Origin of the sequence: Phyllobacterium phragmitis, assembly GCF_002980495.1 — a bacterium.
Taxonomy (GTDB): Bacteria; Pseudomonadota; Alphaproteobacteria; order Rhizobiales; family Rhizobiaceae; genus Paramesorhizobium; species Paramesorhizobium phragmitis.
Genome location: NZ_PVBR01000019.1, coordinates 1 through 55,753, shown reverse-complemented (window position 1 = coordinate 55,753; position 55,753 = coordinate 1). Strand labels below are relative to the sequence as shown.

At 59.9% G+C, this 55,753-nt stretch carries 57 protein-coding genes, 1 tRNA gene and 1 pseudogene (1 of these 59 cut by a window edge); 31 read left to right on the top strand and 28 right to left on the bottom strand.

Translation table 11 applies throughout. The features are described 5' to 3' along the window. Positions 1-244, top strand: the 3' end of a protein-coding gene (locus tag C5748_RS20970; protein ID WP_105743971.1) for an apolipoprotein A-IV repeat region-like domain-containing protein. Its footprint begins 4,301 nt before the window's first position; only the last 244 of its 4,545 coding nucleotides appear in the window; its start codon lies beyond the left edge, outside the window; its stop codon occupies positions 242-244. A gap of 336 nt (positions 245-580) precedes the next feature. Here the strand turns inward: C5748_RS20970 and C5748_RS20965 are convergent, their stop codons facing one another. The 4 genes from C5748_RS20965 to C5748_RS20950 form a co-directional block, all read right to left on the bottom strand. Beyond that, entirely contained in the window at positions 581-1,123 is a 543-nt protein-coding gene (locus C5748_RS20965; protein ID WP_245581903.1) for an ABC-type transport auxiliary lipoprotein family protein, read from the bottom strand. Positions 1,124-1,233: 110 nt separating this feature from the next. Then, entirely contained in the window at positions 1,234-2,229 is a 996-nt protein-coding gene (locus C5748_RS20960; RefSeq protein WP_105743969.1) for an MlaD family protein, read from the bottom strand. A gap of 3 nt (positions 2,230-2,232) precedes the next feature. Next, positions 2,233-3,081 carry an ABC transporter ATP-binding protein gene (locus C5748_RS20955; protein ID WP_105743967.1) on the bottom strand — a complete coding sequence of 283 codons (849 nt, stop codon included), beginning with the start codon at positions 3,079-3,081 and terminating at the stop codon, positions 2,233-2,235. An 8-nt stretch (positions 3,082-3,089) separates the two neighbouring features. Continuing rightward, positions 3,090-4,265 (bottom strand): ABC transporter permease, encoded by a 1,176-nt coding sequence (locus tag C5748_RS20950; protein ID WP_105743965.1) that lies wholly within the window; start codon positions 4,263-4,265, stop codon positions 3,090-3,092. Between the two features lie 67 nt (positions 4,266-4,332). On the opposite strand from C5748_RS20950, the gene dgcA reads away from it, so the two are divergent. Both dgcA and C5748_RS20940 read left to right on the top strand, forming a co-directional pair. After that, on the top strand, positions 4,333-5,316 hold the full coding sequence (gene dgcA, locus C5748_RS20945; RefSeq protein ID WP_105743963.1) for an N-acetyl-D-Glu racemase DgcA: 984 nt from the start codon (positions 4,333-4,335) through the stop codon (positions 5,314-5,316). Between the two features lie 120 nt (positions 5,317-5,436). After that, the gene (locus tag C5748_RS20940; RefSeq protein ID WP_105743961.1) at positions 5,437-5,889 is read left to right on the top strand and encodes a DoxX family protein; all 453 of its coding nucleotides are present in this window, start codon (positions 5,437-5,439) and stop codon (positions 5,887-5,889) included. 255 nt (positions 5,890-6,144) lie between these two features. Here the strand turns inward: C5748_RS20940 and C5748_RS20935 are convergent, their stop codons facing one another. Beyond that, positions 6,145-7,161: a glycosyltransferase family 4 protein gene (locus C5748_RS20935; protein ID WP_105743959.1), complete on the bottom strand. Its 1,017-nt coding sequence runs from the start codon at positions 7,159-7,161 to the stop codon at positions 6,145-6,147. Further along, positions 7,161-8,015: a UDP-2,3-diacylglucosamine diphosphatase gene (locus C5748_RS20930; RefSeq protein WP_105743957.1), complete on the bottom strand. Its 855-nt coding sequence runs from the start codon at positions 8,013-8,015 to the stop codon at positions 7,161-7,163. Before C5748_RS20930 ends, C5748_RS20935 begins: the two co-directional genes overlap by 1 nt. A 193-nt stretch (positions 8,016-8,208) precedes the next feature. Here C5748_RS20930 and C5748_RS20925 point away from each other — a divergent pair, with 193 nt between their 5' ends. From C5748_RS20925 to C5748_RS20915, 3 genes are all read left to right on the top strand, one after another. Next, positions 8,209-8,985, top strand: coding sequence for an SDR family oxidoreductase (locus C5748_RS20925; protein WP_105743955.1), 777 nt, complete (start codon positions 8,209-8,211; stop codon positions 8,983-8,985). 43 nt (positions 8,986-9,028) lie between these two features. Beyond that, on the top strand, positions 9,029-11,341 hold the full coding sequence (locus C5748_RS20920) for an NADP-dependent malic enzyme (protein WP_105743953.1): 2,313 nt from the start codon (positions 9,029-9,031) through the stop codon (positions 11,339-11,341). A 194-nt stretch (positions 11,342-11,535) separates the two neighbouring features. Then, positions 11,536-12,786 carry a DUF2865 domain-containing protein gene (locus C5748_RS20915; protein ID WP_105743951.1) on the top strand — a complete coding sequence of 417 codons (1,251 nt, stop codon included), beginning with the start codon at positions 11,536-11,538 and terminating at the stop codon, positions 12,784-12,786. Here C5748_RS20915 and gltX read toward each other — a convergent pair. From gltX to rpiA, 8 genes are all read right to left on the bottom strand, one after another. Further along, positions 12,704-14,077, bottom strand: coding sequence for a glutamate--tRNA ligase (gltX, locus tag C5748_RS20910; RefSeq protein ID WP_105743949.1), 1,374 nt, complete (start codon positions 14,075-14,077; stop codon positions 12,704-12,706). The genes C5748_RS20915 and gltX overlap by 83 nt on opposite strands. Positions 14,078-14,090: 13 nt before the next feature. Then, positions 14,091-15,773 (bottom strand): NAD+ synthase, encoded by a 1,683-nt coding sequence (locus C5748_RS20905; RefSeq protein WP_105743947.1) that lies wholly within the window; start codon positions 15,771-15,773, stop codon positions 14,091-14,093. Positions 15,774-15,849: 76 nt separating this feature from the next. After that, complete coding sequence (locus tag C5748_RS20900; RefSeq protein ID WP_105743945.1) at positions 15,850-16,200, bottom strand: diacylglycerol kinase; 351 nt, start codon at positions 16,198-16,200, stop codon at positions 15,850-15,852. A gap of 157 nt (positions 16,201-16,357) precedes the next feature. Further along, positions 16,358-16,765, bottom strand: a complete 408-nt coding sequence (locus tag C5748_RS20895; RefSeq protein WP_105743943.1) for a GFA family protein — start codon at positions 16,763-16,765, stop codon at positions 16,358-16,360. Between the two features lie 90 nt (positions 16,766-16,855). After that, complete coding sequence (locus tag C5748_RS20890) at positions 16,856-18,235, bottom strand: class II 3-deoxy-7-phosphoheptulonate synthase (RefSeq protein WP_105743941.1); 1,380 nt, start codon at positions 18,233-18,235, stop codon at positions 16,856-16,858. Positions 18,236-18,423: 188 nt separating this feature from the next. Continuing rightward, complete coding sequence (gor, locus tag C5748_RS20885; protein WP_105744066.1) at positions 18,424-19,815, bottom strand: glutathione-disulfide reductase; 1,392 nt, start codon at positions 19,813-19,815, stop codon at positions 18,424-18,426. A gap of 113 nt (positions 19,816-19,928) precedes the next feature. Continuing rightward, the gene (locus tag C5748_RS20880; protein WP_105743939.1) at positions 19,929-20,456 is read right to left on the bottom strand and encodes a DUF2059 domain-containing protein; all 528 of its coding nucleotides are present in this window, start codon (positions 20,454-20,456) and stop codon (positions 19,929-19,931) included. A 7-nt stretch (positions 20,457-20,463) separates the two neighbouring features. Continuing rightward, positions 20,464-21,171, bottom strand: a complete 708-nt coding sequence (rpiA, locus tag C5748_RS20875) for a ribose-5-phosphate isomerase RpiA (protein WP_105743937.1) — start codon at positions 21,169-21,171, stop codon at positions 20,464-20,466. Positions 21,172-21,384: 213 nt separating this feature from the next. Here rpiA and C5748_RS20870 point away from each other — a divergent pair, with 213 nt between their 5' ends. Together C5748_RS20870 and C5748_RS20865 are read left to right on the top strand one after the other, a co-directional pair. Further along, positions 21,385-22,068 (top strand): HAD family hydrolase, encoded by a 684-nt coding sequence (locus C5748_RS20870; RefSeq protein ID WP_105743935.1) that lies wholly within the window; start codon positions 21,385-21,387, stop codon positions 22,066-22,068. 77 nt (positions 22,069-22,145) lie between these two features. Then, a complete protein-coding gene (locus C5748_RS20865; protein ID WP_146119581.1) occupies positions 22,146-22,382 on the top strand; it encodes a hypothetical protein in 237 nt (78 codons plus the stop codon). A gap of 12 nt (positions 22,383-22,394) precedes the next feature. Here the strand turns inward: C5748_RS20865 and C5748_RS20860 are convergent, their stop codons facing one another. From C5748_RS20860 to C5748_RS20840, 5 genes are all read right to left on the bottom strand, one after another. Then, the gene (locus C5748_RS20860; protein WP_105743931.1) at positions 22,395-22,895 is read right to left on the bottom strand and encodes a DUF2165 family protein; all 501 of its coding nucleotides are present in this window, start codon (positions 22,893-22,895) and stop codon (positions 22,395-22,397) included. A gap of 153 nt (positions 22,896-23,048) precedes the next feature. Next, the gene (locus tag C5748_RS20855; protein ID WP_105743929.1) at positions 23,049-23,324 is read right to left on the bottom strand and encodes an HU family DNA-binding protein; all 276 of its coding nucleotides are present in this window, start codon (positions 23,322-23,324) and stop codon (positions 23,049-23,051) included. A 180-nt stretch (positions 23,325-23,504) separates the two neighbouring features. After that, on the bottom strand, positions 23,505-25,934 hold the full coding sequence (gene lon / locus C5748_RS20850) for an endopeptidase La (RefSeq protein ID WP_105744063.1): 2,430 nt from the start codon (positions 25,932-25,934) through the stop codon (positions 23,505-23,507). A 337-nt stretch (positions 25,935-26,271) separates the two neighbouring features. Beyond that, positions 26,272-27,546, bottom strand: a complete 1,275-nt coding sequence (clpX, locus tag C5748_RS20845) for an ATP-dependent Clp protease ATP-binding subunit ClpX (RefSeq protein WP_105743927.1) — start codon at positions 27,544-27,546, stop codon at positions 26,272-26,274. Positions 27,547-27,908: 362 nt separating this feature from the next. Then, positions 27,909-28,559, bottom strand: coding sequence for an ATP-dependent Clp protease proteolytic subunit (locus C5748_RS20840; RefSeq protein WP_105743925.1), 651 nt, complete (start codon positions 28,557-28,559; stop codon positions 27,909-27,911). A 373-nt stretch (positions 28,560-28,932) separates the two neighbouring features. Here C5748_RS20840 and C5748_RS20835 point away from each other — a divergent pair, with 373 nt between their 5' ends. From C5748_RS20835 to C5748_RS20815, 6 genes are all read left to right on the top strand, one after another. Continuing rightward, positions 28,933-29,154: an acyltransferase family protein gene (locus C5748_RS20835; RefSeq protein ID WP_105743923.1), complete on the top strand. Its 222-nt coding sequence runs from the start codon at positions 28,933-28,935 to the stop codon at positions 29,152-29,154. 2 nt (positions 29,155-29,156) lie between these two features. Beyond that, a complete protein-coding gene (locus C5748_RS20830) occupies positions 29,157-29,480 on the top strand; it encodes an acyltransferase family protein (protein WP_105743921.1) in 324 nt (107 codons plus the stop codon). A gap of 102 nt (positions 29,481-29,582) precedes the next feature. Continuing rightward, positions 29,583-29,657: transfer RNA gene (locus C5748_RS20825), tRNA-Val, on the top strand. A gap of 104 nt (positions 29,658-29,761) precedes the next feature. Beyond that, a complete protein-coding gene (locus tag C5748_RS28630; protein ID WP_199194862.1) occupies positions 29,762-29,905 on the top strand; it encodes a hypothetical protein in 144 nt (47 codons plus the stop codon). Positions 29,906-30,175: 270 nt separating this feature from the next. Then, the gene (locus tag C5748_RS28000) at positions 30,176-30,370 is read left to right on the top strand and encodes a hypothetical protein (protein ID WP_146119580.1); all 195 of its coding nucleotides are present in this window, start codon (positions 30,176-30,178) and stop codon (positions 30,368-30,370) included. Between the two features lie 10 nt (positions 30,371-30,380). Then, the gene (locus C5748_RS20815; RefSeq protein WP_199194861.1) at positions 30,381-30,548 is read left to right on the top strand and encodes an Ntn hydrolase family protein; all 168 of its coding nucleotides are present in this window, start codon (positions 30,381-30,383) and stop codon (positions 30,546-30,548) included. Positions 30,549-30,613: 65 nt separating this feature from the next. On the opposite strand, the gene C5748_RS20810 is transcribed toward C5748_RS20815, so the two are convergent. Continuing rightward, positions 30,614-32,608, bottom strand: a complete 1,995-nt coding sequence (locus tag C5748_RS20810) for a L,D-transpeptidase family protein (RefSeq protein WP_105743917.1) — start codon at positions 32,606-32,608, stop codon at positions 30,614-30,616. A gap of 290 nt (positions 32,609-32,898) precedes the next feature. On the opposite strand from C5748_RS20810, the gene C5748_RS20805 reads away from it, so the two are divergent. Beyond that, on the top strand, positions 32,899-34,518 hold the full coding sequence (locus C5748_RS20805) for a fumarate hydratase (RefSeq protein ID WP_105744061.1): 1,620 nt from the start codon (positions 32,899-32,901) through the stop codon (positions 34,516-34,518). A 101-nt stretch (positions 34,519-34,619) separates the two neighbouring features. On the opposite strand, the gene C5748_RS20800 is transcribed toward C5748_RS20805, so the two are convergent. Further along, complete coding sequence (locus tag C5748_RS20800) at positions 34,620-35,531, bottom strand: alpha/beta fold hydrolase (protein WP_105743915.1); 912 nt, start codon at positions 35,529-35,531, stop codon at positions 34,620-34,622. 47 nt (positions 35,532-35,578) lie between these two features. Here C5748_RS20800 and C5748_RS20795 point away from each other — a divergent pair, with 47 nt between their 5' ends. Further along, a complete protein-coding gene (locus tag C5748_RS20795) occupies positions 35,579-36,052 on the top strand; it encodes a MarR family winged helix-turn-helix transcriptional regulator (protein ID WP_105744059.1) in 474 nt (157 codons plus the stop codon). 60 nt (positions 36,053-36,112) lie between these two features. On the opposite strand, the gene C5748_RS20790 is transcribed toward C5748_RS20795, so the two are convergent. Both C5748_RS20790 and C5748_RS20785 read right to left on the bottom strand, forming a co-directional pair. Then, positions 36,113-36,724, bottom strand: coding sequence for a pyridoxamine 5'-phosphate oxidase family protein (locus tag C5748_RS20790; RefSeq protein WP_105744057.1), 612 nt, complete (start codon positions 36,722-36,724; stop codon positions 36,113-36,115). A 44-nt stretch (positions 36,725-36,768) separates the two neighbouring features. Further along, complete coding sequence (locus tag C5748_RS20785) at positions 36,769-37,128, bottom strand: gamma-butyrobetaine hydroxylase family protein (RefSeq protein ID WP_105743913.1); 360 nt, start codon at positions 37,126-37,128, stop codon at positions 36,769-36,771. Positions 37,129-37,292: 164 nt separating this feature from the next. Between C5748_RS20785 and moaA the strand changes: the two genes are divergently transcribed. From moaA to C5748_RS20750, 7 genes are all read left to right on the top strand, one after another. Next, the gene (moaA, locus tag C5748_RS20780; RefSeq protein ID WP_245581902.1) at positions 37,293-38,333 is read left to right on the top strand and encodes a GTP 3',8-cyclase MoaA; all 1,041 of its coding nucleotides are present in this window, start codon (positions 37,293-37,295) and stop codon (positions 38,331-38,333) included. Between the two features lie 53 nt (positions 38,334-38,386). Then, the gene (gene mobA / locus C5748_RS20775) at positions 38,387-39,046 is read left to right on the top strand and encodes a molybdenum cofactor guanylyltransferase MobA (RefSeq protein WP_245581897.1); all 660 of its coding nucleotides are present in this window, start codon (positions 38,387-38,389) and stop codon (positions 39,044-39,046) included. A 5-nt stretch (positions 39,047-39,051) separates the two neighbouring features. Further along, positions 39,052-39,558, top strand: a complete 507-nt coding sequence (gene mobB / locus C5748_RS20770; RefSeq protein ID WP_105743911.1) for a molybdopterin-guanine dinucleotide biosynthesis protein B — start codon at positions 39,052-39,054, stop codon at positions 39,556-39,558. A 234-nt stretch (positions 39,559-39,792) separates the two neighbouring features. Next, entirely contained in the window at positions 39,793-40,599 is an 807-nt protein-coding gene (locus C5748_RS20765; RefSeq protein WP_105743909.1) for an ABC transporter substrate-binding protein, read from the top strand. A gap of 178 nt (positions 40,600-40,777) precedes the next feature. Beyond that, the gene (locus C5748_RS20760; RefSeq protein WP_105743907.1) at positions 40,778-41,503 is read left to right on the top strand and encodes an ABC transporter permease; all 726 of its coding nucleotides are present in this window, start codon (positions 40,778-40,780) and stop codon (positions 41,501-41,503) included. 86 nt (positions 41,504-41,589) lie between these two features. Further along, positions 41,590-42,345, top strand: coding sequence for an ABC transporter permease (locus C5748_RS20755; RefSeq protein ID WP_425350284.1), 756 nt, complete (start codon positions 41,590-41,592; stop codon positions 42,343-42,345). Between the two features lie 9 nt (positions 42,346-42,354). After that, a complete protein-coding gene (locus C5748_RS20750) occupies positions 42,355-42,975 on the top strand; it encodes a glutathione S-transferase family protein (RefSeq protein ID WP_105743903.1) in 621 nt (206 codons plus the stop codon). A 9-nt stretch (positions 42,976-42,984) separates the two neighbouring features. On the opposite strand, the gene C5748_RS20745 is transcribed toward C5748_RS20750, so the two are convergent. After that, positions 42,985-45,444 carry a penicillin acylase family protein gene (locus tag C5748_RS20745; RefSeq protein WP_105743901.1) on the bottom strand — a complete coding sequence of 820 codons (2,460 nt, stop codon included), beginning with the start codon at positions 45,442-45,444 and terminating at the stop codon, positions 42,985-42,987. 90 nt (positions 45,445-45,534) lie between these two features. Here C5748_RS20745 and C5748_RS20740 point away from each other — a divergent pair, with 90 nt between their 5' ends. Beyond that, a complete protein-coding gene (locus C5748_RS20740; protein WP_105743899.1) occupies positions 45,535-46,404 on the top strand; it encodes an NAD(P)-dependent oxidoreductase in 870 nt (289 codons plus the stop codon). A gap of 10 nt (positions 46,405-46,414) precedes the next feature. Here the strand turns inward: C5748_RS20740 and C5748_RS20735 are convergent, their stop codons facing one another. Next, complete coding sequence (locus C5748_RS20735) at positions 46,415-47,962, bottom strand: sensor histidine kinase (RefSeq protein ID WP_105743897.1); 1,548 nt, start codon at positions 47,960-47,962, stop codon at positions 46,415-46,417. A gap of 292 nt (positions 47,963-48,254) precedes the next feature. On the opposite strand from C5748_RS20735, the gene C5748_RS20730 reads away from it, so the two are divergent. The 4 genes from C5748_RS20730 to C5748_RS20715 all read left to right on the top strand — a co-directional run bounded on the left by C5748_RS20730 (position 48,255) and on the right by C5748_RS20715 (position 50,679). Continuing rightward, a complete protein-coding gene (locus C5748_RS20730; RefSeq protein WP_105743895.1) occupies positions 48,255-48,857 on the top strand; it encodes a thermonuclease family protein in 603 nt (200 codons plus the stop codon). Next, the gene (locus C5748_RS20725) at positions 48,844-49,455 is read left to right on the top strand and encodes a glutathione S-transferase family protein (protein ID WP_105743893.1); all 612 of its coding nucleotides are present in this window, start codon (positions 48,844-48,846) and stop codon (positions 49,453-49,455) included. The genes C5748_RS20730 and C5748_RS20725 overlap by 14 nt, the downstream gene beginning before the upstream one ends. A 26-nt stretch (positions 49,456-49,481) precedes the next feature. After that, entirely contained in the window at positions 49,482-50,099 is a 618-nt protein-coding gene (locus tag C5748_RS20720) for a uracil-DNA glycosylase family protein (protein ID WP_245581896.1), read from the top strand. A gap of 100 nt (positions 50,100-50,199) precedes the next feature. Beyond that, positions 50,200-50,679, top strand: a complete 480-nt coding sequence (locus C5748_RS20715; protein ID WP_105743889.1) for an Lrp/AsnC family transcriptional regulator — start codon at positions 50,200-50,202, stop codon at positions 50,677-50,679. A gap of 234 nt (positions 50,680-50,913) precedes the next feature. On the opposite strand, the gene cobT is transcribed toward C5748_RS20715, so the two are convergent. Beyond that, positions 50,914-51,936: a nicotinate-nucleotide--dimethylbenzimidazole phosphoribosyltransferase gene (cobT, locus tag C5748_RS20705; protein WP_105743887.1), complete on the bottom strand. Its 1,023-nt coding sequence runs from the start codon at positions 51,934-51,936 to the stop codon at positions 50,914-50,916. Between the two features lie 218 nt (positions 51,937-52,154). Here cobT and C5748_RS20700 point away from each other — a divergent pair, with 218 nt between their 5' ends. The 3 genes from C5748_RS20700 to C5748_RS20690 are packed head-to-tail and all read left to right on the top strand — an operon-like array spanning position 52,155 to position 53,932. Further along, positions 52,155-52,937, top strand: a complete 783-nt coding sequence (locus C5748_RS20700; protein WP_105744051.1) for an adenosylcobinamide-GDP ribazoletransferase — start codon at positions 52,155-52,157, stop codon at positions 52,935-52,937. 51 nt (positions 52,938-52,988) lie between these two features. After that, the gene (locus C5748_RS20695) at positions 52,989-53,231 is read left to right on the top strand and encodes a DUF1289 domain-containing protein (protein WP_105743885.1); all 243 of its coding nucleotides are present in this window, start codon (positions 52,989-52,991) and stop codon (positions 53,229-53,231) included. Next, a complete protein-coding gene (locus C5748_RS20690) occupies positions 53,228-53,932 on the top strand; it encodes a TIGR02281 family clan AA aspartic protease (RefSeq protein ID WP_105743883.1) in 705 nt (234 codons plus the stop codon). Before C5748_RS20695 ends, C5748_RS20690 begins: the two co-directional genes overlap by 4 nt. Positions 53,933-53,934: 2 nt before the next feature. On the opposite strand, the gene dusA is transcribed toward C5748_RS20690, so the two are convergent. Both dusA and C5748_RS20680 read right to left on the bottom strand, forming a co-directional pair. Continuing rightward, complete coding sequence (dusA, locus tag C5748_RS20685; protein ID WP_280953496.1) at positions 53,935-54,945, bottom strand: tRNA dihydrouridine(20/20a) synthase DusA; 1,011 nt, start codon at positions 54,943-54,945, stop codon at positions 53,935-53,937. Positions 54,946-55,136: 191 nt separating this feature from the next. Next, positions 55,137-55,622: pseudogene (locus tag C5748_RS20680) on the bottom strand (transposase); the annotation flags it as partial. Positions 55,623-55,753: the final 131 nt, after the last annotated feature.

The window sequence follows — 55,753 nt, the reverse complement described above, 5'->3', positions numbered from 1 at the left end:
CAACGTCTTCACGCGCCGGCTCTACACGCTCAAGGGTCAGCAGACCTTCGACGAGATCAAGCGCAAATACCAGTCCGACAGCGAATTCCGCCGTGCGGTGGACCGCTACATGGACGATTTCCAGCGCCTGCTCGAAGACGTCGCCCGCAACGACCGCGACAACATGGTGACGCAGACCTATCTGACGTCGGATACCGGCAAGGTCTACACCATGCTGGCCCACGCCAGCGGCCGCCTGCGCTGATTTCGCGGAGAACGTAGGACAGACATGCAAAACGCGGCCTCCCCGGGCCGCGTTTTCGATTCTGGAGGTTGTTAACCGGCCGGCTGTATTTCCAACACCATTATAGCTGTGGCGCTGCCGAAGCACAGGATGACGGGAGTTTGGATGGATGTTGGCGGCCAATCACCAATGTTTTCGCCTACAGAACAGTGCCTATAGAGGCGGAACATCTCCATTCCGTCATCCCGGTGCATGTCACAGGAATATGCCTCATCTTCTCCGCCGCATAAGCGGTGCAGAATGACCCAAGCAGCCGATTCTATTAAATAAAGCCGCTTAAGCGACAGGATACGCCTATCAAATGACCGAAAGCGTCCAGCCGACGATATCGCCGGTGACCTGGTCGAAGGCCGCATTGAGCGCCCGCACGTAGGCCGCATTGCCGGTTCCGCTCACCGGCGCTGAAGCGCTGAACACGCGTGTCGAACGGACTTCGCCGTTCTTGTCGTTCAGGATCTTGGCCGCGATCTCGACAATTGCCGTTCGCGGAGAGGTGAACGCATCGACACCGAAGGAACGGATATCGGTGATGATCTGGTAGTTGATGGCAAGACCGTCACCGGGGCGCCCGACGCCGCCCAGAAGGCCGGTGTTTTCGAAAGCCTGCACCAGACGCGACTGCACGAGCGTGGGCAGCCTGTCGCCCCATTGCGCGCCCTTGAGATATTCGATCTTGGCCGCAGAGGTGTTGATGACGATGTTCTCGCCATCGAACGCCTTCAGCGCCGCCGGAGTGGCGATCAGGATCTGGATGTTCTTGCGGCTCTTGCCCGATATCGAAGGATTGGACGCCACCAGATCGAACGTATCGAGCGGCACCGTGCCGCAGGATGCGACCATCCCGGCCAGCAGAACAGCGCCGACAATCCGTCCGGATTTTCGAAATCTCTCCAAATGCAAGCCCGTCCCTATCGTGCGGAATATATTCATCTCATGCGAACGCCATCGGATCAATGCCGCGTGCGCCCGTCATATTGCGGGACGGTGCCCTGTCCACCGAAAATAAGCCTTCGCGGGTCCTTTTCCAGGTCTGTGATCGCCCGCTCGATGCGCTGGATCGAGCGGCGGCTGTCGGTGACGAGGGCCTGCACATCCCGCAGGCCCGCCCCTGAAAAGTGCTGCAGATTGTCGGCGATCGGGCCGAGACGGGCATTCAGCGTGTCGGAGGTCTTGCGGATGGATTCGAGCGTCTCCTTGGTTTGCGCCACGACGCTGTTCTTGTTGTCCTCGGAGAGCAGCGCATCAACCTTCTGCATGACGCCATCGGCGCGCGCCGACGCGGCATTGAGCCGAGCCATCGCCTCACGGGCATCCTTGACGATATGCTGCACATCGCCGGCATTGCCGGCAAGCTGGTCAATGACTTTGGAGTTCTTGGCAAGGGCGTCGGTGAATGTCTTGGTGTTCTCGACGGTCGCCGTCAGCGGCGCGCGCACATCCTGGATGAAGCCTTCGAGCGCCTCGAGCGCGGTGTTGGCGCGTGCGAAGATATCCTGCGCCGTGGCCAGAAGATTGTTGACGACCGAAGGATCGGCGTTGATCAGCGCGACCGTGTCGCTATTCTCTGCCTCCGCCAGCAGGTTCGGTTCGTCAAGGCGGCCTCCTTTCAGCTCCACATAGGCCTGTCCGGTGAGCCCCTGAAAGCCGAGCTCGGCCTTGGTCGAGCGGGTGACCGGAGTCGTGCGGTTCACTTCTGTCTGCGCGATCACCATGTTCGGGTTGGTAGGATCGAGGTAAAGTCTGCGCACATCGCCGACCTTGATGCCGTTGAACAGCACCTGACTGCCGATGGAAAGTCCGGTGACGGAGCCGGGAATGCGTATTTCCAGCGTTACGGTATCGCGGCTTTCACCATAGCGGGCGATCCAGTAGACGAACCCGAAGGCCGCAAGGCTCACCAGTAGGGTGAAAATGCCCACCAGAACATAATTGGCTCTTGTTTCCATATCTTATCCAGCCTGGCGAGGCCCGGGATCGGCCCGGCGCCTGGTTGGCGCCGCCGGATCGATCTGGCGGGCGCGCTTACCACGAAAATAGGATGTAACCCAGGGGTCATCAACCGTAAGCATATCCTCGATGGTCCCTTCAACCAGTACACGCTTTTGCCCGAGCACCGCAATGCGGTCGCAAACGGCAAAGAGACTATCAAGATCGTGTGTCACCATATAGACGGTCAACCCCATCGTATCGCGCAGATTGGCGATCAGTTCATCGAACTCGGCAGCACCGATCGGATCGAGGCCTGAGGTCGGCTCATCGAGAAAGACGACATCGGGATCGAGCGCCAGTGCCCGGGCAAGTGCTGCACGCTTGATCATTCCGCCTGAAAGTTCGGACGGAAACTTCTCGGCCGTATCGGGCGCAAGCCCGACGAGATCGATTTTCAGGCGCGCCAGCTCATCCATCAGCTTGGGCGACAGATCGAGATATTCACGCATCGGCACCTGGATGTTTTCCAGAACGTTCAGGGACGAAAAAAGCGCACCATGCTGAAACAGAACGCCCATGCGCATATCGATCCCCATCTTCTCGATATCCGTTACATGATCGATATCACGGCCGAAAATCCGTATCTCGCCGGACGCCTTGTGATTGAGACCGAGGATCGTGCGCATGAGCACGGATTTACCCGAGCCGGAAGGGCCGATGAAGCCCAATATCTCGCCTGGAAATATATCGAGGCAGAGCTTGTCGAGAACGGTTTGGTTGCCGAACGAAACGGTGACATCGCGCACGGAAATCACCGGCTCGACGAAGCGGTCTATCTGGTCTGATTCTGCTTTGACCGCGTGGTTCATCTGTCCCGCTAAAAATTGATTGCTGCGTAGAACATCGCGAACATCCCGTCCACGACAATGACCACGAAGATGGATTTGACGACTGAGGCGGTAACACGGCGCCCGAGCGATTCAGCACTTCCTCCCACCTTCATGCCCTCGACCGAGGCCATGATGCCGATGATCATCGCCATGAACGGCGCCTTGATCAGCCCGGCCAGATAGGTCGAGATATCGATGGCGTCGCGCAGGCGCACCAGAAACGCGTCGGGTGAAATACCCGAATAGGTCCAGACCACAAAACCCGCCCCTGCAAGGGAGGCGAGATCGGCAATGATCGTCAGAAGCGGCAATACGATGACCAGCGCCACGAGGCGCGGGAAAACCAGGACACCGACCGGATTGAGGCCGATGACCGTCAGCGCGTCGGTTTCCTCGCGCATTTTCATCGAGCCGATTTCGGCCGTGATCGCGCTTCCCGAGCGCCCTGCCACCATGATCGCGGTCAGAAGCACGCCGATCTCGCGCAACACCAGGATGCCGACCAGATCGACGACGAATATCTCCGCCCCGAAATAACGCAGCTGGAATGCGCCCTGCTGGGCGATGATCGCGCCGATGATCGTCGACATCAGCAGGATGACCGGGATGGCGCCCACACCCATGCGGTCGATCTGGTTGGTGATGGCGGCAAAATTGATGCCGCTGCCCCTCCCCAGCTTCATCTGTGATCCGCGGATGGTCGCGCCCAGAATATGCATCGACATCAGGAAATCGTCGCGCGCCGAATAGGTCATCTTTCCCAGCGATTCGAGAAGATCGATGACGAAGAACCTTCGCTTCGGGCGTTTTACATGGCTGTTCCGGTCCACTGCTTCGCCGACGGCTTCCAGGAGCGGCCGCCATGCCTCGCGCATGCCGTGCAAAGTGACGCTGATATTGCGGGCCTTGAGCGAGCGGCTCAGCCTTTCGATCAGCCAGGCGCCCGCCGTATCGAGGCCGACGACATCGGTGAGATCGATCGATGCCTGCGAAAAGCCGTTCTGGTTCTGCAATTTGCGCATGTCATCATCGACCAGATGAACGCCGTGCGAGGTCCAGCGCCCGCCAAGTGCGATCGTGGTCCCGGCGGAACCCGTCGTTACCTCTATCCGGGGGCTGGCGTTGGGGGCGGCACTTGAATTGTCCGCGGCGTCGGTCAACATGTCCTATTCTTATCGAGTCTTTCATGCCGTGTCACTTGGCGCACAGCAGGCTAATTTGAGTCAATCAATGCGTATAAATCTGCAAATACAGACGGATCGCTACCCCATCGCCGGGAAGTTTACAATCTCGCGCGGCTCCAAGACCGAGGCTGTGGTCCTCGTCTGCACGCTGAGCGATGGCAAGTATGTGGGACGCGGCGAATGCGTGCCCTATGCCCGATACGGCGAAAGCCTTGAAAGTGTCGCGGCCGAAATAGAAGCCGCGCGTGGAGCCCTCACCGAAGGCGCTACCCGGCTGGATCTTCTCCAGCTGATGCGCGCCGGCGCCGCCCGCAACGCCGTGGATTGTGCCTTATGGGATATCGAGGCGAAACGCACGGGCAACCGAGCGGCAGCCGCCATTTCGGCCAAACCGCCGCACCCGCTGAGAACGGCGATCACCATTTCCATGGGCGATCCCGAAACCATGGCCGAGGCAGCCCGCGCCCTCTCCGCGCATCCCGTCATCAAGGCGAAAATAGGTGGGGAAAACGACGCGGCCCGTATCCATGCCGTAGCCGAAGCCGCACCGGGGAGCCGAATCATCCTCGATGCCAATGAAGGCTGGACGGAGGAAAACTTCCGCAAGAACATGATGATCGCCGCGGAAGCGGGCATCGCGCTCATCGAGCAGCCCCTGCCCGCAGGACAAGATGAGTTCCTGGCGGCAACGCCCCGGCCGGTGCCGGTCTGCGCCGACGAGAGCGCCCATACATCGGAAGGGCTGGAAGCGCTTCTCGGGCGCTACGACGCCGTCAATATCAAGCTGGACAAGACGGGTGGGCTCACCGAAGCGCTCACCATGCGCCAGCGCGCCCGCGATCTCGGGCTCGGCGTCATGGTCGGCTGCATGGTCGGCACCTCGCTCGCCATGGCGCCCGCCGTGCTCCTGGCGCAGGATGCGGATTATGCCGATCTCGACGGTCCGCTGCTCCTCAAACGGGACCGCTCTCCGGGCCTGGTCTATGAGGGGACGCTCGTCCATCCACCGGAGCCCGATCTATGGGGCTGACTATTTCGTGATTACCGGCTTTGTTGCATCAAAACAATTTTACTCGAACTGATTCATCATGTTTTTATTGGCAATATATTGTTGCCGATCATTGCAACCGACACCAAAGGGGAAAGAACCTTGAGCGACCTCCAATCCACAAGCAGCAAGAAACTCGTCATTCCGGCATTGGGCGGCATTTATTCATCGCTGCATGAATTTGCCGAAACTCTGTTGCGTTTCATCGGCGGCGCGGCGCTGGTCACGCACGGCTATAGCAAGATTCTCGATCCGTTCGGCGCGGCCGGAATGGTGGAAGGTATCGGCTTCTATCCAGGCAGCTTCTGGTCGCCGCTTCTCTCGGCCACCGAATTTTTCGGCGGCATTCTCCTCGCCATCGGCCTTTTGACCCGTCCGGCAGCCTTTGCCACGATGATCGTCCTTCTCGTCACCGTATGGTTCCATTGGAGCGTGCAGGGGCAAGGCTATTCGGGCTCGGAAAAATCGATCCTATGGTCGGCGATCATGTTCTTCTTCGTCATCCGCGGCGCCAACAGCCATTCGGTCGACGCGAAGATCGGCAGGCAGTTTTAACCGCGAACGAGAGTTGGAGCGGTTCCAATTTTGATGGAATCGTCCAGCCTTACCATTCTGCACTGCCGGAACTGTGGAGATGGCGAGGCATGGGTTCCTGTGCCCGGGCCTGTGCTTGTCACAGGTTGCCATACCTCAACAATACCGCTGTTGCGACGGTTGGAACGGGGTGTTTGCCATAGTGAAGTGAACTGCTCTAAGGGGTATCGAAAGGAGAACATGGCCGCCATGTTCTCCTTTTTCATGCCGCCTGTTTCAGGCAGCGACGGGCAATTCGACCGGCGCCAGTATTTCCTCGAAAATATCGGCGCAATGTTCCCAGGTGTAGTCCTTCAACACCTTATCGGGATCGACACGGCCCATCTCCAGGGCACCGAGACAGGCTTCGTGCAAATCTTCCGACAAAACACCCGCACCTGTCGCGCCGACGACATCGCTCGAGCCCGGCACGGGAAAGGCCGCCACCGGAAGACCGCTGGCGATGGCTTCGAGCAGCACCAGCCCGAACGTGTCGGTGCGGCTGGGGAAGACGAAGACATCCGATCCCGCGTAGTAGCGTGCGAGTTCCGTCCCTTCTTTCTTGCCGACGAACACAGCCTTCGGAAACCGTGTTTTCAACTCGCCGAGACTGGGGCCGTCGCCCACCACCAGTTTCGTCCCCGGCAGGTCGAGCGACAGAAAAGCAGCCAGGTTCTTTTCCGGCGCGGCGCGCCCGACACAGAGAAAGACCGGGGGCGGCAGGCCGAGATCGACATCCGGCTGTGGCCGGAACAGCCAACGATCGACACCCCTCGTCCATATCTTCAGCTTGGTGAACCCGCGTGCGACGAGTTCGTCCTTGATCGACTGCGTCGGCACGAGGCTGCACTCGGCGGCGTTATGGAAGCGCCGCAGGAACCCATAGCTCAGTGATAGCGGAACCGGGAACCGTTCATACAGATATTCGGGAAAGCGGGTATGGAAACTGGTCGTGAAGCGCCACCCGTTCCTGATGCAGGCGCGCCGTGCCATGATGCCGAGCGGCCCTTCCGTGGCGATGTGGACGTAAGCGGGCTGCAGCTTGGCAAGCGCCGCACGCACGGCGGCGGGATGCGTCAATGCCAGCCTGATCTCGGGATATGTCGGACACGGCACCGAGCGATAGTCGGCCGGCGACACGATCGTCACGGAATAACCCCGTTCGCTCATCAGATCGTGGATATGGGTCAGCGTCCGGACGACGCCGTTGACTTGCGGGTGCCAAGCGTCGGTGACGATGACGATGCGCTTCATCAGGCGACGTTCGCTGGCTTTGGCATGGCTTGGCGCGCGGCCGGGCGGTGATCCTGCAGATCGATGACGGGCGCGAAGCCGGCGCTTTCGCCGATCAGATGCGTCCATGAGATCAGTTCCATGCTCCCATCGAAATGTTCCGCGACCGCCGTGCAGCTTTCGACCCAATCGCCGGTATTGATATATTCCACCCCGTCGATCGTTTCGATCGTGGCATGATGGATATGCCCGCAGATGACGCCGTCGACACCGATGCGGCGCGCCTCTTCCGAAACCACATCCTGAAACGCTCCGATGAAATTGACCGCTTTCTTCACACGGAACTTCGCCCATGCCGAAAACGACCAGTAGCGCAGGCCAAGCAGGCGGCGCCCCTTATTCATGACGGTGTTGAAGGCAATGGCCCAGTCATAGGCCCAATCACCGAGATAGGCGATGAAGCGCGCATTGCGCACCACCACGTCGAACTGGTCGCCATGGATGACCAGGAATTTGCGGCCATCAGCGGTCTCGTGCACCGTGCGGTTCATCACTTCGATGCCGCCGAAATGCGTGCCCTGGAAATCGCGAAGGAATTCATCGTGATTGCCTGCGATATAGATGATGCTCGCCCCCTTGCGGCTCTTGCGCAAAAGCTTCTGCACCACGTCATTGTGCTCCTGCGGCCAGTGCCAGTTGCGCCGCAGCCGCCAACCATCGACGATATCGCCGACCAGGTAGATCGTATCCGCATCGTGAAAGCGCAGGAAATCGAGGAGAAATTCCGCCTTCGCGCCTTTCGAGCCCAGATGGACGTCCGAAATGAAAAGCGTGCGGTATTTCTTTGCGTCGTCGCGGCTTGTGTCCTTGCCCATCGCCAGGCTCCGTCGTCTTGTGATGGCCCGTATTCAGGGCGACACAAACACGATTCATGTCACAAACGTGTGACGGTGCGTTTCGGTCACGTCGTCGCGGCAACGCAGTCATCAGCTTTTGGCGATTTGCAAAGCGCCTTCTTTGGCCTATCAGAACCCTTGGAATAGCTTGAGATGAAATGGAGGTAGCGATATGGATCTGGGACTGGAAGGACGCAAGGCAATCGTCTGCGCATCGAGCAGAGGGCTTGGCAAGGCCTGTGCACTGGCCCTGGCGCAAGCCGGATGCGATCTTGTCATCAACGGTCGCGACGAGAAAACGCTCGACGCGACCGCCGCGGAGCTGAAGCGCGCTGGTGTAACCGTCACAGCCGTCCTCGCCGATGTCTCGACGCCGGACGGGCAGAAGCAACTGCTCGCCGCCTGCCCAGAACCGGATATCCTGGTCAACAACAATGGCGGCCCGCCGCATCGCGATTTTCGCCAGCTCGACCGCCAGGCGATCCTCGATGGCGTGACACAGAACATGGTCACCCCGATCGAACTGATCAAGGCGGTCATCGACGGCATGGTGGCGCGCGGTTTCGGGCGCATCGTCAACATCACCTCGACATCGGTCTATAAGCCCATAGCCGGCCTCGATCTCTCATCCGGTGCCCGCGCCGGGCTCACATCATTTTTGGCAGGCATCGCCCGCACGGTCGCCAAGGACAATGTGACGATCAACAACATCCTGCCCGGTGCATTCGACACCGACCGCCTGCGCAACGGCATCCGCTTCGGAGCGGAAAAATCAGGTGTGGCGCCGGAAGATGAGGCGGAAAAGCGCATGGCCGAAATTCCCGCCGGCCGCTTCGGAACGCCGGATGAGTTCGGCAATGCCTGTGCTTTCCTCTGCTCCAGCCATGCGGGCTATATCACCGGCCAGAACCTCATCATCGACGGCGGCGCCTATCGAAGCGCCTTTTGACCGGCCTTTTCTTCCCGTCCGCTTTTCCGGAAAGTGATTCACCATGAGCAAGACCCCCAAACCCGTCCTCTCCGATTTCGACGAAGCGGCGCTGTTCTTCCACCGTTACCCCAAGCCCGGAAAACTGGAGATCCAGTCGACGAAATCGCTGGGCAATCAGCGCGACCTGGCGCTTGCCTATTCTCCGGGTGTCGCCGCTCCCTGTCTTGCCATCCGTGACGATGCGTCCCTGGTTGCCGAATATACTGCGCGCGGCAATCTCGTCGCCGTCGTTTCGAACGGCACGGCCGTGCTGGGCCTCGGCAATATCGGCCCCCTCGCCTCCAAGCCGGTGATGGAAGGCAAGGCGGTGCTGTTCAAGAAATTCGCCGATATCGATGTTTTCGATATCGAGATCGATGCAAACGAGATCGACCGCATCGTCGAGGTCGTGGCCGCTCTGGAACCGACCTTCGGCGGCATCAACCTCGAGGATATCAAGGCGCCGGAATGCTTCGAGGTGGAAGAGCAGCTGCGCAACCGCATGAAAATCCCGGTTTTCCATGATGATCAGCACGGTACGGCCATCATCGTGGCGGCGGCGATCCTCAACGGACTGGAGCTGGCGGGCAAGGACATCGCCTCGGCCAAGATCGTCGCGTCGGGCGCCGGCGCGGCCGCCCTTGCCTGCCTCAACCTCCTGGTCAGGCTCGGCGCAAAACGCGAGAACATCTGGGTCTGCGATCTGGAAGGCGTGGTCTATGAAGGCCGCACTGCGCTGATGGACCGCTGGAAAGCCATCTACGCGCAGAAGACCGATGCCCGCGTGCTGGCCGATGTGATCGGCGGCGCGGACGTTTTCCTCGGGCTTTCGGCCGCCGGCGTGCTGAAGCCGGAACTCTTGAAACAGATGGCCGATCAGCCGTTGATCATGGCGCTCGCCAATCCGACGCCGGAAATCATGCCGGAGATAGCCAAGCTTGCCCGCGCCGACGCGATGATCTGCACCGGGCGGTCGGATTTTCCCAATCAGGTCAACAACGTCCTCTGTTTCCCCTATATCTTCCGCGGTGCGCTCGACGTCGGCGCAACGGCGATCAACGAGGAAATGAAGATGGCCGCCGTCAAGGCCATCGCAGCACTTGCCCGCGAGGAGCCATCCGATGTCGCAGCCCGCGCCTATTCCGGCGAAACGCCGACCTTCGGCCCCGACTATCTCATCCCCTCGCCCTTCGACCAGCGCCTGATTCTGCGCATTGCGCCCGCCGTCGCCAGGGCGGCGATGGAGACAGGCGTCGCCACGCGCCCGATCGAGGATATGGCAGCCTATCTCGACAAGCTGAACCGCTTTGTCTTCCGTTCGGGCCTCATCATGAAGCCGGTCTTCACCGCCGCCCACTCGGCCGAGAAGAAGCGGGTCGTCTATGCCGATGGAGAGGATGAGCGCGTGCTGCGCGCCGCACAGGTGGTCATCGAGGAAGGCGTCGCCATCCCGACGCTGATCGGTCGCCCGCAAGTGGTCGAGACGCGGCTCAAACGTTATGGCTTGAAGATCCGCGCGGGCGCTGATTTCGAACTCATCAATCCCGAAGACGATCCCCGCTATCGCGATTATGTCGATCTGTTCCTGAAATATACCGGACGTCAGGGCGTCACCCCTGAAACGGCACGCACCATCGTGCGCACCAATGCGACCGCCATCGCAGCACTTGCCGTCATGCGCGACGAGGCGGACGCCATGATCTGCGGGCTGGAGGGCCGCTTCGAGCGCCATCTGCGTCTGGTGCGTCAGATCATCGGCAAAGCGGGAGGCCTGGGTGACTTCTCCGCCCTCAGCCTGCTGATCTCGCAGCGCGGCACACTTTTCCTGACCGACACCTATGTCACAGTCGATCCGGGTGCCGAGGAAATCGCCGAGATGACGATCCTCGCGGCCAATGAAATCCGCCGTTTCGGCATCGAGCCAAAGGCAGCGCTTCTTTCGCACTCGAATTTCGGCTCCAAGGATTCCGAAAGCGCGGAAAAGATGCGGCGTGCGACCGCTATCCTCAGCGAACGCTATCCCGACCTGCAGGTCGACGGTGAAATGCATGGCGATGCGGCACTGTCGCAGGCACTGCGCGAACGCGCGTTTCCGGCGTCACGGCTGACCGGCGAGGCCAATCTCCTGGTCTTCCCGAATCTCGATGCGGCCAACATCACCCTCAATGTGGTCAAGAGCGTCACCGACGCGCTGCATGTCGGACCGATATTGCTGGGCGCGGCAAGACCGGCTCACATCCTGACACCGTCGGTCACCTCGCGCGGCATCGTCAATATGACGGCCCTGGCCGTGGTCGAAGCTTCACAGCGACTGGAAACAGAAAAACAACTATAAAGAAACTATAAGTCATTCTTACTTCACGGGAGAATTATTGTTAGTGACAACTTAAGACATTGAAGTTAGATTACGCTCAGGAGCTTGCGGATTCGGGGCATAACTGGGGAAAACAATGTCAAAAGCCTCGATAATTCGGAGAACTACGGATTCGTGCGCCGGGTTTTACCGAAGAATCAGGGCTGACGACATTGATGAGCAGATTTTTTCTAACAATCGCTATAGCAAGCCTCACTATCGGCATCTTTGCTGCCTCGGCAGGAGATAGCAATGCCGCCTCCCCCATCTGCAGCAAGCTGCAGCGGCAACTGGCCTCCTTGTCGGGAGGTCGAAGCCGTGCTTCCAACAGTCCGGCTATCCGCCAGTTGCGAAGCCAGTTGACACAGGCCCGTATCGGAGCCCGGCGGGCAGGCTGTACGGGAGGCCTGTTCTCCCGGCCTTCGAGTACGCCGCAATGCGTCCGGATCAAGGCTTCCATCGACAAGCTGACTGCCAGCATTGCCCAGATGAAACGGGGCGGCGGCGGCTCAGGAGCAAACCGCAAGCGTGTGCTTGCAGCGCTGTCCGCCAATGATTGCGGCTCACCGCGGCGATCAGGAGGGCTTATCAAGCGTCTCTTCAACTCGAAAAAGCAGCAAGTTGAGCCCAAAGCCGCCGTCGCCCCAAAGGTGAAGCGAACCAAGGCTGCTGTCCAGCCCAAGCGCAAGCAGAAACGGGCCCCCGTGAAACGACGCGCCGAAAGCGCTTCTACCAGCGGCCGCGTTTCTGCAACCAATGAAGGCGCGGCGCCGACGAAAAACTATTCCGTGAAAAGCGGTTTCCGCACGCTCTGCGTCCGCACCTGCGACGGCTATTACTTCCCGATATCTTTTTCCACCAAACGAAAATTCTTCGCCCGCGACCGCAATGCCTGTTCTGCCATGTGTCCCGGCACCGACGTGGCGTTGTATTATCACGATGTGAAGGATGAGGAATCCGAGGACATGGTGTCCACTGACACCGACACGCCCTATGCGGCGCTGCCGACGGCCTTCGACTATCGTACCGCGGGGACTGCAACGCCCCCGGGATGCGCATGCCAGGCAGTCAGGCAAAGCCTGCCGGAAAGCGGTTTTTCCGCGCAAGATCAGACCGGCCCGAGCAGCCCGGGCGCTAAGAACTATATGACGCTCGGCTACGGCAGCGGAGAAAAGACCGTATCGGACAAGACGTCCTCTTTCATCAGCATTCCGCGTAAGCGTCCTGATCCGGCGGCCGATCCCGAAACGATGCTCAACACCGAAGGCGGCCTCAACAGGGAAGACCTGCAGAAGCTGACGGACAGGGATACCTCCGTCGTCACCAGTTCGACGGGAAACAGGATCAGGGTCGTCGGGCCAACGTTCCTTCCCGACCTAAGAGAGGCAAGAGGTCGGCAAGTTCCGGGCCAGACGAAAGCCCGGTAAGTGCCAGCCGCAAGGGCATGAACAGGCCCTTGCCCTTGCGCCCGCTGGCTTCCTTGACCGCATCGGTCCAGATTTTCCATGTCTGGCGGTCCCATGGTTCCGGCGGCAGGAGATCGAAAGCCTGACGCGTGAAATCCATATCCTCCTGCGATAGTTCCGGGGCGGACGCCACGCCTTCATTGATGATCTTCCACCAGACAGAAGCATCGCTGACACGGTCGAGATTGCCGCGCACGGCAAGCCAGAACGCCTCCGCCCTCTCGCCTTCTATGCCGAGTGCCGCAAGACGCTGGCGCACCGCCTCGAATGGAAATTCATGGATGAGCGCACGATTGAGCGTATCGAGTTCGGCCGGGTCGAATTTCGCCGATGATTTGGACGCCGCCGCCGGATCGAAATGATCGGTCAGCGCCTGCATGTCAGGCGCGGCGATGACATTCTCGGAGCTTCCGATCAGAACCGCCAGCGAGGCGACCGCCATCGGTTCATAACCGGCCTCGCGCAGCGAGCCGACCGAGAGCGATCCGCTGCGCTTGGAAAGCCCCTCGCCCGAGATGGTGGTCAGCAAATTGTGATGCCCAAACTGCGGCGGCTCGGCGCCGAGCGCCTGGAAGATGGCGATCTGCGCGCCGGTATTGGTGACATGATCGTCGCCGCGGATGATGTGGCTGATGCCCATGTCGATATCGTCGGCGACGGATGGCAGCGTATAGAGATAGCTGCCGTCCTCGCGCACCAGCACAGGATCAGACATCGATGCCAGATCGACGGCCTGCGGTCCACGCACCAGATCGTTCCAATGCACCTCGGTGCGCACCGGCGAGAACGGATCGTCCTTGAAATTCGGCAACTGGAAGCGCCAATGCGGCTTGCGCCCCTCCGCCTCGAATGCCACCCGTTCCGCATCCGTCAGCTTCAGCGCCTCGCGCCCATAGATCGGCGGCAGCCGGCGCGTCAAGCGCAGCTTGCGCCGGCGCTCCAGTTCTTCCGCAGTCTCATAGCAGGGATAGAGCAGTCCTAAGCTTTTCAGCTTTTCCACGGTCGCGTCGTAAATGGCAAAACGCTTCGACTGATGTTCCACCCTATCAGGCTTTACACCAAGCCAGTCGAGATCCGCGGCAATCGCTTCCGCATATTCGCTCTTCGAGCGTTCGACATCCGTATCGTCGAAACGGAGCACGAAACGCCCGTCATTCTTCAATGCGAACAACCAGTTGAACAAAGCTGTTCGTGTATTGCCGATATGGATATAGCCCGTCGGAGACGGGGCGAAACGGACGGTGACGGTCATCGTTGTACCTGAATTATGACCGGTCTCTGAACCGGTTGGTGATGGGATAGCGGCGGTCGCGGCCGAAATTCTTCTTGGTGATCTTCACGCCCGGCGCCGATTGTCGGCGCTTATACTCCGCGATGTAGAGCAGATGCTCGATGCGGTGGACGGTATCGCGGTCGTGGCCGCGCGCCACGATGTCTTCGACACCCATCTCGTTCTCGACCAAGCATTCGAGAATGTCGTCGAGCACCGGATAAGGCGGCAGTGAATCCTGGTCGGTCTGATTTTCCCGCAGCTCCGCCGAGGGCGCCTTGTCGATGATGTTTTGCGGAATGACCACGCCCGAAGGGCCAAGCGCCGATGGCGGCACATGGCTGTTGCGCCAGGCGGCCAGCGCATAGACCTGCATCTTGTAGAGATCCTTGATTGGGTTGAAGCCGCCATTCATGTCGCCATAAAGCGTGGCGTAGCCCACCGACATTTCGGATTTGTTGCCCGTCGTCACCACCATCGAGCCGAACTTGTTGGAGATCGCCATCAGGATCGTGCCGCGCGTGCGGCTCTGCAGGTTCTCTTCGGTGACGCCTTCCTTGGTGCCGTCGAAGATCGTCGCCAGCGCTTTCATGAATCCATCCACCGGCTCGAAGATCGGCACGATATCGTAGCGGCAGCCGAGCGCGCGCGCGCAATCCTCTGCGTCCTTCAGCGAATCCTTCGACGTATAGCGATAAGGCATCATCACGGCGCGCAGCCGCTCTTCGCCAAGCGCATCGACCGCCAGCGCGGCGCACAGAGCCGAATCGATGCCGCCGGACATGCCGAGAACGACATTCCTGAAGCCGTTCTTGTTGACGTAGTCGCGCAAGCCCAGCATGCAGGCGCGATAATCGGCCTCCTCCTTCTCAGGAATTTTCGACATCGGCCCACCGGTGCAGGCCCAGCCCTCGCCGCTTCGCTTCCAGACGGTGACCGCCAGTTGCTCCTCGAACTGCGACATCTGGAAGGCAAGCGACCTGTCGGCATTGATGGCAAAGGACGCGCCGTCGAAGATCAGTTCGTCCTGGCCGCCGAGCTGGTTGGCGAAAAGCAGCGGCAGTCCTGTTTCGATCACCTGCCGTATCACCACTTGATAGCGCACATCCAGCTTGGCGCGGTAATAAGGCGAGCCGTTGGGCACGAGCAGGATTTCCGCCCCGCTTTCGCTGAGCGTCTCACAAACGCCGAGATCGCCCCAGAGATCTTCGCAGATCGGAGTACCAAGCCGCACGCCACGGAAATTGACCGGACCCAGCATCGGTCCCGCCACGAAAACGCGTTTCTCATCGAATTCGCCATAATTCGGCAGATCGACTTTATAGCGCTCGGCGATCACGTCGCCGCCGTCCAACACCATGACCGAATTGTGCAGGCCGGTATCGCGCTTCAGCGGCGTGCCGATGATGACGCCCGGGCCGCCATCAGCCGTGTCGGCGGCAAATTCCCGCACCGCCTTTTCGCAGGCAGTGGTGAAGGCGGGCTTCAGCACGAGATCTTCCGGCGGATAACCGGAGATGAAAAGCTCGGTGAACAAGACCAGATCCGCCCCCTGGCGCGCCGCGTCGGCACGTGCCTCGCGCGCCCTGGCGAGATTGGCCTCTATATCGCCGAGCACAGGATTGAGCTGGGCCACGGCGATACGCAGAATATCGGGAACGGCAGGCTTTTTCGTCATGGGGAAAGCTTTAGCGCGAGGGCTTCAAGGTTGCAATCTGGTCCGGGATTCGGACGCTTGGCATTCGGTCGAACGTTCATATCCAAAAGGCAATGAAAAGCGCATAACCCCAGACAGCCGCGGCAAAAATGATCGAGATCAGCACGGCAAGCGATCCGCAATCCTTGGCAATCTGGATATCTTTCTGGAACTCGCGTGAGACGGCATTGCAGGCCGCCTCGATGCCGGTATTGAGAACCTCGATCATGATCAGGAACAGAATGGCGCCCGTCATCAGCAGAAACATGAGCGCACTGGGCGCGATATAGAGCGCGACGGGAATGGAAACGGCAAACAGCGCGAGTTCCTGCTGCACCGCCTTCTCATGGCGCGCCAGATAGCGCAGCGCCCGCATTGAATTGATGAAAGCCAGCCAGATGCGTTCCATAGAGATTCCCCGTCAGCCCCGCGCATCCGCCTGAAAGCACGATACTCAGTTTTCATAAGCTCCAGCGTCCATATGCAGCACCCCGAAGGACGCACATGGGACGCTATAGAGGAAAAGCTTTAGAGAAAGATCAATTCAATACGGATTGAAGCCCCGCTCAGCCCTGAGGATACTGCGGCAATTCGTCGTTGATGCTGTAATAATCGCCCTTGTCTGAGACAAAGATATGCCGCTTGCCATGCAGCCCTGTCGGTTGGTCGAACGAGCCCGCCATAATGGAGGTATAGTCGACCTCGTCATGCTTCCAGAACAGCACTGACCCGCAGGTCCGGCAAAAGCCGCGGCGCGCCTTCTCGCTCGATGCATACCAGGTGATATTCTCGGCGCCGTCTATATGGAGGGCGTCATCGACGACATTGGTCGCGGCGTAGTGATGCCCTGATTGCTTGCGGCATTGCGTGCAATGGCAATAACTGACGCGGCCCAACTTGCCGGTCGTTTCAAAACGCACCGCCCCGCACAGACATGATCCCCTATGATGTTCTACGCTATGGTCTTCAGCCAATTTTTCCCCGATCCTATTCTCGAAATGCAACAGGGCGGGAGTTTAGACCCCCGTCCTGTAATGGCAATCGACAAAATCTGAACGAAAGTTTCAGCCGTTTACAACCTGCTTCTGCGGTTGCGCATCGCGTTCCTTCTTGAGTAGCTCCGCGACGAGAAACGCCAGTTCCAGCGCCTGGTCCGCATTGAGGCGCGGGTCGCAATGGGTGTGATAGCGGTCCGACAGATCTTCCGCCGAGATGGCGCGCGCGCCGCCGGTGCATTCGGTGACGTTGTTGCCCGTCATCTCGATATGGATGCCGCCGGGATAGCTGCCCTCAGCGCGATGGACGGCGAAGAAGGTTTCCACCTCTTTCAGGATGCGGTCGAAAGGCCGGGTCTTGTAGCCATTGGCGGTGATCGTGTTGCCATGCATCGGATCGCACGACCACACCACCTTGCGCCCTTCCCGCTCGACGGCGCGGATGAGCTTCGGCAAATGATCCGATACCTTGTCGTAGCCGAAGCGCGCGATCAGCGTCAGGCGGCCCGGTTCATTCTCCGGGTTGAGCAGATCGATCAGCTTCAAAAGACCGTCGGGCTCCAGCGAAGGGCCGCATTTCAGGCCGAGTGGATTCTTGATGCCACGGCAATATTCCACATGCGCATGGTCGGGCTGCCGCGTACGGTCGCCGATCCAGATCATGTGGCCCGATGTGCCGTACCAGTCGCCGGATGTGGAATCGACGCGGGTCAGCGCCTCCTCATAGCCAAGAAGCAGCGCTTCATGGCTGGTGTAGAAATCCGTCTCGCGCAGCCGGGTATTGCTTTCCGAAGTGATGCCGATGGAGCGCATGAAATCCATCGTTTCGGAAATGCGCTGGGCCAGAGCCTCGTAGCGCTCGCCCTGCGGGCTGTTGGAAACGAAGCCCAGCATCCACTGATGCACATTCTCCAGATTGGCATAGCCGCCCTGCGCGAAGGCGCGCAAAAGGTTGAGCGTCGCCGCCGACTGGCGGTAGGCCATCTCCTGACGATTCGGATCGGGAATGCGCGACGCCGGATCGAAATCGATGCCGTTGATGATGTCGCCGCGATAGGCCGGCAGTTCGACGCCGTCCTTGATCTCGGTGTCGGACGAACGCGGCTTGGCAAACTGTCCGGCGATGCGCCCGACCTTGACCACCGGTTGCGACGCGCCGAAGGTCAGCACGACCGCCATCTGCAGGAACACGCGGAAGAAATCGCGGATGTTGTCGGCGCCATGCTCGGCGAAGCTTTCGGCGCAATCGCCGCCCTGGAGCAGGAATGCACGGCCTTCGGCGACTTCACCCAATTGGCGGGTGAGTTTGCGCGCCTCACCTGCAAAAACCAGCGGCGGATACGAACGAAGACGGGACTCGACATTGGTCAAAGCCTGCGCGTCGGGAAAAAACGGCACCTGCTTGATCGGTTTGCCTCTCCAGGATTGCGGTGTCCAGTTCTTCGTCATTGCAGCACCTGTTTGCTACTGTCCGCTCGTTCTCTCGCGGAATACCCAAATTGCCCGCATGCCGGATGGCATGCAGGATGCGCTCCTATAGAGCAAAGCTGGAAATTATACTAGGCTCGAATCGATCCGATTGCTTCAGCTTTTATCTGCAACAATTACCGATCCGCGCTCATATTCCAGATTGCGCTTCAGGATACCCGTTCGCCCTTCACGATGCGGTAGCTTGGCTGGTACATCGTCACCAATTCCTCGGATGCCGTCGGGTGCACCGCCATCGTTCGGTCGAAATCGTCCTTCGTCGCGCCGGCCTTGAGCGCAATGCCCAAAAGCTGCGCCATTTCGCCCGCATCGGCCCCGAGAATATGCGCGCCAAGCACCTTGCGACTTCCCCCGTCGACCACCAGCTTGGTCAGCATCTTCTCCTGACGTCCCGAAAGCGTGTTCTTCATCGGCCGGAAATGCGCGCGATAAATCTCCACCTCGCGATATTTCTCCGCCGCCTCTTCTTCCGAAAGGCCGATCGTGCCGATCTCCGGTTGCGAGAAGACGGCGGTGGCGATCAGTTGATGATCGGGCTTCGTCGGATTGTCCTTGAAAGCGGTTTCGAGGAAGCACATGGCTTCGTGGATCGCCACCGGCGTAAGCTGCACCCGGTTGGTCACGTCGCCAACCGCCCATATATGGGGAACATTGGTGCGCGAGAATTCATCGACGCAGACGGCGCCCAGAATATCGGTCTCCACACCGGCCTTTTCCAGGCCGAGATTTTCCGTATTGGGAATGCGCCCGAGCGCCAGCATCGCCTGGTCGACGAGCAGGATCTCACCGCCCGAGAGCGTCACGTCCAGCCGACCGTCGGTACGCCGCGATACGCGCTCGAACACTTCGCTGCACAGCACGCGGATGCCCTTTGCCTCCATCGCCTCATGCAGGAGCCGGCGCAGATCGCCATCGAAGCGCTGCAATATCTCGAGGCCGCGATAGACCAGCGTCGTTTCGACGCCAAGCCCGTGGAAGATATTGGCGAACTCGACCGCGATATAACCGCCGCCGGCGATGACGATCGACTTCGGCAGTTCGGTGAGATGGAATGCCTCGTTTGAATTGATGCAGAGCTCGTGGCCGGGCAGCGCCACATGCGGATTGGGGCGCCCCCCTGTCGCGATCAGGATCTTCTCCGCCGTCACCTTTTTACGTGATGAGACGATCTCGATCGTGTGATCGTCGACAAGCACGGCACGGCTGTCGAAAATCTCGACATCGGAATGATCGAGGCCTTTGCGGTAGAGCCCTTCCAGCCGTGTGATTTCGCGGTCCTTGTTGGCGATCAGCGTCGGCCAGTCGAAGGATGTTTTCCCAACGCTCCAGCCATACCCGGCGGCATCTTCGAAATGTTCGCCGAATTGCGAGGCATAGACGAACAGCTTCTTCGGCACGCAGCCGCGGATGACGCAGGTGCCGCCCATCCGGTATTCCTCGGCTAACGCAACGCGCTTGCCCATAGCGCCCGCCAGCCGCCCGGCCCGCACACCACCGGACCCGCCGCCGATGACGAAAAGATCATAATCGTAAGATGCCATGAAAAACCCCGGACGCTTTGAATTGAAATGCGGACCAGACATATAGGCTGGACGCTAAATAAAAAAGCCCGACCTGAGGCCGGGCTTTCAACGTCATGTGAGAAATGCAGTGCTTACTGCTGTGGCTGCGGCTGGGCTGCGCCCTCCTGCTTGGCGAGAACCTCGCCGACCGACTGGGCCAGATCGCGCGCTATGCCATTCTGCCAGATATTGGCGGCCTTGAGCACTTCGCGCGTGACGATCGGCCCCTCGGAGATCAGCTTCTTGCCGGCGGGCGAATCGTAGAAAGCCGAGATTGCCTTCAATTCCTCTTCCGAAAAGGAATTGGCATATGCACGCGCGGCTTCCGTTTCCAGATCGCCCCGGCGCGCGGTGAGCTCCAGCGCCTTCTCATCGACGGTCTGGGTGATCTGCTTTTCCAGGTTGGGATCCTTCTGGATCAGCTCCGCCTTGAGCGCCTGTGCGGCGCGGGGCAGGATCGTATCGAACTGCTCGGTCGCATCGATCGCGGCGATCGCCTGACGCGCGGCGGCCAGATGGGATTCGGAAATGTCCTGCGCCTGAGCTACATGAATACTTGCGATCACGGCAAGCGCCGCAAAAGGCGCAATCAAACGGCGAAAGCCAGTTGCCTGGGTCATGGGGTCGTTACTCCGTTGTCTCTAGATTGCTCATTGTCCGGATACCGCCGGCGCCGGCGATGATCGCGGCACCGGCCAGCCCCAGGAAAAGTCCATGCTCCACGACGCCCGGGATGGCGTGCAAAGCGCTCGATAAAGCTCTTGTATCGGGAATGCGGCCAAAAGATGCATCCAGGATATAATGCCCCCCGTCGGTGACGAAGGGCTGCCCCTCCTTTAACCGCAAGGAAACAGGTCCGGCAAGGCCGAGATCGGCGGCGATCCTGGCGACGGCGATTTTCGTTGCCCCGAGACCGAAGCGATTGACTTCGATGGGAAGTGGAAACCTGCCGAGCGTCTCGACGATTTTCGTCTCGTCGGCGATCACGATCATCTTTTCGGATGCCGCAGCCACGATCTTCTCACGCAGCAGCGCCCCGCCACCGCCCTTGATCAGCGAAAGCGCGCCATCCACCTCATCCGTGCCGTCGATGGCGAGATCGAGTTCCGGCGTTTCGTCGAGCGTGGTCAGTGGAACGCCCAGTTCCCGGCAAAGGGCAGCGGTGCGTTCGGACGTGGGCACGCCGATGACGTTCAAGCCGTTGGCGACCTTGTCGGCCAGAAGCCGCACGAACTCTTCCGCCGTCGAGCCGGAACCGATCCCGAGCCGCATGCCATCATGCACATGAGTCAGCGCTTCGGCTGCGGCCGCGATCTTCAGCTTGTGTGCATCCATGCGCTCTCCCCCAGTCTCTTTTCCAAGTCCCTTTTGTTGCCGACCACCTTTGTCGATCACCGGCTGATTTGAAGCTGCATCTATCATGTGAATGCAAATGCACAAAGCCTGTTTTGCGGCTTATTGACCTGCTTCCCCTCCAAAACTTGAGCAAAGGAGAATGATCAGTTAGGAGTTACTGCAATTCGATCATCCTCTTATCCGGATTCATCAATGACGAAGCCCATTGTCGTGTTCGACCTCGACGGAACGCTGGTCGACACAGCGCCCGATCTCCTCGATAGCCTCAACCATTGCCTGGTCCAGTCAGGCATGGAGAAGGTCGATCCGCTGGCGCTGCGCCGTTTCGTCGGCCATGGCGGACGGGTGATGATCGAGCGTGCCTTCGAGGCGCAGAGGAAGCTCCTCTCGCCTGAACAGCTCGACGGGCTGGTCGAGCTTTTCCTGGAGCATTACGGGGCACATATGCCCGGCCGCTCACAGCTTTTTTTCGGCGCCGACGAGGCCATGGACAGGCTCGCGGCGGCTGGATACACGCTTGCCGTCTGCACCAATAAATTCGAGACGCTCTCCGTAAAGCTCCTGACCGAACTCGGCCAGGCGGACCGCTTTGCCGCGATTTGCGGCGGCGATACATTCGCCTTCCGCAAACCCGATCCGCGGCACCTCACCGAAACCATCCTCCGCGCCGGCGGCGACCCGGCCCGCGCCTTGATGATCGGTGACAGCCGGACGGATATCGACACGGCGAAGGCTGCTGGCATCCCGGTCGTGGCGGTCGATTTCGGCTATACCGATCTGCCGGTCCAGACCTTCGACCCAAGCCGTGTCATTTCGCATTTCGATGAATTGACCCCTGATATGGCGAAGGGCCTGATCATGGCGACTGCGCTGTAAGGACATGTGAACGGGCGGCGGCTGGAAAATCCAGTGGAAAGCGTTAGGCTGTTGCGATGCGGAACCGATTTATTCAGATGCTTTCCCTGGCAATCGCAGCAGGCGCGGTCAGCGCCGGCACGTCGCTGGCCGAGGAGAACAAGACGCTGCCCGGCGTGAAGCAGCCCGACGGGCTCGTCACCGCGCCGCTTCCAGAACCCGATCAGATGACTGAGCCGTCAAGGCCGAACACGTTCAGGATCGGCAACACCGATGTGACGATATCCGGCAGCGTCACCGTCGATGTCGGAACGTTCAAGCCGTCGAAACGCTAAGCCTGCCCGACGTCAGGCTTCCGCCTTGCCATCCGGCAGGCTGACGAAGATCAGGACAGCGATGATCGTGATGAAGAAGCGGAAGGCGCTTTCGATGCCGTTCCACTCATGTGACATCCACATGCCGAACCACTCCCCGCCAATCGACATGAAACCCACTTGCCAGGTCAGGAAGCCGAGGGTCAGGCCGGCGATCGCCCATTTCTTGGCCTCATTGAAGAGGATCGCGGGCGCGCCGAGCTTCGTCAGCATCGCATAGGTGCCGATCCAGCAGAGAATTGCCGTCAGCGTCTCGGCAGCAATGATGGCGATATAGCCGGCCGTATGAAGCGCGGGGTTGGTAACCGCGCGATATTTGATGGTCGAATTCGGAAAGATCGTGTCCATGGCGAAGACATGCTGGACGAATTCGTAATTCGTTCCGTAGTCGGTGATGTTTCCAAACGAAACAAGCGATGCAAAAAGAGCGATGGCCGCGACAAGCGCCACCTTCGACAATCGTGTGACCTGCATTTTCCTCTCCTGGAATTGTTTCCCCAAATTGGATCCGAAGGCGATTCCACCCTCTTCATCCCCGATGCAGGCTGCTACATCCCAGGAAAAAAGCAAGAAAAAAGCCCGGCATCGCTGCCGGGCTTTTTGATCCTGCAATGATCAACTGACGGATCAGCCGTTGACCGCGTCCTTGAGGCCTTTGCCGGCCGAGAACTTCGGCACGTTGCGGGCCGGGATCGCGACTTCCTTGCCCGTCGAAGGGTTGCGGCCCGTCGAAGCGGCACGGTGCGAAACGGAGAAAACGCCGAAGCCCGGGAGGCGGACATCGTCGCCGGATTTCAACGTTCCGGTAACCGATTCAATGACGGCATCGACGGCCGAAGCGGCGTCGGTCTTCGTCAGACCAGCCTTTTCCGCAACCGCGGCGACCAATTCGTTCTTGTTCATAGGGGCATTTCCTTTCTCTCTTTACCGGGACATACGACTCAACCGGCACGCGCGGAGTTTATTCGAATCAGTCGGCAAACCAAGCCACGCAAGTCAAAAAAGCCCGGAAATCCGGGGTTAAACACAGAAATGCCGGGCAAAATGCCCGGCATTATGGTCAATTTGATGAAGAGCCGAAGCTCAATGCGCCACGGTGGCGGCGGGATCCTCATCTGCCGCCCCCGGAACGGGCGTGGCAGGCGTTGCCGGTTCGGTCCATTCGATGGGCTCCGGCATCCGCACCAGCGCATGCTGGAGAACCTCTCCGGCACGCGACACCGGTATGATTTCAAGGCCGTTCTTCACATTGTCCGGGATCTCCACCAGATCCTTGGCGTTCTCTTCCGGGATCAGAACTGTCTTGATGCCGCCACGCAGCGCCGCGAGAAGCTTCTCCTTCAGCCCGCCGATCGGCAGCACCCTGCCCCTCAGCGTGATCTCGCCGGTCATCGCCACGTCCTTGCGGACGGGAATGCCGGTGAGGATCGAAACGATGGCCGTCACCATGGCAACGCCAGCCGACGGTCCATCCTTCGGCGTAGCGCCTTCTGGAACGTGGACGTGGATGTCGCGCTTGTCGAAAATAGGCGGCTCGATGCCGAAATCGACAGCTCTTGAGCGGACATAGGACGCCGCCGCCGAAATCGATTCCTTCATCACGTCGCGCAGATTGCCCGTCACCGTCATGCGGCCCTTGCCGGGCATCATAGCGCCTTCGATGGTCAGCAATTCGCCGCCCACTTCCGTCCAGGCAAGCCCGGTGACGACACCCAGCTGGTCCTCGCCTTCGATCTGGCCGTAGCGGAATTTCTGCACGCCCAGATAATCGGCAAGATTGGCTTCCGTAACGTTCACCGACTTCTTTTTGGTCTTCAGGATCTCGGTGACGGCCTTGCGCGCCAGCTTCATCAGCTCCCGCTCGAGATTACGCACGCCGGCTTCCCGCGTGTAATGGCGGATGATGCCGCGCAATGCGTCCTCGCTGACGGAGAACTCCTTGGGCTGCAACGCATGGTCGCGGATCGCCTTCGGCAGAAGATGCCGCTTGGAGATCTCGAGCTTCTCGTCCTCGGTGTAGCCGGCGATGCGGATGATCTCCATGCGGTCCATCAAGGGCGCAGGGATATTCAGCGTATTCGCCGTCGTCACGAACATCACGCTCGAAAGGTCATATTCGACCTCCAGATAGTGGTCCATGAACGTCGAGTTCTGCTCCGGATCAAGCACCTCCAGCAGAGCGGAGGACGGATCGCCACGGAAATCCTGACCCATCTTGTCGATCTCGTCGAGAAGGAACAGCGGGTTGGACTTCTTCGCCTTCTTCATCGACTGGATGACCTTGCCGGGCATCGAGCCGATATAGGTCCGGCGGTGGCCGCGGATCTCGGCCTCGTCACGCACGCCGCCAAGCGACATGCGGACATATTCACGGCCGGTCGCCTTGGCGATCGATCGGGCAAGCGAGGTCTTGCCGACGCCGGGAGGTCCGACGAGGCAGAGGATCGGCCCTTTGATCTTGGCCGAGCGCGCCTGCACCGCGAGATATTCGACGATGCGCTCCTTCACCTTGTCGAGGCCGTAATGCTCGACATCGAGCACCTCCTCGGCAAAGTTCAAATCCTGCTTGACCTTCGACTTCTTGCCCCACGGTATGGAGAGCAGCCAGTCGAGATAGTTGCGGACCACAGTGGCTTCCGCCGACATCGGGCTCATATTGCGCAGCTTCTTCAGCTCCGCATTGGCCTTCTCGCGCGCTTCCTTCGAGAGCTTGGTCTTGGTGATGCGCTCTTCCAGTTCGGCCACCTCGTCGCGGCCATCCTCGCCGTCGCCGAGTTCCTTCTGGATCGCCTTCATCTGCTCGTTGAGGTAATATTCGCGCTGCGTCTTCTCCATCTGGCGTTTGACACGGCTGCGGATGCGCTTTTCCACCTGAAGCACGGATATCTCGGCTTCCATGAAGGAAAGCGCCTTTTCCAGCCGCTCACGCACGGAAAGGATCGAAAGCATCTCCTGCTTTTCGGGAATCTTGATCGCCAGATGTGAGGCGACCGTATCGGCCAGCTTCGAATAATCCTCGATCTGGCTTGCGGCGCCTACAACCTCGGGAGAGATCTTCTTGTTGAGCTTCACGTAGTTCTCGAAGTCGGCGACCACCGAGCGGGCAAGCGCCTCGATCTCGACAGGATCCTCTTCCGGCTCCTCGAAGGGCGCGGCGTAGGCTTCGTGATAATCCTCACGGTCGGTGAATTTCGAGATCTTCGCACGCGCCGTACCCTCGACCAGCACCTTGACCGTGCCGTCCGGGAGCTTGAGGAGCTGCAGCACGTTGGCGATGGTGCCGATGTCATAGATGGCATCCGCGGCCGGATCGTCGTCAGCTGCGTTCTTCTGCGTCGCAAGCAATATCTGCTTGTCCACGCCCATGACTTCCTCAAGTGCGCGGATCGACTTTTCCCGTCCCACGAAAAGCGGGACGATCATATGGGGGAAGACCACGATATCGCGCAGCGGCAGAACGGCATAGAGCCCGTCATTGCCACCCGCTGAAGTCTTCTTTTCTATACCCGTCATCATCAGTCCTTTCTCAGGCCGTTTTGGCCGATTGCCACGTTTGCGCTCCCTTGAATGGTCATCGGCAAGTCACAAACATGCATCAGTGTCCATTAGTTGGCGACCCGGACGTTTCAATTCAAGCGCTAACACAGAATCGTCAAATCATCCTGCGTCGGTGCGCCCCCGAGTGCAATCTCCGCCTGGCTATCAGCCGTTCCCAGCCTTTTTATACACAGTTCCGTCTTTTCAGAAGACATCAGCGGAAACGCAGGATTTCTCATTGTCGAACACATCTCTTCACAAGAAAAAGGGCCGCTATGCGCAGCCCTTTCACATTTTGATCGCGTGAAAAGGTCTACGCCGAAGCGTTGCCTTTTTCCTCCTGCCGTTCGGCATAGATGTAGAGCGGGCGGGCACTGCCGTCCACCACATCGCCTGAAATAACCACTTCCTGCACGCCGTCGAGCGTCGGCAGGTCGAACATGGTGTCGAGGAGGATCTTTTCCATGATCGAACGCAGGCCGCGAGCACCGGTCTTGCGTTCCACCGCTTTGTTGGCGATGGCGCGCAGCGCATCCTCATGGAAAGTCAGTTCGATACTCTCCATGTCGAAGAGACGCTGATACTGCTTGACCAGCGCATTCTTCGGTTCCGACAGGATCTGCACCAGGGCATCGACATCCAGATCCTCCAGCGTTGCGATGACAGGCAACCGGCCGACGAATTCGGGGATGAGCCCGAATTTCAGCAGATCTTCCGGCTCAAGCTCGCGGAAGATTGCGCCGATGCGCCGATCATCCGCCGCCTTGACGTTGGCGCCGAAGCCGATCGACGTCTTCTCGCCGCGTGCCGAGATGATCTTGTCGAGGCCCGCAAAGGCGCCGCCGCAGATGAACAGGATATTGGTCGTATCCACCTGAAGGAATTCCTGCTGCGGATGCTTGCGCCCGCCCTGCGGCGGAACCGAGGCGACCGTGCCCTCCATGATCTTCAAGAGCGCTTGCTGCACGCCCTCGCCCGACACGTCGCGGGTGATCGATGGATTGTCCGACTTGCGGCTGATCTTGTCGACCTCGTCGATATAGACGATGCCGCGCTGGGCACGCTCGACATTGTAGTCGGCGGCCTGCAGTAGCTTGAGGATGATGTTCTCCACATCCTCGCCGACATAGCCCGCTTCCGTCAGCGTCGTCGCATCGGCCATGGTGAACGGCACGTCGATGATGCGCGCGAGCGTCTGGGCAAGATAGGTCTTGCCGCAGCCTGTCGGCCCGACGAGCAGGATGTTCGACTTGGCAAGCTCGACTTCATTGTTCTTCGTCTGGTGCGCCAACCGCTTGTAATGGTTGTGCACGGCGACGGAGAGAACCCGTTTCGCATGCCCCTGCCCGATGACGTAATCATCCAGGACAGCCATGATCTCCAGCGGCGTGGGCACACCTTCGCGTGACTTCACCATCGAGGATTTGTTTTCCTCACGGATGATGTCCATGCAAAGCTCGACACACTCGTCACAGATGAAGACGGTCGGGCCGGCAATCAGCTTGCGGACCTCGTGCTGGCTTTTCCCGCAAAACGAGCAATAGAGCGTATTCTTGGAATCGCCACCATTGTTGCTGACTTTGCTCATTGCAGTTTCCTTTCACTACCGGCTGCATCGTCCTTTCGACAATGCCGCCGTAAATCTCGTTGCCCTTCCGACGTCCCGACCGAAGACGACGAACGACCTGAACAACCCTTTGGAACCCACCTTTTCAGAACCATTGTCACGAAACAAACACAAAACCAGCGACGCGGCAACGATTTCAGTGCATTCTTCGAGGTCAGGCTCCGAGGTTAGGCCCATGAAGACCAATATACGCTTAACGTAGCGACTGTTGCGGCACGCACAAGCCCGAAGCAGGGCTGTTTTGTGGCACAAAAGTCGCACCCCCGGTGCGAAGAGCGCATCGGAGAGGCGATATCGGCTTCAACCGGATAGCCCGGAACGGCTTATTTCGGTCCGCCTTCGACTTTCGGGGGGGTGCCTTCGATCAGCTCGCGTGATTCGATGACGCCATCGATCAGGCCGAAATCCTTCGATTCCTCCGCCGTCATGAAGTGATCGCGGTCCAGTGTGCGCTCGATCGTTTCATAATCACGACCGGTATGCTTCACATAGATCTCGTTGAGGCGGCGCTTCAGCTTGATGATGTCCTGCGCGTGGCGCTCGATGTCCGAAGCCTGGCCCTGGAACCCGCCGGACGGCTGATGCAGCATGATGCGCGCGTTGGGCAATGCATAACGCATGCCGGTGGCGCCGGCGGTCAGCAGAAGCGAGCCCATGGAAGCCGCCTGCCCCATGCAGAGCGTGGAAACCGGCGGGCGGATGAACTGCATCGTATCATAGACCGACATGCCGGAAGACACGACGCCGCCGGGCGAATTGATGTAAAGATTGATCTCTTTCTTCGGGTTTTCCGCCTCGAGGAACAAAAGCTGCGCGCAAATCAGCGACGCCATGCCGTCCTCGATCGGCCCAGTGATGAAGATGATGCGCTCTTTGAGGAGACGCGAAAAAATATCATAGGCCCGCTCGCCGCGATTGGTCTGCTCGACGACCATCGGCACGAGGTTCATGGCTGTTTCGATCGGATCTCTCATTTGGGCCTCTAAAATCTGGAGATTGAATTTCAAATTCGCGGGCAGCCGGTGCCCCCATTTTAGGATTCGTGATTGTTCCATACATAAGGTGAGGCCACCCCGTTTCGCAAGATGGAGAAACTCGAACTGCCCACTCCGTCATCCTCGCCCCAACTTCGTCATCCTCGGGCTTGTCCCGAGGATCTGCCGACGTCACCGGCTTACATCCAGTCCCACCAGAAAATTGCACGGGCAGTAGATCCTCGCCACAAGGGCGAGGATGACGGAGGGGTAAGTGCGACGAACACACGCCAAGCGCCCAGCACCGCATTTTTTGGTTGACCCGCTTTTGCTGCGATGCGGTACTGCTGCAGTGCAGCAAAAGAATGGTCTCATGAACAGAATTGATGAGTTGGAAGGCTTGCGCGGACTTCTTGCGGTCTGGGTGGTCGTCGTCCACCTTCTCCCGGCGGCAGGAATCGAATCCCATTCGTTCGGCATATTCGCGCCGCTCTTCGGCGAACTCATCCGTGTGCAGATCTTCTGCATCATGAGCGGATTTGTCATTTTCATGATGATGGCCAAGCTGCAGGAGAGTTCTACGGATCGGCTCTGATCGTGCGCGACCAGAACCGTCCCGCCGGTTACGTCGCGAGCTTCCTTCAGCATCCCATCATGCTTTCGCTGGGAGCGATTTCATATTCTCTCTATCTGCTGCATATGATCCCGCTTTATTTCTGGATGTATGTCATCAATGGCTTTCACCTCGACCAGACATCCTACGCTATCCTGCTGGCAACACTGACATTCGCAACGGCGATACCGCTGTCCTTGCTGTGCAACAGATATGTCGAAAGCGCCTTCTATAAATCGAGGACGCATAGGGTGAGCACGGCGCCCGCCGCCACTACTCTCGATACGCCGTCGAATATCTCGCATTAGCCCCAAGGCAGGGACAAAGGAGCGCTTGACGGACCATGCTCTCCCACGTATATCCGCCGCACTTCCAGCGACTTGGCAGCCATCTGGCAGCCAGCCATGGACGGGCGCGTAGCTCAGCGGGAGAGCACTCCCTTCACACGGGAGGGGTCACAGGTTCAATCCCTGTCGCGCCCACCATTCAATTCGCACAAAAGCAGACAAAAAGCCGCGCATTTTGCCTGCCAAATTTGCTGGAACTCTTCCTCCGGCAACCCGTTGACCTCTCGAAAAGAGAGGTCCGCATGGCCAAGGAAATCAAAAACGAAAAGGCGAAGCAGGGACGATGGGGCACCCCGGTCCTCGCCATCCTGGTCGTTTCTCTGGTGCTGGCATTTATAGTCTGGGGAATCCTCGAGATTTACGGCCAGCTTATCGCGCCATCCTGATCGCCTAACCGGGAAAACCGGAAATAGGGGCTCCATTTCCCCGCAGCCTGCCGGGTTTGCTGCAGTCGAAATGAACCATATAGCCGGCGGCAATCGCGTGCCGTGCGATCAAAGTCTCCAGTTCACCATCCGAAAGCACGCATTCCGGTAATTTCCGGCGAATGAATTGTATGACCCGGACGACAGAAACCGCCTGCCGTTTTGTGGGGATGCCGAAAAACAGATAGGTGCGGATCGCAACCGTGAGATCATCCGGCGAGCAGCTCAGGGATGGCCGGCTTTTTCCTGGAACTGCTGCTGGAGGCTGCTGTTGGTCAACATGCATGTCTTCCTCCTAAAAATGTTGGCCGCATAGCCGCGATCGCGGATGTGGCGAGACAATCACCAACTGTGAAACGCAAGCGTAATGCAAATGCGGCGGGTGATCTATTGGGGACGCTGTCACCAATAAAAGTCACATTTTAATGGCGCAAATTTGTCCATCGGCCTGCCGCTCGACATGCGGTTCTACGAGGCTGACCCGCTCAAGATGGGTCTTCACAAGCGCATCGACCGCACCGATCCCTATTATGCGGCGATTTCCGACGGCTGGTCGGAAGCCCTGAAGCTCGCCTTCCAGAGCCTGCCGCCGTTCGAGCCGTAGAGCGTTTCAGTACCCCTCACCCGACCGCGCGAAACGCGGTCGGGTGAGGGGTATTCAGCGCTACATCAGCTATTCGCAAGTCGCGACGTACGCGTCTTTTCCATCGCCTTGGCGAGATGCGCATCACGCTCATAGACATCGTCATAATAGCGGATCTTGCCGGTCGCGGCGTCCGGCCAGGCGGTGAAATAGGCGATATAGACCGGAATCCGCTCCGGCACTTTCACGCCGCGCTCGTTCTTCCCGAAATATTTCGTCAGGCTTTCCACCGGCACGTCGAGAACAGCAGCGGCCATGTCGCGCGGGCGCTCCAGGCGAATGCAACCATGGCTCAGCGCCCGCATATCCCGTTTGAAATAGGATTTCGCCGGCGTGTCGTGCATGTAGATGGCATGGCTGTTGGGAAACAGGATTTTCAGTTCGCCCAGCGCATTGCTGGGGCTCGGGATCTGGCGGATGCCGACCCCGCCGCCGTCAGCGGCAACCCGCGACCAGTTGACCGAACGTGAGGGAACGCGCTTGCCGCCGCTTGTATAGACCTCATAGCCGTTGCGCTCGAGATAGCCGGGATCGCGCAGGATGCGCGGCATCATCTCGTTGAGGATGATCGACCGCGGCACGCCCCATGACGGATTGAACACCACCGTCTGGATCTTGTCGTAGAAGAAATAGGTCTGATGCCGCGGTGATCCGACCACGACATTCATGGCGAGCTTTTCTTGGCCCTGTGCGAAATATTGCGCCTGATAGGCAGGCTGGTTGACGAAGACGTAGCGCCTGCCGAAATCACGCGGCAGCCAGCGCAGGCGCTCCATCGCATAGAGGATGCGGTCGCGCTTCACCGCCACCGATTCACCCTGCAGCGTGGCGATCGTGTTGCGCCCGATGACGCCGTCGGGCGCCTTGCCGGCTTGCCTCTGGTAATCCTTGATCGCCGCGACCAGCGCCGCATCGTAAACGGTGCCCCCCTCATGCTCCGTGAGGACCGTCTGATACTTTTCCAGATAATCGGCAGGCGCCTTCTTGAGGATCAGCGCCACCACATTGGCGATCTCCGGGCTCTCGTCTCCGGGGTGGATCAACGTATCGGGCGCGATGCGCACCTGCACATTGTTCTCCTGGCCTTCTATCTCGGCGAGGCTTTTCTTCAGGTCCGCATACCATTTGCTCTGCGGATGGAAGGACGCGAGATAGGCGGACGGATTATCGGAAGCAGCCAGTTTCTCCAGCACCTCGCGCGGCTTCACGCGGTTTCTCGGCAGATCGTGCAACTCACTCAGCCGGTTGGCCGCAATGCGCCCCTCGCCCGCGTCAATGGCATAGCGCAGCGCCCGCGCCGTCAGGAAGATCTCGAAATCGGCGAGCTTTTGCAGGCGATCCTGCTCATCGGCCTTGTCGAAACTATCAGCCGGGATGATGACGGCATATTCTTCCGGGTCCAGAGCTTCCTCGCCCGCCCTGGCGAAGAGGGCGGCCACATCCTTGGCTTGCGGCGCGACATCGAGGCCTGCCGACCAGAGGAATTTCTGATGCGTGGAGTAGAAATCGACGATGGCGTCGGCGATTTCCTTTTTGGCGTGCACATCGGTCGTCTTCAGATGTTCGATGGCTGCGGCGAACACATTCGTCTCGTTCGAAGATGATGCCTTTTGCGGCAGGGGTGGCATGCCCGATGTGATCGCATCCACCTGCGGCCGATCCGTGCCCCCTTCGGTGGCCGACGTCATCTGCATGTCGAGTTTGGAGAAGTCGACGCGAACCAGCGTATCCGGCTTATAATCGTAAACCTGCGGCCCTTTCACGATCACACGCTTGATCGTGGCGGCCGGTTGGCGGGCTGCGGCCCGCGGCTGCGCCGGAGCGGCGGCCCGCGGGGCGCGGGGCGCCCGGGCGGCAGCGGGTGGCGGAGCGGCCTCGGCCGGCGGCTGGCTCTTTTGCCGGAAGAGTTCCAGAAGCGTATTGGCCGCCATCGCGTCGGTTGTGGTCAGCGCGGTTGAAACCGCAAGCACGGCGCTTATTGCAGCTATGGCCAGAGCTTTGTTTCTCGAAGGAAAATTCATGACGTCCGCCCAATAATTTCTTGTCGCGACTGATGAGGATCGCTGCACGCGATTCCGTCGGAAGCCCCACATTTGTGAAATGTCGTATAGATTCTTTTAACGGCGAAGCTTTCTTTGCTGGTCTGCGCCCGCCTCCATTCACATTCGCTTGAAGCGTGACTTTTCTGCATCCCCTTCCAAGTGCACACCGCGCAATCTGCCGCAGTGGATTTCGCCGCACTCCGCGATAAAAGCGCCTCATCTTAGCCGTCCGTTATCGGGCGCACGAATGATGCAAACGGGGTATGCAAATGGCAGACGCGATCACCGCCGATCTTTTTCCTCTGGGCCCGGACGAAACGCCCTACCGCAAGCTCTCCGCCGACCATGTTTCGCTCGACAGCTTCAAGGGGCAGGAAATCCTCAGCGTCGATACTGAAGGCCTGCGGCTTCTCGCCGAAGCGGCCTTTGCCGATATCAACCATCTTCTGCGTCCCGGCCACCTGCAGCAGCTCGCGAAAATCCTCGACGATCCTGAAGCGACCGACAATGACCGCTTCGTCGCCTACGATCTCCTGAAGAACGCCAATATCGCCGCCGGCGGCATCCTGCCGATGTGCCAGGACACCGGCACCGCGATCATTAGCGCCAAGAAGGGTCGCCGCGTCTGGACCGAAGGCGGCGATGCGGAAGCGCTGGGCGCCGGCGTGCTCGATGCCTACGAGAAGAAGAACCTGCGCTATTCGCAGCTGGCGCCGCTCTCGATGTTCGAGGAAGAGAATACCAGCAACAATCTCCCCGCCCAGATCGACATCTACTGGGAAGGCGAGGACGCCTATAAATTCCTGTTCGTCGCCAAGGGCGGCGGCTCGGCCAACAAGACCTTCCTCTATCAGGGCACGCCCTCGCTCTTGAGCCATGACCGGATGCTGGATTTCCTCAAGGAAAAGATCCTCACGCTGGGCACATCTGCCTGCCCGCCCTATCATCTGGCCGTGGTGATCGGCGGCACGTCGGCCGAGATGAACTTGAAGACGGTCAAGCTCGCCTCGACGCGCTATCTCGACGGCCTGCCCACCAAAGGCTCGGAAAACGGCCATGCCTTCCGCGATCTGGAAATGGAGGCTGAAATCCACAAGCTGACGCAATCGCTGGGCGTCGGCGCGCAGTTCGGCGGCAAATATTTCTGCCATGACGTGCGCGTCATCCGTCTGCCGCGCCACGGCGCATCGCTGCCGATCGGCCTCGGCGTCTCCTGTTCCGCCGACCGTCAGGCCAAGGGCAAGATCACCAAGGACGGTATATTCCTCGAACAGCTCGAGACCAACCCGGCAAAGTACATGCCCGACATCGACGAGGAAAAGCTGTCCTCGCATGTCGTGCGCATCGATCTCAACCAGCCGATGAATCAGATTCTGAGCGAACTTTCGAAACACCCTGTAAAGACTCGCCTTTCGCTCTCAGGCTCCATCATCGTCGCCCGTGATCTGGCGCATGCGAAGATTCGCGAGCGGCTCGAACGCGGCGAGCCTATGCCGGATTATTTCAAGAACCACCCGATCTATTACGCCGGCCCGGCCAAGACGCCCGCCGGCTATGCCTCGGGCTCCTTCGGCCCGACCACGGCCGGCCGCATGGATTCCTATGTCGATCAGTTCCAGTCCTTCGGCGGCTCGATGGTGATGCTCGCCAAGGGCAACCGCTCGCGCCAGGTGCGCGAAGCCTGCGGCCGGCATGGCGGCTTCTATCTCGGTTCCATCGGCGGCCCCGCCGCCCGCCTGGCGCAGGACTGCATCAAAAAGGTCGAGGTGGTGGAATATCCAGAACTCGGCATGGAAGCGATCTGGCGCATCGAGGTCGAGGACTTCCCCGCCTTCATCGTCATCGACGACAAGGGCAACGACTTCTTCAAGGAGCTCAATCTGGGGTGAATGGCGCCGCCTTTCCTTCTCCCCTTGGGGGAGAAGGTGGCCGAGTGTAAGCGAGGTCGGATGAAGGGTGGGAGCAAGCCGTCTCGATGGCCCTTATCTTCTCAAGCCGCCTTCTCCATCGCGCGTCCCGTCGTCACGAACCGCGCCACCCGCGCGGCCACATCGCGGCTTGCGATGATCCGCCGGTGGCCAAGCCCGTCGGCCCAGTGCAGCGTGACATGCGATCCGGCCTTGGCTTTGGCCTCGGCGGATTTCGCCGACACTTCCTTGTCGTCGCGAGCATGGATCACCAGCGCCGGAATCGTGAGGCGGCGCAGAAGCTGGTCCGTGTCGAAGGCGGGGAGCGGCTGACAGGCGAGCCGCAGCACTTCGTCGTCCATGGCGTCACGCACATCGTGCCTGAGCCTCACCATCCTGCCGAAACCATCGAAGACTTCGGTCATCGAGTGCGGAGCGGCGATCGTGACAATCTTTTCCGGTGTGCGGGCCGGATAACACGGGACCGTACCCGCCGCCGCATTGATGATGACGGCGCCCCCGAAGGAATGGCCGATCATCGCATGGAAGGGCCCGTACTGACGCCAGGCCGCATCCACCGCCGCGATCGCCTGCACCATGTTGAGCGCCCTGCCCGGCGAGGCGCCATGCCCCGGAAGATCGATGGAAACGACCCTCTCACCGGCCTCCAATAACGCATCGACGATGGCAAGCATGTCGGCCGTGCACGAGCCCCAGCCATGGACGACGAGCGAAATCCGCCCCGACGGCGACGGCTTGTCCGGCTCGAAAAGATGCGAAGTGAACATGCCACGGTCGATCGCCAGATCCAGCCGCCGCGCCTTGGCGACCTTCGCCTCGGCGCGCGCCAGCTTTTCGGCATGGGACTTGGTTTTGGGCTTGCGGGCTGGCGTGCGGCAGAAAAGCTTGAATGCGGCCCGGCCCGCACGCTTTGGCGCAACTCGGCCATAGATATCGAAACCGAGACGGGTGACCTGGAAGACGAAGGGTGTCATAGTCGAAAACCCATTAAATGTTCAACCATGAACAATATTGTACAAAAATGAACAAAAAGCAAGACGTACCGAAAACGCTTCCCTGGGATAATCCGCGCTTCAAGAACTGGGTCGCGATGATGCGCGCCGAAAAGGCGGTGGTGCGCGAATTGGGCCGCGCGCTGGTGCCGCTCGATCTCAAGGTCGCGCAACTCGACGCCATGATCAATCTCTACCGCCACCCCGGCCAGTCGCAGCACGACCTCGCGCGCAGGCTTCTGGTCGGCCGCTCCAACATCACCATGCTCCTGCCGCAGCTTGAGGCGCAGGGGCTCTTGCGTCGCGAGGGCGACCTCAAGGACAAGCGCGTGCTGCGCCTCTATCTGACCGATGAGGGCGAGAAGCGGCTGATGCAGGCGCTGGAGGTCTATACGGCGCTGATCGACCGCGTCATGAACCAGTCGACGCCGGACGAATGCGACATGATGGGCGACATGATGCGGCGCATCACCGAGATGCTGAAGGAGAGCGCCGCGCGTTAATTCGTCATCCTCGCCAAACGGGCGAAGATAACGGGGATAGTCAGTTCAAGTCAGATGCCCCTACCACATCGTGGCCTTGGCCCGCTCAAACCAGGCCGCATCGTAAGCTTCGCCATCGATGGCCGTGCCGCTGGTGCGGGCCAGAATCTGGCCCGGGCTCGGCAGGCTCTTGGGGTCGACATGCTTTTCCGCATTCCACAGTTCCGAGCGATGGATCGCCCGCGCGCACTGGAAATAAATCGCTTCAACATCGATCACCATCACCGATCGTGCCGCCTTGCCCTGCACGGCAAAGGAAGCACAAAGTTCAGGATCGACCGATATCAAGGCCTGACCGTTGACGCGCAGCGTGGTTCCCGAGCCGGGCACGAGAAAGAGCAGGCCGACCCTGCCGTCGCGGATGATGTTCTTCAGCGAATCGGCGCGATTGTTGCCGTGCCGGTCCGGCATCATCAAAGTGCGTTCATCATGGATGCGGATGAACCCCGCGAGATCGCCGCGCGGCGAGCAATCGAGCCCCTCCGGCCCGGCAGTCGCCAGCGCGACGAATGGCGAAGCCGCGATGAAGGCTGCATATTCCGGGATGATGTGGTCGATTTCCTTGACGAGCGACGTTTGGCCCGGCTTACCGTAAAGCGTTTCGAGTTCCTCAACCGTTTTGATGATGGTCATACTGGCTCCCAGGACGGTTCCTGTTTTGATGGACATGGGATCGCTCACCGCTCGCGGCTGAGCCCTTTTTCCGCCAGCTCGTCCAGATAGGCCTGCCAGCGGCTTTCCTTTTCGCGACCGAGTTCGCGCAGATAGGTCCAGCTGAAAAGCCCGGTGTCGTGCCTGTCGTCGAAAATGATGCGGACGGCGTAATTGCCGATCGGCTCGACATTGAGAATGGTCACATTGATCTTTCCGGGAACGGTCACACGCTGTTCCGGCGAATGCCCCTGCACTTCCGCCGACGGCGACAAGACGCGCAGCATCTCGGCGGGAAGCGCATAAACCTCGCCATCGTCGAAACTTACCGTCAGCGTCTTGCGGTCTGGCGAGACGCGCAATTCCCTGGGCCAGACATCAGCCATGGCGTTCTCCTGTTCCTGCCCTGCTTTCGCATTATGATGGACGGAGTGATAGGCGGATTGTGCTTGAGCGGCAAGCCGTTCCCTGCCCCATTGCCGTCCTTGTGACTGGACACGTCCCCGCCGACATCTTATCTCTGTTCCAAGAGGAGCTATTCTTGGACGAGATGACACTGACAGATATGGCAGACCAGAGTGCCCTGCAGAGCGAACCGCCGATGATCGATCCCTTCGGCCGGGCGATCACCTATCTGCGCGTATCGGTGACGGACCGCTGCGATTTCCGCTGCACCTATTGCATGGCGGAAAACATGACGTTCCTGCCGAAGAAGGATTTGCTGTCGCTCGAAGAACTCGACCGTCTCTGCACCGTCTTCATCGAAAAGGGCGTGCGCAAATTGCGGTTGACCGGCGGCGAGCCGCTCGTCCGCAAGAACATCATGCATCTCATCCGCGAGCTCTCCCGCCATCTCCGCTCCGGCGCGCTCGAAGAACTGACGCTGACCACCAACGGCTCGCAGCTTGCGCGCCATGCGGCCGAACTGGCCGAATGCGGCGTCAAGCGCATCAATGTCTCGCTCGACACGCTGGATGCCGAAAAATTCCGCGCCATCACCCGCTGGGGCGAGATCGGCCGCGTCATCGAGGGCATCGGTGCGGCACAGGCCGTCGGGATCAAGGTCAAGCTCAACGCGGTCGCGCTCAAGGGCTTCAACGAGCACGAAATCCCTGAAATGATCCGCTGGGCGCATGGCCGCGGCATCGATATGACGCTGATCGAGACCATGCCGATGGGCGAGATCGACCTCGACCGCACCGATCAGTACCTGCCTCTTTCCATGCTGCGCGCGTCGCTGGCGCGGGAATTCACCATGACCGACATCCCCTACAAGACCGGCGGTCCCGCCCGCTATGTCGAGCTGGGCGAAACCGGCGGCAGGCTCGGCTTCATCACGCCGATGACCCATAATTTCTGCGAAAGCTGCAATCGCGTGCGCATCACCTGCACCGGCACGCTCTTCATGTGCCTTGGCCAGGAGGATGCTGCCGATCTGCGCGCGCCGCTGCGTGCCTCGGAAGGCAACGTCCTTCTTTCCGACGCTATCGACGAGGCTATCGGCCGCAAGCCCAAGGGGCATGATTTCGTCATCGACCGCCGCCACAACCGCCCTGCCGTGTCACGCCATATGAGCGTCACCGGCGGCTGATCGCGGCCCTCCGGACAAAGCCGCGACCATAGTGAAGACGGGATAAGATGGCGATGATGGAGAACGCCTCTCGCAAGCCGCTGGGTGTGATCCTCGCCGGAGGACGCGCGCAGCGCATGGGCGGCGGCGACAAGGGCCTCATACCGCTGGGCGGCAGACCGCTTATCGCGCATGTCATCGAGAGGCTGCGTCCGCAAACCCCGCTTTTGATCATCAACGCCAATGGCGATCCCGCACGCTTCGCACCATTCGGCCTGCCCGTCGTGGAAGATTTTATCGCAGGCCACCAGGGCCCGCTCGCCGGGCTGCAGGCAGCGATGCATTATGCCAGTCGAATGGACGATGCCTCAAGGCCGAGCCATATCGTGACGGTCGCCGCCGATACGCCTTTCTTTCCCGCCGATCTCGTCGCCCGCCTCACCGCCGCCTCCCGACAGGAAGAAAAAGCCGACATCGCGCTGGCGGCATCAGGCGGCAACATACACCCGGTTTTCGGGCTTTGGCCCGTTACGCTCGAACAGGATCTCACCCCCTGGCTCGCCAGCGGCGAAAAACCGAAGGTCAGCGCCTGGGCAATGCGGCATGGTGTTGCCGAAACGCATTTCGATCCGTTGAAGACGGCGGACGGGCTGACCGTCGATCCTTTCTTCAACATCAATACGAGAGCAGACCTTGCGGAGGCCGAGGCATTGCTGACAAAACTGCGCTCATGAACACTATGCACAAACGGATTTTCGGCATCACCGGCTGGAAGAACTCCGGCAAGACGACCCTGACCGTTCGCGTCGTCGAGGAACTGACGCGCCGCGGCTGGCGCGTCTCCACCATCAAGCACGCGCATCACGATTTCGACATCGACCGCGAAGGCACCGACTCCTTTCGCCACCGCAAGGCCGGTGCCGGCGAAGTCGCCATCGTCTCGGATCGGCGCTGGGCCCTGATGCACGAATTGCAGGGCGAAACCGAGCCGCCGCTTGGCGAGATCGTCGAGCGACTTGCCCCCTGCGACCTGATCATCGTCGAGGGCTACAAACGCGAACCTCACCAGAAGATCGAGACGCGCAGAACCGAGGGCCGCAAGGGCGATCGGCTTTCGGCAAGCGATCCGAATATCGTCGCCGTCGCCAGCGATTATCCGGTCACAGATGAAACCGTCCCGGTTTTCGATCTCGATGACGTCGCGCGAATCGCCGACTTCATCGAGATGCAAAGCGGCCTGCGCTGATACCCCATTTTTCGGAAAGCTGCCCGATGCGCGGCCATCGCGCAATAAAATTGCGACGATTTGCCGTGCCGTTGGCATTCTAACCCCTGTGCAATAGCTCGCTATTACCTGTTGCTTTTACAATGGAAATGATGGGAATATTCCCGCCCAGGTGCGGTAACAGCCGCGACCCTGCCCTGAAGGCTGAACCAAAAAAAGACGGGGAACAGCCGGGCACTAACAGAGAGGTATGACATGCGTATCATGAAGCGTTTCGCTCTTGCAGCGTCCGCAGCCGCCATTGCTTTGACGATGGGTTCAGTTGCGATGGATAACGCCCAAGCCCAGGAAAAACTGAAACTGACCATCGCCTCCGAAGGCGCTTACCCGCCCTTCAACACGCTGACGCCCGATGGCAAGCTCGAAGGATTCGACGTCGATATCGCCAAGGCGCTCTGCGCGGAAATGGATGCGGAATGCACCTTCGTCGCCCAGGAATGGGACGGCGCCATCCCCGCGCTGCAGGCAGGCAAGTTCGATGCCTACATCGCATCGATGTCGATCACCGATGAACGCAAGAAGCAGGTCGACTTCTCAAACAAGTACTATAACACGCCTCCCGGCATCGCCGCGCCGAAGGACACCGACATCAAGGGCGTGACCAAGGAAGACCTGGCGGGCAAGACCATCGGCGTGCAGGGCTCGACCACCCACGCCAACTATTCGGAAAAGACCTACACCGACAGCGAGATCAAATCCTATCCGACCGCCGATGAATATCGCCTCGACCTCGCCAATGGCCGCCTCGATGCCGTCAATGACGATAGCGTCACGCTCATGGAATGGCTGAAGACGTCAGATGGCGCCTGCTGCAAGATGGTCGGCACCTTCGCGCCGGTTCTGGAAATCCACGGCCCGGGCGCTGGCGTCGCCATCAAGAAGGGACGGCCCGAACTGGTGGAGAAATTCAACAAGGCGATTGCCGCCATTCGCGCCAACGGCAAATACAAGGAAATCAACGACAAATACTTCGATTTCGACGCTTATGGCGGTGAGAGCTGATCGGCCGACATTTGCCGCGGACATCTAAATGAACGGAGAGCGGCGGAAATGACTTCCGCCGCTCTCCAAAAGATTCAATGATTTGCAACGTCCTTTGCGCGTCTTTAGGGCACAACACAAGAACACTGCAGCGGCGTCCGGACCAGGCTTTCGGCGACCCCGAAGAGGGAACAGGTGGATGGAGCATTATGCAGCGCTTCTGAGCTTCGGCGAAGGAGGCTGGGGAAAGAGCATCGCCAGCGGTGTGCTCGTCACCGTGTCGCTGGCGCTGGCGACCTTGCCTTTCGGCCTGCTGATCGGATTCTTCGTTGCCCTGGGAAAGCAATCCAAGGAACCGTCCCTGAGGCTCGCCGCCAATATCTACACCACGATCTTTCGCGGACTGCCTGAACTGCTGACGATCTTCCTCATCTATTTCGGCGCGCAGATCGGTTTCCAAAAGGCCGTCGCGATACTCGGCATCGATGCCCGGATCGAAATCAATTCCTTCACCGCAGGCATGCTGGCGCTGGGCGTCGTCTTTTCCTCCTATGCGAGCGAGGTATTCCTGTCGGCTTTCCGCGCCATTCCCATAGGGCAATATGAAGGGGCCTATGCGGTCGGTCTTTCCAATGGCCTGACCATGCGAAAGATCATCCTGCCGCAACTGGTCCGCATTGCGCTGCCGGGTCTCGCCAATCTCTGGATGGTTCTCCTCAAGGATACATCGCTCATATCCGTCATCGGCATTGCCGATATATTGCGCCAGACAGGCGTTGCGGCGCGCGTGACCAAGGAAGCCTTTCTGTTCTTCGGCACGGCCTGTCTGCTCTACCTGATCCTCGCCATCATCTCGTCCTTCTTCATCAACCGCATCGAGGACTGGGCGCATCAAAGCCAGGATAGAGTGAGGGCGCGCGTCTGATGACAAGCGGAAACACCACCGCGGCTCCCGCCAACCAGGCTGTCCTGGCCCCGCCCGCGCTTCCCCGCCCGTGGACGCGTGCGCGCATGGCGGGCTATGCCATCGTCGGCCTCTGGCTGCTGCTCTTCGCCGGCCTCGCCATTTATCTCTACAATGCCTGGAGGATCGACCTCGTCGAGACCTATGGTCCGAAATACTGGTCCGGCTTGAAGACCACGCTTGCCCTGGTCGCCATCGCCACCGTGCTGGGTGCAGCCCTTTCGGTGCCGGTCGCGGCGAGCCGGATGTCGAAGAACCGGATCATCGGCGCATTCGCCTATGCCTATGTCTATTTCTTCCGGGGCACGCCGCTTCTCGCCCAGACCTTTCTGATCTATTACGGCCTGGGCTCGTTCCGTCCGTTCCTTCAGGAATGGGGATTGTGGTTTTTCTTCCGCGACGCCTGGAATTGCGCGATCCTCGCCTTCACGCTCAATACCGCCGCCTATCAGGCGGAAATCCTGCGCGGCGCTATCGACAGCGTACCCACCGGCCAATGGGAGGGCGCCACCGCGCTCGGACTGCCCCGCTGGATCATTTTCCGCAAGGTGGTCCTGCCGCAGGCGTTGATCGTCGCACTTCGCCCCTACGGCAACGAGATCATCCTGCTGCTCAAGGGCTCGGCCATCGTCGCCATCATCACCGTCTATGATTTGATGGGCGAGACGCGCCGCGCCTATTCCAGAACATTTGATTTCCAGACCTATCTCTGGGCTGCGGTTATCTACCTCATCCTCGTTGAGCTGCTGCGTAATCTATGGGACTGGATAGAACGACGTATCACACGCCATCTCGTACGATAGGGAAAAAACATGCTGAAAATCTGGGGCAGATCCAACTCGACCAATGTCAAGAAGGCGCTTTGGGCCGCGGCCGAACTCGGCCTCGACTATGAACATGTCATGGCCGGCGGCGCACATGGTGTCGTCGATACGCCCGAGTACCGCGCGCTCAACCCCAATGGCCTCGTTCCGGTGATCGAGGATGATGGCTTCGTTCTCTGGGAATCGAACGCGATCGTCCGCTATCTCGCCGCGAAATACGGCGCGGACATGCTGTGGATCGATGACGCGGCCAAGCGCGCGGATGCGGAAAAATGGATGGATTGGGCGAGCACCACCGTTATCGGCCCCTTCACCGACATCATCTGGCACACGGTCCGGCTGCCCGAGGACAAGCGCGATCCGGCCATCCAGGCGCGCGGCGTTGCCGCCTTCGCCAAGGCTCTCGAAATTCCCGAAAAGGTGCTCTCCGGCCAGCCATGGCTTTCAGGCACCGAGTTCGGCATCGGCGACATACCGCTCGGCGTCTTCGTCTATGCCTGGATGGAGCTTCCGCTCGATCGTCCGGACCTGCCCCACATCGCGGCATGGTACGAGCGGCTCAAGGAGCGCCCTGCATACGCCAAGAGCGTGATGACGCCGCTGACGTAAGCGCGGCTGTCATCGTTTCGGCAACAATCGCCATGTGCCGAGCAGCCCGTCCTGATAGGCGGCCTCGGAAACGGGAATGGTGAACGCCTCCACCCTGCCCCAGCGTTCCGCCATGTCCTGATAGTGCGATGACAGCACGTTTCCAGACTGACCGGTCGTCTGGATATAGGTCGACCGGTCGAGATCGCTCAGATCGAATATGCCGCGATAGCTGGTGCCATGCGTCGCACGATAGGGATTGTCCTCGTCGTTCCAGTTCGACGTGCCGCGATCGAGCGTATAGGCGCCGCCGGATGCAGGCTCGTCGACGTCGAATATCCGGTCGAGCGGTTTTACCCGCGCAAAAGGCCTATGTGCGCCATAGGCATAATGCAGGGCGCCCCAGTTCCACGCCTCGCGATCGGAACCGAGGCGTGTTTCAAGATCGGACACCGCATCCTTCAGAGCGAGCGCCAGCACGTCGCCGCAGCTTTCCCGCTCCGCCGTGCGCCTGTCGTCGCACCAGTCGCGCGCGGCATCAGGCGAAAGCCAGTGCAGCATGGCATTGGCCCTCGCCCGCCAGAACGCCGGAAAGGCATCGCCCAGATCGTCCGAGATGATGCGCTTGGTGGCAAATCGCAGCCACGCCTCGAAGATGAGCGATTCCGAGCGTGTCTTGTCCTGGCGGTAATCCCATCGCCGCAGCGTCATCACAGCGTCGGCATTCACGTCGCTGCGCCCTTCGACGAGGTCGAGCATGACAGGGCCGAGCGCCGCATAGGCCGGCGAATAATCATCCCCCTGCGCCTGCCGGTTGGTTTCCAGCGTCTGCTTGACATTGCTGTCGAGCATCAGCGTGGCGATGCGGTCGCGCCGCCATTCCTCGTCCCAGTCGAAGGTCAGGAAAGGCGCATAGCTGCCGTCGACGATCTTGCTGTTGGCCGTGCCGATGGCGCCGCGGGGCGGATTGTATTCACGCGGAAGCGCCTCATAGGGGATATAGCCTTTCCAATCATAGGTCGCATCCCAGCCGGGCGAAGGCGCCCGCCCCATGATCCTGTTGGCCGGATCGCGCACAGGCACGCGCCCCGGCGCGATCAGTCCGATATTGCCCTCCACATCGGCCACCACCATCGACTGCATCGGCGCCACGAAATCATGCATGCCGTCCAGAAATGCCTGGACGGATTGGAAATCCCACAAGCGGAACCCTGCCGATATCGTCGTGTCGTCATGGGCAAGCGCCGTCCATTGCAGCGCCGGGACGGTTCCCTCAGGCAGATAGCGCTGCAGCCCGCGATAGCTCGCAGGGAGAACCGGACCATGGCGGGTGGCGCGGCGCTCGAAGGTGACATCCTGCCCGCCCTTCACCCGGATCGTCTCCACTCGTTTGTCGAAGGGTCTGTAGCCGTCAGGCGTCAGATATTCATCCGGATTTTCGGGGTTGATCCGCTCCACGAAAATATCCTGCGCATCCGATGCGGTGTTGGTGAAACCCCAGGCAACGCGGTCATTGCGCCCGAGAAAAACCAGCGGTGTTCCCGGCAGGGTAACGCCGACGAGGTTGCGTGTCCGGCCATCCGGCGTCTTCACCTGGAGATGCGCCAGATACCAGAGCGACGGTGCGGTGAACTCCAGATGCGGATCATTGGCCAAAATGGGCTTGCCCGTCTCGGTCTTCTCTCCCGCAAGCACCCAATTGTTCGATGCGCCCTTCCCCATCATGCCGTCGAGCGCGGCAAAACGCCGCTCAGCGGGACGTGCCGCACTGATTGGTCCACTCTCTAGCCCGAGCAGGACTTTCAGGTCCGGCAGGGACGGTGGCCTATCCTCGCGCAGCGGCGGCAGAAGATCGTTTATTTCCGCGTTGCTCATCCCGAGCCGCGCGAATTTCAGCCGCTCCATCTCCTCGTTGATATTGGCGGCAAGCGTCACCGGCATCATCTTGACCGTGGCGACCACATCGGTGGCCTGCCATGGCTCCGGCCTGCGATTGAGCATGACGAATTCGGGTGCGAATTTCGAGGCAAATGGCCTGGCGTTCTGCTCGATGAAAGCATTGACGCCGCGCGCATAGGCCTCGACGGTTCTGCGGTCCGCTTCGTTCAGCACGTTGAATGATGCGGCCGCCGCGCCATAGGTATCGATTGTGCGCAGGAACATGTCGGTTCCGATCGTCGCCTCGCCGAAGATTTCGGAAAGGCGGCCATGCGCGGCCATGCGAGCCACCTCCATCTGCCACAGACGCTCCTGCGCATGAACGAAGCCCAGCGCCATCGCGACGTCTTCCATGGATGCGCCTGATATATGCGGCACGGCGTTTTGGTCACGCGTGACCGTTACGGGCGCGCCAAGCCCCGCCAGCTGCGCTTCACCGCTCGCCGGAGCGACGGATCGGGCGATCCAGATATAGACGACGATGGCTGCGAGCAATGCGAGGGGAACAAGGGAAAACACGACCCATAAAAGGCCTTTGATGATCCGCCGCATTGTCCTAGTTTCCCTCTCTGATCATTCGCAGGCGCCGGACAGTACTCTACACGACAGCGCCTCCCACACTATTGAAGAGGAAAACAGGCAATGGCAACAGTGGCATTCATTGGTCTCGGCGTCATGGGATACCCGATGGCAGGTCACCTCAAAACGCGCGGCGGGCATGATGTAACGGTCTATAACCGGACCGGCGCCAAGGCGGAAAAATGGGCTGGAGAATTCAGCGGCAAGCATGCCGCGACGCCCGCCGAGGCCGCCAGGGACAAGGATTTCGTTTTCTCATGTGTCGGCAATGACGACGATCTGCGCTCGGTGACAACAGGCGGCGATGGCGCGTTTTCCACCATGAAAAAAGGCGCCGTCTTCATCGACAACACCACCGCCTCGGCGGAGATTGCCCGCGAACTGGCCGCGGAGGCGGAAAGGCGCGGCTTCCATTTCCTCGATGCGCCGGTTTCCGGCGGACAGGCCGGAGCTGAAAACGGCGTGCTGACCGTCATGGTCGGCGGCGATGAGAAGGTCTTCGAGCTGGCGAGCCCGGTGATCGAGGCCTATGCGCGCGCCGTCGGGCTGATGGGACCTGTCGGCGCGGGACAATTAACCAAGATGGTTAACCAGATATGCATCGCCGGCCTCGTCCAGGGGCTCGCCGAAGGCATGAATTTCGGCAAGAAGGCCGGCCTCGATATGGAAAAGGTGATCGGCGTGATCTCCAAGGGCGCGGCCGGTTCCTGGCAGATGGAAAACCGCTACAAGACGATGAACGCCGGCAAATATGATTTCGGTTTTGCCGTGGACTGGATGCGCAAGGATCTGGGCATCTGTCTCGAAGAAGCCGACCGCAATGGCGCGCTCCTGCCGGTCACAGCGCTTGTCGATCAGTTCTACAAGGAAGTGCAGAAGCTCGGCGGCAACCGCTGGGATACATCCTCGCTTCTGGCCCGCCTCGAAAAATAGAACGACGCGATCAGGCTGCGGCGCGCGAGCGCTTGGCCGTCCGTGATTTCGGCTCGCCGGATTTTGCCCCGATGGCCGGCATGGCTTCCGTGACGCGCGAGGCAGGGAAGATGGCGAACCCTTCCGTGCCTTCGCGCAGCTTTGAATAAAGCCGGAATTCGCCGCCATGCATCGCCATCAGCGCCTGTACGATCGGCAGGCCGAGGCCGGTGCCCTGCTCCGCGCTCTTGATGGCGATACTGCCTTGCCCGAAGGCCGACAGCACGACCGGTATCTCCTCCTGCGGAATGCCCGGCCCGTTGTCACGGATCGAAATATATTGTCCGCCGCCCGCCGTCCATCCGACCTTGACCTGGATCTCGCCGTTCGCCGGAGTGAATTTCACGGCATTCGACAAGAGGTTCAAAACGATCTGCCGAACGGAACGGATATCGACCCACAAAAGCGGCAGATCCTGCTCGAAATGCTCCACCAGCCTGATGTTCTTCTTCTGCAGCTTGATCTGCATCAGGTGAATGGTTTCGCTAACCGCATCCACCAGCCGCGTCGCTTCCTCGTTGAGCGCATAGCGTCCCGCTTCAACCCGGCTCAGATCCAGTATTTCATTGATCAGATTGAGAAGATGCTGACCCGATGTGTGGATGTCGCGGGCATAATCCTTGTAGGTCTCGTTGCCCATTCCCCCGAGTATCTCCTTCGACATGACTTCGGAGAACCCCAGGATGGCATTGAGCGGCGTGCGCAATTCATGGCTCATCGACGCCAGAAACCGCGATTTGGCGAGATTGGCCTCCTCGGCACGGCGGCGCGCCTCATCGGACATGGCATTGGCGGTTTCCAGTTCCCCGATCAGCGCGTCCTTCTCGCTCTGGAAGGCAAGCGTCAGGCGCGCCGATTGGTTGAAGTGGTTCGCGACATAAGTGAAGAATATCAGCGCCAGGACCAGCATCACCACCAGCGTGCCGTGGAAGATCGGCGGTAATTCCGTTCTGGAGGTCAGGCTGTAGACTATAATCGGCAGCGCAAATGCCGCGAAGGTCGCCCCGCGCAGCGCCGAGCAGATAATGGCGGTGGCCGCCATCGCCACCAGGAGGACCAGCGCCTGCACGAAGGGGAAGAAATCGACGCCGCAAGCCCCGCAACGGACCATTGCAAAATATGCCCAGCTCAGGCCGGTTATTGCTTGGCCAGCAAAAAAAACATTCTTCCAATGCTCTATATTGAGCTGGTCCGCTGGCGTCTGGTTGAATTTGCGGGTCGCCAGAGCCAGAAATCCATAACAGCCGATCGTCAGCAAGACCCAGATCGTCATCTGCCGCTCAAGACCGATCAGAAAACCGGAGAAGGCCACGATCAACACAAGAATGCCGACGGAAGCGGCGCTCGCCGCCATGGCGCGCGCATATATCAGCAATATCTCATATTCATAATTGGCCTGGCCGGCCGTTTCGAGCAGACGGTCGCGGGTTTTCCGCACCGTTTGCGCAAGCTCGGCATTACGCGAGACGCGGCGGCGATCGACGATATTCTTGTCGAGGGTCGTGGACCATGACGCCATATCAATAGTTTCCGCGCTAGGTTCCACAGCCTGAGATTGCAGTCATAATATTACTCATGCGCGGCAGAATATGCAGCAATGATTAAAAGAACCTCAAGGTTTACGTTAGAATAAATGGTCAAAATGCAGAAAGTTTTCTGCTTGCCATGGTGTAAATGGAAAATGAGACGTGCGGAACGTATATAGGCGGCCATACAGGCGCCCGGATAGGCGCAATGACGCAGCCCGGGGATGGCATCGCCGGCGGCGGCCGCAACGGCGACCAGCGCTGCGCCGGCTGCTGGACTGGCTGTTGACGATCGCCTTCTTCGCCCTTCTGGCGCTTGTCGTGACACGACTCAATAAGCCTCTTCCCGATCGGGGCCCACCCGAAGGTCCGGCCTACGCCATCGATGGAGACACGCTTGTGATCGGCGGCCGGCATATACGCCTGCAGGGGATCGACGCGCCGGAAATGAAGCAGATCTGCCGCAATCAGGGGCGCGACTACGATTGCGGGGCTGAAGCCCGCAATGCGCTCAGAACATTGATCAATGGACGCCCCGTGCACTGCTCCGGCTCGCGCAACGATAAATATAACCGGCTGCTCGGCGACTGCCGGGTGGGCGATCTCGACCTCAACCGCAGCATGGTCGAGAAGGGCTGGGCCGTCGCCTATGGCGGCTACGACAGCGAGGAAGCCCTGGCCCGCAGCGAGCGGCGCGGTGTCTGGGCCGGAACTTTCGAGCGTCCGCAGGATTGGCGAAGAGCGCATGAAGCGTCAGAAGCCTTGCAGGAAACGCCGCACAACGTCCCTTCGCCTCTCGAAACCTTCATGGAAAATCTCTATCTGAAACTGAAAAGCCTGATATCGACCCTTTTTGACCGGGAGCAGCGCAACAATGAAGCTCTATGATGGTGGACGCGCGCCCAATCCCCGCCGCGTGCGGGTTTTTCTTGCCGAGAAAGGCATCGATGTCCCGCTTATTGCCGTGGACATGGGGGCGATGGGGCATAAATCCGCCGAGATAACCGAACGCAATCCATTGCAGAGATTGCCGGTGCTCGAGCTGGACGACGGCACCATCCTGACCGAATCCATCGCCATCTGCCGCTATTTCGAGGCTCTTCATCCACACCCGCCCCTCTTCGGCAAGGAGGGATTGGAGCAGGCGCGCGTCGAAATGTGGAACCGGCGCATGGAACTGACCTTCATGACAGCGGTTCAGGCGGCATTCCGCCACACGCATCCGGCAATGAAGGAATGGGAAACCCCGCAAATACCCGAATGGGGCGAAGTCAACCGGCCAAAGGCGCTGGCCTTCCTGTCGTTTCTCGACCAGGAGTTGGGGAGTCGGCCCTTCATCGCCGGCGATGAATATTCCGTCGCAGACATTACCGGCATGATCGCCGTCGATTTCATGAAACCGGCGAAGATCGCCGTTCCAGACGATCTGGCCAACATACGCCGCTGGCACGAGAGCGTGAAAGCACGCCCCAGCGCCAGAGCTTGAACAGGCAAGGAATGCATCAAACGAACATGGCCGCGCTATTGGCCGAAATCGCGCAGTGCCGCATCTGCCGGGATGCCCCGCGTTACGGCAAACCGCTCTCGCATGAGCCGCGCCCGGTCTGTGTCATGTCGCGGACGGCCCGCATCGCCATCTGCGGACAGGCCCCGGGCATCCGCGTGCACAATACGGGTCTGCCGTTCAATGATCCCTCAGGCGATCGTCTCAGGCAATGGCTGGGCGTGACGCGCGACCAGTTCTACGATCCGGCCCTGTTCGCCATCGTGCCGATGGGCTTCTGCTTTCCAGGCTATGACGCTCATGGCGGCGATCTGCCGCCACGCCGGGAATGCCGGGAGATATGGCATGACCGTGTGTTTGCCGAAATGCCGCAGATCGAATTGATCATCGCCATCGGACAATATGCGCAGGCCTATCATATGGGCAGCCGCCGCAAGGCCTCGATGACGCAAACCGTCCTCGACTGGCGGTCATTCCTGGAACCCCCGACTGAGGCCGGACATATCGTTCTGCCCCTGCCCCATCCCTCCTGGCGCAACAGCGGTTGGCTCAAGCGTAATCCCTGGTTCGAGCGCGAACTGGTTCCCGAACTTCAGCGCCGCGTTCAAGAACTGACTAAACTATGAAATATAATTCCCTATATACCCTGGATGCGTAGAAGCAGTTTCTTGAATGCTCTAGCATTATTGCTGCATAAGGTATTATATTTTTATGAGAGGCTATGCCATGGACAGACTGGATCGGAAAATTCTGCGGCTATTGCAGGAAGATGCGACGCTTGCGGTGGCCGATGTCGCCAAGAAAGTCGGGCTTTCGACGACACCGTGCTGGCGCCGTATCCAGAAGCTGGAAGAAGAAGGCGTCATCAAACGCAGGGTGGCGATTCTCGATCCGGTGCGGATCAATGCGCGCGTCACGGTTTTCGTCGCCATTCGCACGAGTTCGCACAGTCATGAATGGCTGAAGCGCTTTTCGGAAGTGGTGCAAGAATTTCCCGAAGTCGTGGAATTCTATCGCATGAGCGGAGATATCGACTATCTCCTGCGCGTCGTCGTTCCCGATATCGCCGCCTATGATTCCTTCTACAAGCGCCTGATCGCAAAGATCGACATACGCGACGTGTCGTCGTCCTTCGCGATGGAGCAGATCAAATATACGACCGAATTGCCGCTCGATTATATGTCGCTTGATAAAGAGCCTGCGTAGTAGACTAGGGCGGTTCCTGTTTTGATGGAATCGCGGGGCACCCCCCTCTGGCCTGCCGGCCATCTCCCCCACAAGGGGGGAGATTGGCTGACATTGATGGCGGCATATCCCCTGCTACGTTGGCGATTAGCGAAAGCGGAAATCATAGCCTAATCTCCCTCCTTGAGGGGGAGATGCCCGGCAGGGCAGAGGGGGGTGTTGCAACTCTCATCGCTCCCCAAAAAAAGCGCCGCCTCAATCGGCTTTCCCACTAACACCGGCCTGCTCGAATGTCGCCATCCCCGCGTGGCAGAGCGCAGCTGCCTTGACGATGCCGGCGGCAAGTGCGGCACCTGTTCCCTCGCCGAGCCTCATGCCGAGATCGAGCAAGGGCTTCTTGCCGAGCTTCTCCAGCATCTTGCGATGGCCGGGCTCCGCCGAGACATGGCCGAAAAGGCAATGATCGATCGCCGCCGGATTGGCCGCATGCAGGATTGCCGCCGCAGATGTCGCGACATAACCATCGATGATCACAGGAACTTTTTCCATGCGCGCGGCGAGAATGGCGCCCGCCATCGCGGCGATTTCGCGCCCGCCGAGACGGCGCATGAGTTCCAGCGGGTCCTTCAGATGATTGCGATGCAGGTCTACCGCCGCCCGCACCGCCGCCGCCTTGCGCCTCAGCCCGTCGCTGTCCGCTCCGGTCCCCGGTCCGACCCAATCCTCTGCCGTTCCGCCATAAAGACCGTGGCTGATTGCTGCCGCGATGGTGGTGTTGCCGATACCCATTTCGCCGATGCAAAGCAGATCTGTGCCGCCGGCGATCGCCTCCATGCCGAAGGCCATGGTCGCAGCACAGGTCTTCTCGTCCATCGCGGCTTCCTCGGTGATGTCGCCGGTGGGATATTCGAGCGCCAGGTCGAATACCTTCAGGCCAAGATCATGGGCGATGCACATCTGGTTGATCGCAGCACCACCCGCCGCGAAATTCTCGACCATCTGCGCCGTCACGCTCGAAGGATAGGGCGAAACGCCCTTGGCGGTGACGCCGTGATTGCCGGCGAAGACGGCCACGAGCGGCCGCGTCACCTGCGGCTTTGCATTGCCGGTCCATGCGGCGAGCCAGACGGCGATCTCCTCCAGCCGCCCGAGCGAGCCGGCTGGCTTGGTCAGCACCGCATCGCGCTGGCGCACCGCCGCGGCGGCATGCTCGTCCGGCCCGGGAAGGTTGCGGATCAATTCGCGGAAATCGTCGAAGGGCAGGCCGGTCGTTGTCACGTCTGATATCCTGTCAAGCAAGGTTGGTGGCGAGGTTGATGGCAATTGTGCCGCGCAAGTCCTATAAGCGCCTGCTGCGAAAATTCAAATGACGCTTGGCGATACATCCCGTCGCAGTTCCTAAAGCAGGTCCAGGAAAAGTGGAAACCGGTTTTCCGTCCGGACCTGCGGGGAAACAGAAAACAAGTCCAGGAAAAATGGGAATGGAGAACAGGATCATGAACACAGACGGTCTTCTGGCGGAAATCATGCGCTCGCTCGGCTTCCTGACGCGCCTGCCGGTATCCCAGTCCTGGTTTGCCGGCCAGAACGGGTCGCTGGCGACCAACAGCCGTGTCTTCCCGCTCGCCGGCGCGGTGATCGCTCTGCCCGCCGCTGCCGCGCTCGTCCTCGCCAGCCTCTTCAATCTGCCCCCCGCTGTCGCCAGCCTCATCGCCATCGCCATTCTCGCCATCATCACCGGCGCCCTGCATGAGGACGGGCTGGCCGATGTCGCCGATGGCTTTTTCGGCGGCGCGACGGAAAAACAGCGTCTGGAAATCATGAAGGATTCGCGCATCGGCACGTTTGCCGCACTGGCGCTCATCGTCTCGGTCGGCCTGCGCACCCTGCTCCTGGCTGCGATCATCGAACATGCCGGCGCAGGGCTGGCCGCCCTCGCCCTGATCGGCACGGAAGCGGCAAGCCGCGCCGTTCTGGTACAGTTCTGGCATATGCTGCCTTCGGCAAGGCCGGGCGGATTGGCCGATGGCGCGGGCTCGCCCGACGATACCGCCACCTATACCGCCCTTCTCGCCGGCTTTCTCATCCTGATCGTCACCTATGTGCCCGCGGGCGGCATCGGCGGTCTTTTGATCGCAGTGCTGATTTGCGGCGCAGCCACTTTCGGCTTTGCCAATCTCTGCACGCTCAAGATCGGCGGCCAGACCGGCGATACGCTGGGCGCGGCACAGCAGATCGCGGCGGTGACGCTTCTGACAGGGCTTGTCATGATGGTGTGATACGACCACATTGAAGGAAGCTCCGTTGAGGAAAAAAGGCCGCGCAACCGCATGAGCATGATCGAATCACCCTGCATCCTCGTCTGCTCGATAGACGCCAACACCGGCTATTGCTTCGGTTGCGGCCGCACGATCGACGAGATCGGCGCGTGGACGATGATGACGCCGGAACGCCGCCGTGAAATCTCGACAAAGCTTCCGGCACGTCTCGAAACGATGGAACGCAAACCCAGGCGCGAGACCCGGCGAGCCCGCATGACGCGCGGCAGGCTGGAACAGGAGAACGATCGATGAACCGTCTTTTTTGGATCATTGTCGCGCTCATCGGCGGCGTCGCCCTGCTTTTGATGGCCAATAATGACAGCGGCACGACGCTTGGTGTCGCCAACGATGCCTTCGCCAATGCCGCCTATCTCGGCATATGGGGCATCGTCATCGCCGCGGCGCTGCTCGGCTCGGGCATCAGGCTCGGCGATTTCGCCCGCAGCATCGCCATATGGGTGATCATCATTCTGGCGCTCGTCGCCGGCTATCAGTATCGCTACGAGTTGCAGGATGTCGCAAGCCGCATAACGGCTGGTCTCATTCCAGGCAGTGCGATATCGAACAGGGGCAGCGATGGCAGCCTGACCGTGACGCTCGCCAAAGCCGCCAACGGGCACTTCCAGGTGAACGGCAGGGTCAATGGCGCGCGCGTGCCGTTTCTCGTCGATACCGGCGCCTCGATGGTCATCCTGTCCAGCGAAGATGCGAGACGCGCTGGTATCGATACCGCCAGCCTGTCCTATTCCGTCCCCATCATGACGGCCAACGGCTCCGCCAGTGCTGCCATGGTCCGGATCAATACACTCCAGATCGGCGATATCGAGCGCCATGACATCCGTGCGCTGGTCGCACAGGACAACCGGATGAACGGAAGCCTGCTCGGCATGAATTTCCTCGAGACATTGCGCGGATTTTCGGTCCGTGGCGATGAACTGGTTCTTTCGGACTGATTTTAAGCCGCTTCTGCGGCGTTTTCCCCGACTTCCGCGAATGCCTTGCGGATGACACCGCTATCCGCATCTGCACGCGTCGCCTCCGTCGACAGGATTTGCCGCCAGCGCCGGGCGCCGGGCATTCCCTGGAAAAGCCCGATCATATGACGGGTGACATGCGAAAGCCTGCCGCCGCTGGCGATATGCCGGTCAGCATAGTCGCACATCGTGTCAATGAGCGTGGCGATATCGATAGGTTCACGGACGTCGCCGAATAGCCGCTGGTCCGCATCGATCAGAAGACCCGGATTATGATATGCCGCGCGGCCGAGCATAACGCCGTCGACACGGTCGAGATGACCAAGTGCTTCATCAAGCGTCTCAATTCCGCCGTTGATGCCGATGAAATGATTCTGGAATCCCGCTTTCAACCGATAGACCCTGTTATAGTCGAGCGGCGGAATATCCCGGTTCTCCTTGGGCGACAAGCCCTGCAGCCAGGCCTTGCGCGCATGCACCCAGAGCGCATCCGCCCCGGCGTCGATCACACCATGCGCCAACGTATCGAGCGCCACCTCCGGGTCCTGATCATCGACGCCGATCCGGCATTTGACGGTAACGGAAATATCGACCGCGCTTTTCATCGCCGCCACGCAGGTCGCGACCAGTTCAGGCGTTTTCATCAGGCAGGCGCCGAACGTGCCAGACTGCACGCGGTCTGACGGACAGCCGACATTGAGATTGATTTCCCGATAGCCGAAATCGACGCCGATCCGTGCAGCTTCCCCCAGTTTCACCGGATCGGAACCACCCAATTGCAGCGCTAGCGCGTGCTCCACGGCGGAAAAGCCGAGCAGCCGCTCGCGATGGCCATGAATGGCGGCATCGGCCACCACCATCTCGGTATAAAGAAGCGCACGCCGCGTCATCTGGCGATGGAAAAACCGGCAATGCCGGTCCGTCCAATCCATCATGGGTGCGACGGCGAAACGCCGAGATACGCTAATCTGAGATTTCCTTTCTTTTTCCACTACTTACGTCCTATTGTTCTCAATCACTCTTGTCTCGTTTCCTTCGTTCATGTACCAAATTCGTCGATTTTGACACCTGATTTGGTACAATGTACCAAATGAAATCGCGTGTACCAAACGAGGAATCCGCCATGGGCACCATAACCGCACGCAAGCGCAAGGACGGCAGCGTTGCCTATCTGGCGCGGGTGCGGGTCGCGCAGGCTGCGGCGAGCCAGCAACCAGCGCGCAAAGCCATCCTCGGTTTGCCAGTTGAGAGGCAGACGCACCCATTCGTAAAGACGCGACCCCTTTGCGCCTTCACCGGCCGAAAGAGGCTGCCAGGCTTGCGCTTCAAGATCGCCGACGAGCGTTGCCGGATCGGTCTGCACAAACCGCCACTCCTCAAGGAACCGCAGAACATGGTTGGAGCGGATCGCCAGCACATAGGCCTGTCTGCGTTGCTCCAGCATCCGCCTGAACTGATAATCGGACCCGTAAAGCGCGTCCGCCAGCATAAAGGCGCAAGGAGCACCTTCATCAAGGATCCGAGCGACCATTTCCCGCGCCATCGCAGGCTTGGTCGCAAAAAGGACGTCATCAGGCACGTGGGCCTTCGCCCTGCGCGCCGGGTCCTCGGCCCATCTCTTGGGCAGATAAAGCCGCCTGTCTATCAGTGCGTGCCAAAAGCGGCTGGCCTAGCATTACAGTTGCACTTTTGACGTGAAGTGTGCTTGCTGGGCTGCGGCCTGATGTGCTCGTCGCCAAAGTGACCATGCGATCATATGAGCGGGATGAACGTGTTGTCGTGCGAGACGGGTGGCGATGC

Excerpts from the sequence above, each read along its gene's own strand:
- C5748_RS20965 (WP_245581903.1), bottom strand. The coding sequence starts at position 1,123 with ATGGTCGCATCCTGCGGCACGGTGCCGCTCGATACGTTCGATCTGGTG.
- C5748_RS20960 (WP_105743969.1), bottom strand. The coding sequence starts at position 2,229 with ATGGAAACAAGAGCCAATTATGTTCTGGTGGGCATTTTCACCCTACTG.
- C5748_RS20955 (WP_105743967.1), bottom strand. The coding sequence starts at position 3,081 with ATGAACCACGCGGTCAAAGCAGAATCAGACCAGATAGACCGCTTCGTC.
- C5748_RS20950 (WP_105743965.1), bottom strand. The coding sequence starts at position 4,265 with ATGTTGACCGACGCCGCGGACAATTCAAGTGCCGCCCCCAACGCCAGC.
- dgcA (WP_105743963.1), top strand. The coding sequence starts at position 4,333 with ATGCGTATAAATCTGCAAATACAGACGGATCGCTACCCCATCGCCGGG.
- C5748_RS20935 (WP_105743959.1), bottom strand. The coding sequence starts at position 7,161 with ATGAAGCGCATCGTCATCGTCACCGACGCTTGGCACCCGCAAGTCAAC.
- C5748_RS20930 (WP_105743957.1), bottom strand. The coding sequence starts at position 8,015 with ATGGGCAAGGACACAAGCCGCGACGACGCAAAGAAATACCGCACGCTT.
- C5748_RS20925 (WP_105743955.1), top strand. The coding sequence starts at position 8,209 with ATGGATCTGGGACTGGAAGGACGCAAGGCAATCGTCTGCGCATCGAGC.
- C5748_RS20920 (WP_105743953.1), top strand. The coding sequence starts at position 9,029 with ATGAGCAAGACCCCCAAACCCGTCCTCTCCGATTTCGACGAAGCGGCG.
- C5748_RS20915 (WP_105743951.1), top strand. The coding sequence starts at position 11,536 with ATGAGCAGATTTTTTCTAACAATCGCTATAGCAAGCCTCACTATCGGC.
- gltX (WP_105743949.1), bottom strand. The coding sequence starts at position 14,077 with ATGACCGTCACCGTCCGTTTCGCCCCGTCTCCGACGGGCTATATCCAT.
- C5748_RS20905 (WP_105743947.1), bottom strand. The coding sequence starts at position 15,773 with ATGACGAAAAAGCCTGCCGTTCCCGATATTCTGCGTATCGCCGTGGCC.
- C5748_RS20900 (WP_105743945.1), bottom strand. The coding sequence starts at position 16,200 with ATGGAACGCATCTGGCTGGCTTTCATCAATTCAATGCGGGCGCTGCGC.
- C5748_RS20890 (WP_105743941.1), bottom strand. The coding sequence starts at position 18,235 with ATGACGAAGAACTGGACACCGCAATCCTGGAGAGGCAAACCGATCAAG.
- gor (WP_105744066.1), bottom strand. The coding sequence starts at position 19,815 with ATGGCATCTTACGATTATGATCTTTTCGTCATCGGCGGCGGGTCCGGT.
- C5748_RS20880 (WP_105743939.1), bottom strand. The coding sequence starts at position 20,456 with ATGACCCAGGCAACTGGCTTTCGCCGTTTGATTGCGCCTTTTGCGGCG.
- rpiA (WP_105743937.1), bottom strand. The coding sequence starts at position 21,171 with ATGGATGCACACAAGCTGAAGATCGCGGCCGCAGCCGAAGCGCTGACT.
- C5748_RS20870 (WP_105743935.1), top strand. The coding sequence starts at position 21,385 with ATGACGAAGCCCATTGTCGTGTTCGACCTCGACGGAACGCTGGTCGAC.
- C5748_RS20865 (WP_146119581.1), top strand. The coding sequence starts at position 22,146 with ATGCTTTCCCTGGCAATCGCAGCAGGCGCGGTCAGCGCCGGCACGTCG.
- C5748_RS20860 (WP_105743931.1), bottom strand. The coding sequence starts at position 22,895 with ATGCAGGTCACACGATTGTCGAAGGTGGCGCTTGTCGCGGCCATCGCT.
- C5748_RS20855 (WP_105743929.1), bottom strand. The coding sequence starts at position 23,324 with ATGAACAAGAACGAATTGGTCGCCGCGGTTGCGGAAAAGGCTGGTCTG.
- lon (WP_105744063.1), bottom strand. The coding sequence starts at position 25,934 with ATGACGGGTATAGAAAAGAAGACTTCAGCGGGTGGCAATGACGGGCTC.
- clpX (WP_105743927.1), bottom strand. The coding sequence starts at position 27,546 with ATGAGCAAAGTCAGCAACAATGGTGGCGATTCCAAGAATACGCTCTAT.
- C5748_RS20840 (WP_105743925.1), bottom strand. The coding sequence starts at position 28,559 with ATGAGAGATCCGATCGAAACAGCCATGAACCTCGTGCCGATGGTCGTC.
- C5748_RS20835 (WP_105743923.1), top strand. The coding sequence starts at position 28,933 with ATGAACAGAATTGATGAGTTGGAAGGCTTGCGCGGACTTCTTGCGGTC.
- C5748_RS28630 (WP_199194862.1), top strand. The coding sequence starts at position 29,762 with ATGGCCAAGGAAATCAAAAACGAAAAGGCGAAGCAGGGACGATGGGGC.
- C5748_RS28000 (WP_146119580.1), top strand. The coding sequence starts at position 30,176 with ATGGCCGGCTTTTTCCTGGAACTGCTGCTGGAGGCTGCTGTTGGTCAA.
- C5748_RS20810 (WP_105743917.1), bottom strand. The coding sequence starts at position 32,608 with ATGAATTTTCCTTCGAGAAACAAAGCTCTGGCCATAGCTGCAATAAGC.
- C5748_RS20805 (WP_105744061.1), top strand. The coding sequence starts at position 32,899 with ATGGCAGACGCGATCACCGCCGATCTTTTTCCTCTGGGCCCGGACGAA.
- C5748_RS20800 (WP_105743915.1), bottom strand. The coding sequence starts at position 35,531 with ATGACACCCTTCGTCTTCCAGGTCACCCGTCTCGGTTTCGATATCTAT.
- C5748_RS20795 (WP_105744059.1), top strand. The coding sequence starts at position 35,579 with ATGAACAAAAAGCAAGACGTACCGAAAACGCTTCCCTGGGATAATCCG.
- C5748_RS20790 (WP_105744057.1), bottom strand. The coding sequence starts at position 36,724 with ATGACCATCATCAAAACGGTTGAGGAACTCGAAACGCTTTACGGTAAG.
- C5748_RS20785 (WP_105743913.1), bottom strand. The coding sequence starts at position 37,128 with ATGGCTGATGTCTGGCCCAGGGAATTGCGCGTCTCGCCAGACCGCAAG.
- moaA (WP_245581902.1), top strand. The coding sequence starts at position 37,293 with ATGACACTGACAGATATGGCAGACCAGAGTGCCCTGCAGAGCGAACCG.
- mobA (WP_245581897.1), top strand. The coding sequence starts at position 38,387 with ATGATGGAGAACGCCTCTCGCAAGCCGCTGGGTGTGATCCTCGCCGGA.
- mobB (WP_105743911.1), top strand. The coding sequence starts at position 39,052 with ATGCACAAACGGATTTTCGGCATCACCGGCTGGAAGAACTCCGGCAAG.
- C5748_RS20765 (WP_105743909.1), top strand. The coding sequence starts at position 39,793 with ATGCGTATCATGAAGCGTTTCGCTCTTGCAGCGTCCGCAGCCGCCATT.
- C5748_RS20760 (WP_105743907.1), top strand. The coding sequence starts at position 40,778 with ATGGAGCATTATGCAGCGCTTCTGAGCTTCGGCGAAGGAGGCTGGGGA.
- C5748_RS20755 (WP_425350284.1), top strand. The coding sequence starts at position 41,590 with ATGGCGGGCTATGCCATCGTCGGCCTCTGGCTGCTGCTCTTCGCCGGC.
- C5748_RS20750 (WP_105743903.1), top strand. The coding sequence starts at position 42,355 with ATGCTGAAAATCTGGGGCAGATCCAACTCGACCAATGTCAAGAAGGCG.
- C5748_RS20745 (WP_105743901.1), bottom strand. The coding sequence starts at position 45,444 with ATGCGGCGGATCATCAAAGGCCTTTTATGGGTCGTGTTTTCCCTTGTT.
- C5748_RS20740 (WP_105743899.1), top strand. The coding sequence starts at position 45,535 with ATGGCAACAGTGGCATTCATTGGTCTCGGCGTCATGGGATACCCGATG.
- C5748_RS20735 (WP_105743897.1), bottom strand. The coding sequence starts at position 47,962 with ATGGCGTCATGGTCCACGACCCTCGACAAGAATATCGTCGATCGCCGC.
- C5748_RS20725 (WP_105743893.1), top strand. The coding sequence starts at position 48,844 with ATGAAGCTCTATGATGGTGGACGCGCGCCCAATCCCCGCCGCGTGCGG.
- C5748_RS20720 (WP_245581896.1), top strand. The coding sequence starts at position 49,482 with ATGGCCGCGCTATTGGCCGAAATCGCGCAGTGCCGCATCTGCCGGGAT.
- C5748_RS20715 (WP_105743889.1), top strand. The coding sequence starts at position 50,200 with ATGGACAGACTGGATCGGAAAATTCTGCGGCTATTGCAGGAAGATGCG.
- C5748_RS20700 (WP_105744051.1), top strand. The coding sequence starts at position 52,155 with ATGAACACAGACGGTCTTCTGGCGGAAATCATGCGCTCGCTCGGCTTC.
- C5748_RS20695 (WP_105743885.1), top strand. The coding sequence starts at position 52,989 with ATGAGCATGATCGAATCACCCTGCATCCTCGTCTGCTCGATAGACGCC.
- C5748_RS20690 (WP_105743883.1), top strand. The coding sequence starts at position 53,228 with ATGAACCGTCTTTTTTGGATCATTGTCGCGCTCATCGGCGGCGTCGCC.